The 55,868-nt window shown below is 71.6% G+C and carries 55 protein-coding genes; 23 read left to right on the top strand and 32 right to left on the bottom strand.

What is annotated here, in order from left to right:
- The first annotated feature begins 4 nt into the window (after positions 1-4).
- Entirely contained in the window at positions 5-640 is a 636-nt protein-coding gene (locus ABZ215_RS09650) for a YqgE/AlgH family protein (RefSeq protein ID WP_255346830.1), read from the top strand.
- Here the strand turns inward: ABZ215_RS09650 and ABZ215_RS09645 are convergent.
- A complete protein-coding gene (locus ABZ215_RS09645) occupies positions 637-1,041 on the bottom strand; it encodes an SdpI family protein (protein ID WP_354949049.1) in 405 nt (134 codons plus the stop codon). The two genes, ABZ215_RS09650 and ABZ215_RS09645, sit on opposite strands and share 4 nt — an antisense overlap.
- A 66-nt stretch (positions 1,042-1,107) precedes the next feature.
- Here ABZ215_RS09645 and ABZ215_RS09640 point away from each other — a divergent pair, with 66 nt between their 5' ends.
- The gene (locus ABZ215_RS09640; protein ID WP_354949047.1) at positions 1,108-2,199 is read left to right on the top strand and encodes an esterase-like activity of phytase family protein; all 1,092 of its coding nucleotides are present in this window, start codon (positions 1,108-1,110) and stop codon (positions 2,197-2,199) included.
- A 34-nt stretch (positions 2,200-2,233) separates the two neighbouring features.
- The gene (leuS, locus tag ABZ215_RS09635; protein WP_354949045.1) at positions 2,234-5,068 is read left to right on the top strand and encodes a leucine--tRNA ligase; all 2,835 of its coding nucleotides are present in this window, start codon (positions 2,234-2,236) and stop codon (positions 5,066-5,068) included.
- Positions 5,069-5,111: 43 nt separating this feature from the next.
- Here the strand turns inward: leuS and ABZ215_RS09630 are convergent, their stop codons facing one another.
- Complete coding sequence (locus ABZ215_RS09630) at positions 5,112-5,855, bottom strand: TetR/AcrR family transcriptional regulator (protein ID WP_020416200.1); 744 nt, start codon at positions 5,853-5,855, stop codon at positions 5,112-5,114.
- Positions 5,856-6,247: 392 nt separating this feature from the next.
- Between ABZ215_RS09630 and ptsP the strand changes: the two genes are divergently transcribed.
- Positions 6,248-7,879: a phosphoenolpyruvate--protein phosphotransferase gene (gene ptsP, locus ABZ215_RS09625; RefSeq protein ID WP_354949043.1), complete on the top strand. Its 1,632-nt coding sequence runs from the start codon at positions 6,248-6,250 to the stop codon at positions 7,877-7,879.
- Between the two features lie 529 nt (positions 7,880-8,408).
- Here ptsP and ABZ215_RS09620 read toward each other — a convergent pair.
- From ABZ215_RS09620 to ABZ215_RS09605, 4 genes are read right to left on the bottom strand one after another with little or no spacing between them, the layout of a single operon-like run.
- Positions 8,409-9,026, bottom strand: coding sequence for a DUF1707 domain-containing protein (locus tag ABZ215_RS09620; protein ID WP_020416198.1), 618 nt, complete (start codon positions 9,024-9,026; stop codon positions 8,409-8,411).
- A 48-nt stretch (positions 9,027-9,074) separates the two neighbouring features.
- Positions 9,075-9,719: a response regulator transcription factor gene (locus tag ABZ215_RS09615; RefSeq protein WP_037322754.1), complete on the bottom strand. Its 645-nt coding sequence runs from the start codon at positions 9,717-9,719 to the stop codon at positions 9,075-9,077.
- Positions 9,716-10,852, bottom strand: a complete 1,137-nt coding sequence (locus ABZ215_RS09610; protein WP_237335852.1) for a DUF5931 domain-containing protein — start codon at positions 10,850-10,852, stop codon at positions 9,716-9,718. The genes ABZ215_RS09615 and ABZ215_RS09610 overlap by 4 nt, the downstream gene beginning before the upstream one ends.
- Positions 10,849-12,027: an AI-2E family transporter gene (locus ABZ215_RS09605; protein WP_020416195.1), complete on the bottom strand. Its 1,179-nt coding sequence runs from the start codon at positions 12,025-12,027 to the stop codon at positions 10,849-10,851. Before ABZ215_RS09605 ends, ABZ215_RS09610 begins: the two co-directional genes overlap by 4 nt.
- A 195-nt stretch (positions 12,028-12,222) precedes the next feature.
- Here ABZ215_RS09605 and ABZ215_RS09600 point away from each other — a divergent pair, with 195 nt between their 5' ends.
- The 5 genes from ABZ215_RS09600 to ABZ215_RS09580 all read left to right on the top strand — a co-directional run bounded on the left by ABZ215_RS09600 (position 12,223) and on the right by ABZ215_RS09580 (position 18,189).
- On the top strand, positions 12,223-12,924 hold the full coding sequence (locus ABZ215_RS09600; protein ID WP_354949041.1) for a hypothetical protein: 702 nt from the start codon (positions 12,223-12,225) through the stop codon (positions 12,922-12,924).
- 217 nt (positions 12,925-13,141) lie between these two features.
- The gene (locus ABZ215_RS09595) at positions 13,142-13,600 is read left to right on the top strand and encodes a hypothetical protein (protein WP_020416193.1); all 459 of its coding nucleotides are present in this window, start codon (positions 13,142-13,144) and stop codon (positions 13,598-13,600) included.
- A gap of 40 nt (positions 13,601-13,640) precedes the next feature.
- Positions 13,641-13,886, top strand: coding sequence for a hypothetical protein (locus ABZ215_RS09590; RefSeq protein ID WP_020416192.1), 246 nt, complete (start codon positions 13,641-13,643; stop codon positions 13,884-13,886).
- Positions 13,887-14,171: 285 nt separating this feature from the next.
- Entirely contained in the window at positions 14,172-15,083 is a 912-nt protein-coding gene (locus ABZ215_RS09585) for a hypothetical protein (protein ID WP_020416191.1), read from the top strand.
- Positions 15,084-15,279: 196 nt separating this feature from the next.
- The gene (locus tag ABZ215_RS09580) at positions 15,280-18,189 is read left to right on the top strand and encodes a hypothetical protein (protein WP_354949039.1); all 2,910 of its coding nucleotides are present in this window, start codon (positions 15,280-15,282) and stop codon (positions 18,187-18,189) included.
- 57 nt (positions 18,190-18,246) lie between these two features.
- On the opposite strand, the gene ABZ215_RS09575 is transcribed toward ABZ215_RS09580, so the two are convergent.
- Positions 18,247-19,017, bottom strand: coding sequence for a class III extradiol ring-cleavage dioxygenase (locus ABZ215_RS09575; protein WP_027935570.1), 771 nt, complete (start codon positions 19,015-19,017; stop codon positions 18,247-18,249).
- A 124-nt stretch (positions 19,018-19,141) separates the two neighbouring features.
- On the opposite strand from ABZ215_RS09575, the gene ABZ215_RS09570 reads away from it, so the two are divergent.
- A complete protein-coding gene (locus ABZ215_RS09570) occupies positions 19,142-19,513 on the top strand; it encodes a hypothetical protein (RefSeq protein WP_020416188.1) in 372 nt (123 codons plus the stop codon).
- On the opposite strand, the gene ABZ215_RS09565 is transcribed toward ABZ215_RS09570, so the two are convergent.
- On the bottom strand, positions 19,499-21,697 hold the full coding sequence (locus ABZ215_RS09565) for an excinuclease ABC subunit UvrA (protein WP_354949037.1): 2,199 nt from the start codon (positions 21,695-21,697) through the stop codon (positions 19,499-19,501). The genes ABZ215_RS09570 and ABZ215_RS09565 overlap by 15 nt on opposite strands.
- Positions 21,698-21,759: 62 nt before the next feature.
- Between ABZ215_RS09565 and ABZ215_RS09560 the strand changes: the two genes are divergently transcribed.
- The 3 genes from ABZ215_RS09560 to ABZ215_RS09550 are packed head-to-tail and all read left to right on the top strand — an operon-like array spanning position 21,760 to position 23,906.
- Positions 21,760-22,713, top strand: coding sequence for a YafY family protein (locus ABZ215_RS09560; RefSeq protein WP_354949035.1), 954 nt, complete (start codon positions 21,760-21,762; stop codon positions 22,711-22,713).
- A gap of 4 nt (positions 22,714-22,717) precedes the next feature.
- The gene (locus ABZ215_RS09555; protein WP_354949033.1) at positions 22,718-23,524 is read left to right on the top strand and encodes a helix-turn-helix domain-containing protein; all 807 of its coding nucleotides are present in this window, start codon (positions 22,718-22,720) and stop codon (positions 23,522-23,524) included.
- Complete coding sequence (locus ABZ215_RS09550; protein ID WP_354949031.1) at positions 23,490-23,906, top strand: acyl-CoA thioesterase; 417 nt, start codon at positions 23,490-23,492, stop codon at positions 23,904-23,906. Before ABZ215_RS09555 ends, ABZ215_RS09550 begins: the two co-directional genes overlap by 35 nt.
- Here the strand turns inward: ABZ215_RS09550 and ABZ215_RS09545 are convergent.
- From ABZ215_RS09545 to ABZ215_RS09485, 13 genes are all read right to left on the bottom strand, one after another.
- Positions 23,901-24,671, bottom strand: coding sequence for an alpha/beta fold hydrolase (locus tag ABZ215_RS09545; protein ID WP_354949029.1), 771 nt, complete (start codon positions 24,669-24,671; stop codon positions 23,901-23,903). The genes ABZ215_RS09550 and ABZ215_RS09545 overlap by 6 nt on opposite strands.
- On the bottom strand, positions 24,668-26,071 hold the full coding sequence (gene dnaB / locus ABZ215_RS09540; protein ID WP_017985894.1) for a replicative DNA helicase: 1,404 nt from the start codon (positions 26,069-26,071) through the stop codon (positions 24,668-24,670). The genes ABZ215_RS09545 and dnaB overlap by 4 nt, the downstream gene beginning before the upstream one ends.
- 443 nt (positions 26,072-26,514) lie before the next feature.
- Positions 26,515-27,318: an ESX secretion-associated protein EspG gene (locus ABZ215_RS09535; protein WP_354949027.1), complete on the bottom strand. Its 804-nt coding sequence runs from the start codon at positions 27,316-27,318 to the stop codon at positions 26,515-26,517.
- On the bottom strand, positions 27,315-28,607 hold the full coding sequence (locus ABZ215_RS09530) for a glycine zipper domain-containing protein (protein ID WP_354949025.1): 1,293 nt from the start codon (positions 28,605-28,607) through the stop codon (positions 27,315-27,317). Before ABZ215_RS09530 ends, ABZ215_RS09535 begins: the two co-directional genes overlap by 4 nt.
- A gap of 30 nt (positions 28,608-28,637) precedes the next feature.
- Positions 28,638-29,213, bottom strand: coding sequence for a DUF3558 domain-containing protein (locus tag ABZ215_RS09525; RefSeq protein ID WP_020423410.1), 576 nt, complete (start codon positions 29,211-29,213; stop codon positions 28,638-28,640).
- Positions 29,214-29,215: 2 nt separating this feature from the next.
- On the bottom strand, positions 29,216-29,608 hold the full coding sequence (locus tag ABZ215_RS09520; protein ID WP_020423409.1) for a hypothetical protein: 393 nt from the start codon (positions 29,606-29,608) through the stop codon (positions 29,216-29,218).
- Between the two features lie 147 nt (positions 29,609-29,755).
- Positions 29,756-30,214 carry a 50S ribosomal protein L9 gene (gene rplI / locus ABZ215_RS09515; RefSeq protein ID WP_020423408.1) on the bottom strand — a complete coding sequence of 153 codons (459 nt, stop codon included), beginning with the start codon at positions 30,212-30,214 and terminating at the stop codon, positions 29,756-29,758.
- Positions 30,215-30,228: 14 nt separating this feature from the next.
- Positions 30,229-30,477 (bottom strand): 30S ribosomal protein S18, encoded by a 249-nt coding sequence (gene rpsR / locus ABZ215_RS09510; RefSeq protein WP_020423407.1) that lies wholly within the window; start codon positions 30,475-30,477, stop codon positions 30,229-30,231.
- 35 nt (positions 30,478-30,512) lie between these two features.
- Complete coding sequence (locus tag ABZ215_RS09505) at positions 30,513-31,004, bottom strand: single-stranded DNA-binding protein (protein WP_017985887.1); 492 nt, start codon at positions 31,002-31,004, stop codon at positions 30,513-30,515.
- A 12-nt stretch (positions 31,005-31,016) separates the two neighbouring features.
- Complete coding sequence (gene rpsF, locus ABZ215_RS09500; RefSeq protein ID WP_020423406.1) at positions 31,017-31,340, bottom strand: 30S ribosomal protein S6; 324 nt, start codon at positions 31,338-31,340, stop codon at positions 31,017-31,019.
- An 81-nt stretch (positions 31,341-31,421) separates the two neighbouring features.
- The gene (locus ABZ215_RS09495) at positions 31,422-32,339 is read right to left on the bottom strand and encodes a hypothetical protein (protein WP_354949023.1); all 918 of its coding nucleotides are present in this window, start codon (positions 32,337-32,339) and stop codon (positions 31,422-31,424) included.
- A gap of 71 nt (positions 32,340-32,410) precedes the next feature.
- Positions 32,411-33,265: a hypothetical protein gene (locus tag ABZ215_RS09490; protein WP_354949021.1), complete on the bottom strand. Its 855-nt coding sequence runs from the start codon at positions 33,263-33,265 to the stop codon at positions 32,411-32,413.
- Positions 33,266-33,344: 79 nt separating this feature from the next.
- Positions 33,345-34,163, bottom strand: a complete 819-nt coding sequence (locus ABZ215_RS09485; RefSeq protein WP_354949019.1) for a hypothetical protein — start codon at positions 34,161-34,163, stop codon at positions 33,345-33,347.
- Between the two features lie 96 nt (positions 34,164-34,259).
- Here ABZ215_RS09485 and ABZ215_RS09480 point away from each other — a divergent pair, with 96 nt between their 5' ends.
- On the top strand, positions 34,260-35,033 hold the full coding sequence (locus ABZ215_RS09480; RefSeq protein ID WP_354949017.1) for a deoxyribonuclease IV: 774 nt from the start codon (positions 34,260-34,262) through the stop codon (positions 35,031-35,033).
- Between the two features lie 44 nt (positions 35,034-35,077).
- Complete coding sequence (locus tag ABZ215_RS09475; protein WP_084506232.1) at positions 35,078-35,695, top strand: hypothetical protein; 618 nt, start codon at positions 35,078-35,080, stop codon at positions 35,693-35,695.
- Between the two features lie 2 nt (positions 35,696-35,697).
- Here ABZ215_RS09475 and ABZ215_RS09470 read toward each other — a convergent pair whose 3' ends face one another.
- The 3 genes from ABZ215_RS09470 to ABZ215_RS09460 all read right to left on the bottom strand — a co-directional run bounded on the left by ABZ215_RS09470 (position 35,698) and on the right by ABZ215_RS09460 (position 40,531).
- A complete protein-coding gene (locus ABZ215_RS09470) occupies positions 35,698-37,245 on the bottom strand; it encodes a glycosyltransferase 87 family protein (protein WP_354949015.1) in 1,548 nt (515 codons plus the stop codon).
- A 36-nt stretch (positions 37,246-37,281) separates the two neighbouring features.
- Entirely contained in the window at positions 37,282-39,675 is a 2,394-nt protein-coding gene (locus ABZ215_RS09465; protein WP_354949013.1) for a transglycosylase domain-containing protein, read from the bottom strand.
- 457 nt (positions 39,676-40,132) lie between these two features.
- Positions 40,133-40,531, bottom strand: a complete 399-nt coding sequence (locus ABZ215_RS09460) for a DUF5318 family protein (RefSeq protein WP_020423024.1) — start codon at positions 40,529-40,531, stop codon at positions 40,133-40,135.
- A 233-nt stretch (positions 40,532-40,764) separates the two neighbouring features.
- Here ABZ215_RS09460 and ABZ215_RS09455 point away from each other — a divergent pair, with 233 nt between their 5' ends.
- Together ABZ215_RS09455 and ABZ215_RS09450 are read left to right on the top strand one after the other, a co-directional pair.
- Positions 40,765-41,328, top strand: coding sequence for a PadR family transcriptional regulator (locus ABZ215_RS09455; RefSeq protein ID WP_017985876.1), 564 nt, complete (start codon positions 40,765-40,767; stop codon positions 41,326-41,328).
- 49 nt (positions 41,329-41,377) lie between these two features.
- Positions 41,378-42,469: an inositol-3-phosphate synthase gene (locus ABZ215_RS09450; RefSeq protein WP_237335871.1), complete on the top strand. Its 1,092-nt coding sequence runs from the start codon at positions 41,378-41,380 to the stop codon at positions 42,467-42,469.
- Between the two features lie 39 nt (positions 42,470-42,508).
- On the opposite strand, the gene ABZ215_RS09445 is transcribed toward ABZ215_RS09450, so the two are convergent.
- Both ABZ215_RS09445 and ABZ215_RS09440 read right to left on the bottom strand, forming a co-directional pair.
- A complete protein-coding gene (locus ABZ215_RS09445) occupies positions 42,509-43,150 on the bottom strand; it encodes an HAD family phosphatase (protein WP_237335872.1) in 642 nt (213 codons plus the stop codon).
- A 14-nt stretch (positions 43,151-43,164) separates the two neighbouring features.
- Positions 43,165-43,479: a helix-turn-helix domain-containing protein gene (locus ABZ215_RS09440; protein WP_027936620.1), complete on the bottom strand. Its 315-nt coding sequence runs from the start codon at positions 43,477-43,479 to the stop codon at positions 43,165-43,167.
- 58 nt (positions 43,480-43,537) lie between these two features.
- On the opposite strand from ABZ215_RS09440, the gene ABZ215_RS09435 reads away from it, so the two are divergent.
- From ABZ215_RS09435 to ABZ215_RS09420, 4 genes are all read left to right on the top strand, one after another.
- Entirely contained in the window at positions 43,538-44,881 is a 1,344-nt protein-coding gene (locus ABZ215_RS09435; protein WP_354949010.1) for a DHA2 family efflux MFS transporter permease subunit, read from the top strand.
- 33 nt (positions 44,882-44,914) lie between these two features.
- Positions 44,915-45,364 carry a MarR family transcriptional regulator gene (locus ABZ215_RS09430; RefSeq protein WP_237335875.1) on the top strand — a complete coding sequence of 150 codons (450 nt, stop codon included), beginning with the start codon at positions 44,915-44,917 and terminating at the stop codon, positions 45,362-45,364.
- Positions 45,361-46,578: an MFS transporter gene (locus ABZ215_RS09425; protein ID WP_354711835.1), complete on the top strand. Its 1,218-nt coding sequence runs from the start codon at positions 45,361-45,363 to the stop codon at positions 46,576-46,578. The genes ABZ215_RS09430 and ABZ215_RS09425 overlap by 4 nt, the downstream gene beginning before the upstream one ends.
- 86 nt (positions 46,579-46,664) lie before the next feature.
- Entirely contained in the window at positions 46,665-48,713 is a 2,049-nt protein-coding gene (locus ABZ215_RS09420) for a PhoX family phosphatase (protein ID WP_354949097.1), read from the top strand.
- A gap of 52 nt (positions 48,714-48,765) precedes the next feature.
- Here the strand turns inward: ABZ215_RS09420 and ABZ215_RS09415 are convergent, their stop codons facing one another.
- The gene (locus tag ABZ215_RS09415) at positions 48,766-50,100 is read right to left on the bottom strand and encodes an MFS transporter (protein ID WP_354949007.1); all 1,335 of its coding nucleotides are present in this window, start codon (positions 50,098-50,100) and stop codon (positions 48,766-48,768) included.
- A gap of 32 nt (positions 50,101-50,132) precedes the next feature.
- Positions 50,133-51,170 carry a hypothetical protein gene (locus ABZ215_RS09410; RefSeq protein ID WP_354949005.1) on the bottom strand — a complete coding sequence of 346 codons (1,038 nt, stop codon included), beginning with the start codon at positions 51,168-51,170 and terminating at the stop codon, positions 50,133-50,135.
- A 13-nt stretch (positions 51,171-51,183) separates the two neighbouring features.
- Here ABZ215_RS09410 and ABZ215_RS09405 point away from each other — a divergent pair, with 13 nt between their 5' ends.
- Positions 51,184-51,867: an SDR family oxidoreductase gene (locus tag ABZ215_RS09405; RefSeq protein ID WP_020423013.1), complete on the top strand. Its 684-nt coding sequence runs from the start codon at positions 51,184-51,186 to the stop codon at positions 51,865-51,867.
- On the opposite strand, the gene ABZ215_RS09400 is transcribed toward ABZ215_RS09405, so the two are convergent.
- The 4 genes from ABZ215_RS09400 to ABZ215_RS09385 form a co-directional block, all read right to left on the bottom strand.
- Positions 51,864-52,286 carry a hypothetical protein gene (locus ABZ215_RS09400; protein WP_354949003.1) on the bottom strand — a complete coding sequence of 141 codons (423 nt, stop codon included), beginning with the start codon at positions 52,284-52,286 and terminating at the stop codon, positions 51,864-51,866. The two genes, ABZ215_RS09405 and ABZ215_RS09400, sit on opposite strands and share 4 nt — an antisense overlap.
- Entirely contained in the window at positions 52,283-53,551 is a 1,269-nt protein-coding gene (locus ABZ215_RS09395) for a putative T7SS-secreted protein (protein WP_354949001.1), read from the bottom strand. Before ABZ215_RS09395 ends, ABZ215_RS09400 begins: the two co-directional genes overlap by 4 nt.
- Positions 53,548-53,769, bottom strand: a complete 222-nt coding sequence (locus ABZ215_RS09390) for a hypothetical protein (RefSeq protein WP_354948999.1) — start codon at positions 53,767-53,769, stop codon at positions 53,548-53,550. Before ABZ215_RS09390 ends, ABZ215_RS09395 begins: the two co-directional genes overlap by 4 nt.
- Positions 53,770-53,919: 150 nt before the next feature.
- Positions 53,920-54,468, bottom strand: coding sequence for a TetR/AcrR family transcriptional regulator (locus ABZ215_RS09385; RefSeq protein ID WP_354948997.1), 549 nt, complete (start codon positions 54,466-54,468; stop codon positions 53,920-53,922).
- A 57-nt stretch (positions 54,469-54,525) separates the two neighbouring features.
- Between ABZ215_RS09385 and ABZ215_RS09380 the strand changes: the two genes are divergently transcribed.
- Positions 54,526-55,356, top strand: a complete 831-nt coding sequence (locus ABZ215_RS09380; RefSeq protein WP_354948996.1) for an NAD(P)H-binding protein — start codon at positions 54,526-54,528, stop codon at positions 55,354-55,356.
- The last annotated feature ends 512 nt before the right edge of the window (positions 55,357-55,868 follow it).

Here is a 55,868-nt window from a genome sequence, read left to right as displayed (position 1 = left end):
ACGGGTGGGGGCCGCGCCTTGTTCCCGGCCGTGCGGCCCGGTTTTCCGGGAGTGGGATCATGGGTGCGTGCCAGCGGACGCCGAGGTTGAACCGGGATCGCTCCTGGTCGCCGCTCCTACGATGTTCGATCCCAACTTCCGCCGCACGGTGGTGTTCATCATCGACCACCGGGAGGAGGGAACGCTCGGGGTCGTCCTGAACCGCCCGAGCGACGTGCCGGTCGACGACGTGCTGCCCAGCTGGGGACGGCACGTGGTGGAGCCGCAGTCGGTGTTCGTCGGCGGGCCGGTGGAGAAGAAGACCGCGTTGTGCCTGGCCGCGCTGCGCGCCGGGGAGACCGCGTCGGGCGTGCCGGGGCTGATCGGCGTGCGCGGCCCGGTGGCGCTGGTCGACCTGGACGCCGATCCGGACGCGCTGGTGCCGAAGGTGCGCGGCCTGCGGGTGTTCGCGGGTTACGCGGGCTGGGACTCCGGTCAGCTGGACGGCGAGATCGACCGCGGTGACTGGCTCATCGTCCCGGCGCTGCCCAGCGACGTGCTGGCCACGCCGGAGCGGGACCTGTGGGGCCAGGTGCTGCGCCGCCAGGGTGTGCCGACGGCCTTGCTGGCGACCCACCCCGGTGATCTGCAGCGGAACTAAGCGCGCTGGACGGCGCACCCACCGCACGCGCAACCGGAGCAGCCGGCCGGCGCGGCGGGAGCGGGCGGCGGCACGGCGGCCGCGGCCCGGTTGCCCAGCACGCCACCACCGGCGACGAGCGCGAACATGCCGACCAGGCCGATCGCGGTCGCGGTCAGGACACCCGCGGTGCCCGGCATGAGCAGGCCGGCGATCCCGGCCACGATCCCGACCACCCCGGCGACCATCGTGGGCAGCCCGGCGACCCGGTTCGCGATGCGGAACGCTTCGTCGGAGCGCAGGGTGGCGGCCGTGCGCACACCGGCGCCGCGGTCGCGCGGGAGTTTCTCCCGCCAGCCGAGCAGGCCTCCCCAGCCCACGACGACACCCAGCACGAGCGGAACCAGCGCGACTACGAACACGTCAACGAGCATAAGCGTGATGTTGGCGCTACCCGCTGGACACCCGGGTGCGCTGTGCTGCACGCCATGCTGAAGCGACTCTCGGTCGGCGCGCTCGCCGGCTCTCTGCTCTTGACCGTCGCTCCCGCCGCACAGGCCGCTCCCGCGCCCGTGCGTTTCCTGGGGGAACAAATCATCTCGCACGCGCTGCCCGTCGGCGACTACACGATCGGGGAGTTGTCGAGCATCGACTACGACCCGCGCACCGGCGAGTACGTCTTCATCGCCGACGACACCTCCGAGGCGCCGGCCCGGTTCTTCACGGCGAAGGTCCCGGTGTCCGCCACGGGGCTCGGCCCGGTCACCTTCACCAGCGCGCAGCTATTCCGGCAGCCGGACGGCGGCACCTACCCGGAGGACTCGGTCGACCCCGAGGAGATGCGGGTCGACCCGTGGACCGGCTCCTACTACTGGAGCCAGGAGGGCATCCGGTCGGACGCCGCGCTGATCGACCCGTCGGTCCAGGTGGCCCGGCGTGACGGCGGCTACGTGCGCACCCTGCCCATCCCGGACAACGAGCGGATGCGCCCGGACTCCGGCCCGCGCCGCAACCTCGTCCTGGAAGGCCTCACCTTCGCCGCCGCGGGCACGCTCGTCGTCAGCTCGGTGGAGGGTCCGCTGCTGCAGGACGGCCCGGTCGCCACACCCGAGCGGGGCGCGCTGTCCCGGATCACCGTGCAGGCCCGCACCGGTCCGGTCCTCGCGCAGTACGCCTACCCGCAGGAGCCGGTCTTCGCCGACTCGAACCCGCCCGGCGGCACCACCGACACCGGCGTCTCGTCGATCCTCGCCGCCGATCCGCTCGACCCGGCGCGCTACCTCGTGATGGAGCGCTCCTACGTGTCCGGCGTCGGCAACAAGGTGCGGATCTACGAGATCGACACGGCCGGCGCGACGAACGTCCTGCACACCGCGTCCCTGGACGGCGCGAAGGTCAAGCCGGTCCGCAAGAAGCTGCTGCTCGACCTGGCGGACTTCCCGCTGTCCAAGGTCGACAACCTGGAGGGCATGACCTGGGGGCCGCGCCTGCCCAGCGGCGAGCGGACCCTGCTGCTGGTCAGCGACGACAACCTGTCGACCCGCCAGATCACGCAGGTCATCGCATTCGCGGTGCGCTGAGAGCCGGGCAGGCCGGGCCGCTTACCATGGTTGGGTGAGTGAAGCAATCGAGGACACGCCCGGCCACCGGTACAACGCCGAGCTGGCCGGTCGGGTCGAGCTGCGCTGGCAGAACTACTGGGCCGATCACGGCACCTTCCACGCGCCGAACCCGGCCGGCTCGCTGGCGACCGACTCCAGCGTTCCCTCGGACAAGCTCTTCGTGCAGGACATGTTCCCCTACCCGTCGGGGGCCGGTCTGCACGTCGGGCACCCGCTGGGCTTCATCGCGACGGACGTCTACGCCCGCTACCACCGGATGATCGGGCGCAACGTCCTGCACACCATGGGCTTCGACGCGTTCGGCCTGCCCGCCGAGCAGTACGCGGTGCAGACGGGGCAGCACCCGCGCACGACGACCGAGCAGAACATGGAGACCTACCTGCGGCAGATCCGCAGGCTGGGGCTCGGTCACGACGAGCGCCGCCGGATCGCGACGATCGATCCGGAGTACTACAAGTGGACCCAGTGGATCTTCCTGAAGATCTACAACTCCTGGTACGACGAGAAGCTGGGCAAGGCCCGACCCATCGTCGAGCTGGAGGCCGAGTACGCGCAGGACAAGCGCCGCACGCCCGACGGACGCGGCTGGTGCGAGCTGACCCGCGCCGAGCAGCTGGCGATCCTGGACGAGCACCGGCTGGCCTACATCTCCGAGGCGCCGGTGAACTGGTGCCCGGGCCTGGGCACGGTGCTGTCCAACGAGGAGGTCACGCCGGACGGCCGCAGTGAGCGCGGCAACTTCCCGGTGTTCCGCCGCAACCTGCGCCAGTGGATGATGCGCATCACCGCCTACGCCGACCGCCTTGTCGACGACCTGGACCGGCTGGAGTGGCCGGAGAAGGTCAAGTCGATGCAGCGCAACTGGATCGGCCGCTCGCACGGCGCGCGCGTCACCTTCGCCGCAGGCGAGCACAAGATCGAGGTCTTCACCACCCGGCCGGACACGCTGTTCGGCGCCACGTACATGGTGCTGGCGCCGGAGCACCCGCTGGTCGACGAGCTGACCACCGCGCAATGGCCGTCCGATGTGGACGAGCGGTGGACCGGCGGGGCCGCCACCCCGGCCGAGGCCGTCGCCGCCTACCGCCGCGCCGCGTCGCGGAAGTCCGAACTGGACCGCCAGGAGAGCAAGGACAAGACGGGCGTCTTCGTCGGCTCGTACGCGGTGAACCCGGTCAACGGCAAGGAGATCCCGGTCTTCATCGCCGACTACGTGCTGATGGGCTACGGCACCGGTGCGATCATGGCGGTGCCCGCGCAGGACCAGCGCGACTGGGACTTCGCGGAGAAGTTCGGCCTGGAGATCGTCCGCACCGTCCAGCCGAGCGAGGGCTTCGACGGCAAGGCGTTCACCGGCGACGGGGTCGCGATCAACAGTGGCTTCTTGGACGGGATGAACGTCGACGACGCCAAGAAGACGATCATCGCCTGGCTGGAGGAGAACGGCCACGGCGCCGGCACGGTGCAGTACAAGCTGCGCGACTGGCTGTTCTCGCGGCAGCGGTACTGGGGCGAGCCGTTCCCCATCGTGTACGACGAGGACGGCCAGGCGCACGCGATCCCGGAGCACATGCTCCCGGTCGAGCTGCCCGAGGTGGACGACTACTCGCCGCGCACGTTCGACCCGGAGGACGCCGACAGCGAGCCGTCGCCGCCGCTGTCCCGCGCGAGCGACTGGGTCGAGGTCGAACTGGATCTCGGCGAGGGCAAGAAGACCTACCGCCGCGACACCAACACGATGCCGAACTGGGCCGGTTCCTGCTGGTACCAGCTGCGCTACATCGACCCGGACAACGCCGAGCGGTTCGTCGACGCGGGCAACGAGCAGTACTGGATGGGCCCGCGCCCGGCCGAGCACGGCGTGAACGACCCGGGCGGCGTCGACCTGTACGTCGGCGGCGTCGAGCACGCGGTGCTGCACCTGCTGTACTCGCGGTTCTGGCAGAAGGTGCTGTTCGACCTGGGGTACGTCAGCGCCGAGGAGCCGTACCGGCGGCTGTTCAACCAGGGCTACATCCAGGCCTACGCCTACACCGACGAGCGTGGCTTCTACGTCCCGGCCGAGGAGGTCGAGGAGAAGGACGGCAAGTTCTTCCACCAGGGCAAGGAAGTCAAGCAAGAGTACGGGAAGATGGGCAAGAGCCTGAAGAACGTGGTCACGCCCGACCAGATGGCGGCGGACTACGGGGCCGACACCTTCCGGTTCTACGAGATGTCGATGGGCCCGCTGGCCGACTCCCGGCCGTGGGCGACCAAGGACGTCGTCGGCGCCCACCGGTTCCTGCAGCGCGTGTGGCGGCTGGTGGTCTCCGAGCAGACCGGTGAGCTGCGCGTGTCCGGCGCGGAGGCGACGGACGAGGACCGTCGCGTCCTGCACAAGACCATCGCCGGGGTCCGCGACGACTACTCGGGCCTGCGGTTCAACACCGCGGGCGCGAAGCTGATCGAGTACAACAACCACCTGACCAAGGTCTACGGCGCCGCCGAGGCGACGCCGCGCGAACTGGTCGAGCCGCTGGTGCTGATGCTGGCGCCGCTGTGCCCGCACATCGCCGAGGAGCTGTGGCACCGGCTGGGCCACGAGGACTCGCTGGTGCACGGCCCGTTCCCGGTCGCGGACGAGAAGTACCTGGTCGAGGACACGGTGGAGTACCCGATCCAGGTCAACGGCAAGGTCCGCGCCCGGATCCAGGTGCCCGCCGACGCGGCGAAGGACGCCGTCGAGGCGGCGGCGCTGGCCGACGAGAAGATCGTGGCGCTGCTGAACGGCGGCACGCCGCGCAAGGTCATCGTCGTGCCGGGCCGCCTGGTGAACGTGGTCCTCTGACGCCCCCGACCACGTCGCACATTGTCGAGAAAGTGCGACGTGGTCAGGGGGTGTCGAGGCCGATCTCGCGTGCGAGGTCGGCCAGCAGCGCGTCGAACACGGCGTCCGGCTTGGACATCGGGATCGGGTAGTTGCCGAACACCTCCAGCGTCACGTGCCCGTAGAGGCGCGCCCAGAACTGGATCATCACGTACGTGGTGCCCAGGTCGAGCTTGTCGGGCGGGAAGTCGACGCCGGACTCGCGCAGCACCGCGAGCAGGTCGTCCTGGAACGCGGTCAGGTCGTCGTGCAGCTCGACCGGCACCGCTTCGGCCGGCGGGATCTCCAGCTGGAAGTTGGCCAGCAGGTGCCCGGCCGCGGTGAGGAAGATCCGGCCGAACGGCTCGTTGGCCCGGTTCAGGGTCGCCACGCTGCCCGCGGCCGAGCCGACCTCGCCGGTCGGCGACGCGAACACGAGCGTGAACTCCTTGGTGTGGGTGAGCGCCCAGCGGCGGAAGCCGCGGCAGATCGCGAAGAGCTGGACCGCGCCGTCGTCGGGCAGCCCGGAGAGTTCTTCGGTGAGTTCGGCGGCCAGGTCGGCGACGACGTCGAGGCGGAGGTGCTCGACGAGGTCGTCGCGTGAGCCGTAGTACCGGTAGAGGGCGGGTGCGGTGATGCCGAGCTCGCGGGCGATGGCCCGCAGGGTCACGGCTTCCGGTCCGCGCTCGACGAGGAGCTTGCGCGCGGTGCGGCGGATGTCCTGATCGGTCGCCGCGCGCTCGCGACCCCGTCGGGTCGGCTTGTCCATCCCGGCATTCTAGAAGGTGAGCGCGGCATTTCCGACGGAATCGGGCGCCGCCGGTACCGATCGCTCGGGGGGCTACGCGATCGGTACCAGCGACCCGATGCCCGGCTTCCGGTGGCGCAACCGGTGCCGGACGCCAAGTGAGAGCCCGCGTGAACCCTGGCGGGACGGCCCGATGTCGAGATTGCCCCGATCGGGTGAACGCCGCGGACGCTCACCCTAGTGTCGCACCATTGGCCGCAGAAGTTACAAGAATCTTCACGTTTGCATAGGGAAGAGTGCCCGGACGGGCTCGCCGCGCTCTGGTCGCGAGCCTTCCAGTCCGACGGCTGCGGAAGCGGCGGGTTCGTGGAACGCTGGTCGGGAACGGATCCGGAGAGGGTATGGTCTAGACCATGTCGGAAACGAGGCTGTCCGGGGTGCCGGTGAGCCCGGGGCGCGCGAGCGGTCCGGTCGTCGCCGTGGCCGAACCCGCAGGCGCACCCGAGAGCGGGCCCGCGCCGTCCGATCCGCAGGCCGAGGCCGCGCGGATCGCCCCCGCCGCGCGCGTGGTCGCCGAGCGGCTGGAAGCGCTTGCGGGCCAGGCGTCCGGCGATGCCGCGACGATCCTGCTGACCAGCGCGGCGATGGCGGGTGACCCGGCGCTGATCAGCGAGGCGGAACGGTTGGTGGCTGCGGAAGGCAGGCCCGCCGAGCGGGCGGTCTACGAGGCGGCGAACGGCTTCGCGAAAGCGCTTGCAGCAGCCGGCGGGTACATGGCCGAGCGGGTCCGCGACATCGAGGACATCCGGGACCGCGTGATTGCCGAGCTGCGCGGTGTCGCGCCGCCGGGCGTGCCCGACCTGGCCGGCCCGAGCGTCCTCGTCGCGCGGGACCTGGCGCCTGCCGACACGGCGGGCCTTGACCCGGCGCAGGTGCTCGCCCTGGTGACCGAGGAGGGCGGGCCGACCAGCCACACCGCGATCCTGGCTCGGTCGCTGGGCATTCCGGCCGTGGTGGCGGTGCGCGGCGTCCTCGCGCTGGAGGCGGACGCGCTGCTGGTGGACGGCGACACCGGCGTGGTGGAGGTCGTCGCGGCGGACGCCCCGGTGGTCGCCGCGGCCCGCGAAGGCGCGGCGGAGTGGAACGGCGTCGGCGCGACGGCGGACGACCACCGCGTCAAGGTGCTCGGCAACGTCGGCTCACCCGCGGATGCGCGGGCCGCCGCGGACGCGGGCGCGGAGGGCGTCGGCCTGTTCCGCACGGAGTTCTGCTACCTGGACGCACCGGCCGAGCCGCCGGTCGGCGAGCAGCGCGCCGCGTACGCCGCGGTGCTGGCGCCGTTCGCGGGGAAGCCGGTGGTCGTGCGGACGCTGGACGCGGGCGCCGACAAGCCGCTGGCGTTCCTGTCCCCCGCGGCGGAACCGAACCCGGCGCTCGGCGTGCGTGGCCTGCGTGTGGCGTTCGACCGGCCGGACGTGCTGGACCGGCAACTGGAAGCGATCGCGGGCGCGGCCGCGGATTCGGGCGCCGAGGTGTCGGTGATGGCGCCGATGGTGGCGACTGCCGAGGAGGCGGCGTGGTTCGCGGAACGCGTGCGGGCGGCCGGAATCGCGCGGGCCGGGGTGATGATCGAGGTGCCGTCGGCCGCGCTGGCGGCGGAGGAGATCCTGGCGGCGGTCGACTTCGTCTCGGTGGGCACGAACGACCTGGCGCAGTACACGTTCGCCGCGGACCGTCAGCTGGGCGCGGTGGCCGGCCTGAACGACCCGTGGCAGCCCGCGCTGCTGCGGCTGATCGCGATGATCGGCGCGGCCGCGAAGGCGAGCGGCAAACCGGCGGGCGTGTGCGGTGAGGCGGCCGCGGATCCCCTGCTGGCCCGCGTGCTCACCGGACTGGGCATGACGAGCCTGTCGATGAACGCGAGCGCGATCCGCGCAGTGGGAGCCGGCCTGGCCACGGCCACGCTGGCCGACTGCGAAGCGGCTGCACAGGCCGCGCTCAAGGCCACGACACCGGCCGAGGCCCGCGCCGCCGCAAGGGGCTGACCGCGGGGGAACTGACTACGCGGCGCTGGCCGGGGCGGGGCTGGCTGCGCGGGGCTGACCGTGCGGGGTGAGCCTCGGTGGCTGACCTCTGGGGGTTAGCCCGGTGGGGCTGACCGCGGGGGAACTGACTACGCGGCGCTGGCCGGGCGGGGCTGACCGTGCGGGCTGAGCCTCGGTGGCTGACCGTGCGGGGGTTAGCCCCGGTGGGGCTGATTGCGCTGGGTCTGGGGCTGGCCGCGCGCGGGGTTGCAGGCGCTTGCGGCGAGTGGCACCGCGAGAGCTCGCGCCTCGCGGCCGGTGGCGCCCCTTCGGCGCGGTGGCGCCACGGTCTCCGCCGTAGCCGCTGCCCGCCTGCGGCGCGAACTCCCGCGCGCAACCGGTGCGAACGCCACGACCACTGGCGCCTACCGGGTGCCATCAACCCGCCAAAGCGACCCCCGCGCCACTGGTGCCCAGCTTCCCCTCCAGGGCGCCGCGCGCCAGGGGTGCCCGTCGCCCGCCGTGCGAACGCCCCGGCGCCACCCCGCCGCTACAGGCCGAAAATCCCTCGCCGCGGGTGGCGGATCACCAGCGAGCCCCCGTGCAACCGCCCGGCGAACACCAGCCGCGGGTTGCCCGGCCGGCCGTCCGAACCGGTCTTGTCCTGCAGCGAGCCATACTTGATCTCGGTGATCGCGTTCAGGTCGACCGCCGCGTGCTCGGGGATGATCACCTCGACCGAGCCCCACTTGCAGTCCAGCTCGACGCGCACCACCGGGCTGCTCACCTGCGCCTCGCTGAAGTCGAGCTTCGTCGAGCCGTACCGGTTGCGCACCACGACCTCCGGCGGCACCAGCCAGCGGCCGTTGCGCACCAGCGCCGAGTACTTCGCGTTCAGCTCCAGCCGCTGGTCGGACGAGTACGACGCGGCGGGCGCGGCCGGGTACACGTCGGGGTGCACCAGCCCGGGCAGGTCCGCGAGCACGGCGTTCAGCTCACCCCGCGTCCGCGCCGCCAGCGCCGTGTCGGTGCGCTCGGTGAACTCGTCCAGGTCGATCATGCCGCGGCCGATCGCCTTCTGCAGCACCTCGACGACGTGCTCGCGCTCCGCGTCCGACACCCGCAGGTCGCGCGGGCTCATCGGCTTGGTCCCGGTCTCCTCGCCCATGCCACCACGCTACGGCCGGGGACCCCGAACCGAGATCCGGGAAAATCCCTAGTCTTTGTCCAGCCCGTGCTCGATCGCGTAGCGCGCGAGCTCCACGCGGTTGTGCAGCTGCAGCTTCCGCAGCGTCGACTGCACGTGGTTCTCCACCGTCCGGTGGGACAACACGAGCCGCTCGGCGATCTGCCGCGCCGTGAGGCCCTTCGCGACCAGCCGCAGGACGTCGGTCTCCCGTTCGGTCAGCCGCGGCGGCGCCACCCCGCCGGCCGGCGCGTCCGCCATCCGCCGGTACTCGCCCAGCACCAGGCCGGCCAGCCCGGGCGTGAAGACCGGGTCGCCCTCCGCGGTCCGGCGCACGGCCTCGACCAGTTCCCGCACCGACGCCGACTTCACCAGGTACCCGGACGCCCCGGCCTTGACCGCCTCCAGCACGTCGCTGTGCTCGCCGCTGGCCGACAGCACCAGCACCCGGGTGTCCGGCAGCGACGTGGTGATCTCGCGGGTCGCGTCGACCCCGGACGTGCTGCCCAGGTTCATGTCCATCAGCACCACGTCGGGCCGGACCGCGGCCGCGATGCGCACCGCGGCGGTGGCGTCCGGCGCGGTCGCCCGCACGTCGAAGCCGTTCTCGGTCAGGTCGCGCGCCACGCCGTCCCGCCAGATCGGGTGGTCGTCGACGACCATCACGCTGATCATTTCCTCGGCACCCGGATCTCCCATTCGGTCCCCTGCCCTGGCGCGGTCTCCAGGGAGATCGTGCCACCGAGTTCGGCCACGCGTCCCCGCATCGAGCGAACAACGCCCAACCGGCCCTCACCCTCCGCATCCGCGAGCCGTCCCTCGGGGATGCCCGGACCGTCGTCCCGGACGGTCACCACGACCTCGCCACCGACGTCCTCCAGCAGCACCCACGCCTTGGCCGCCGGGCCGGCGTGCTTGTCGACGTTGGACAGGGCCTCGCGGACGACGGCGACCAGCTCCGCGGTCGTGCGCGACGGCAGGTTCACCTCGCCCGCCGGAGCGGCGACCTGCACCTTCGACGACCCCAGCAGTTGCAGCGCGGCCCGCAGGTCGGTCTCGCCGGTGCTGTGCCCCCTCGGCCCGGTGGTGACCAGCGCCCGCAGCGCGATCTCCTGCTCACCGGCCAGTTCGGCGAGCTCGGCCGCCTCCCCGCCCAGCTCGGCGCCGCGCCGCCGGACGCGCGCCAGCACCTGCAGCACGCTGTCGTGGATGTCCCGCGCCAGCCGTTCCCGCTCGGCGTTCGCGACCTCGGTGCGCAGCGCCTCGGCGAGCACGGCCGCCGACTTGCGGGCGGTGGTCGCGCTCATCCCGATCAGCAGCCCGCTCGCGACCAGCAGCACCCCGTCGCGCGCCACGTCGAGGGTGAACCCCTGCCGCGCGATCCCCGTCGCGGCCGCGATCACCAGCCCGGCGGCGACACCGCCCACCCCGCCGAAGCGCGTGCCCGCGGCGACCGGCGCCCCGGCCACCCACACGGTCGTGATCAGCGGCGCCACGGCCGCGTTCTGCGCGTCGGTCAGGATCCACGGCGAGGTCAGCATCAGGGCGCAGGTGACCAGGACGTCGGCGAGGACGAACCAGCGCCACCGCCACCGCAGCGCCTCCCGCGCGTAGACCAGCGCGGTCGCGACCGTCCACAAGGCCATCGCGCCGAGCACGGTCCAGGCCAGCCACGGTCGCTGGTAGCCGTCGCTGTGCACGATCACCGCACCCAGCGCGAACAGCAGAGTCAGCACGCGCAGGCCGATCGTGCCCCACCACAGCGGGGTCGCCGGTTCGCGCGCCGTCGGGCCGAACCGGCGGCTCACGACTTGTCCGGTTCGCCGGGCTCCTTGTCCGCCTCCGCGGGGTCGGCGTTGGGCACGGCTTCGATGTCGTGCAGGACGTCGACCTCGGCCGGGTCCGGGTCGACCTCGTGCAGCAGCGAGCGCACGCCGGCGTTGACGATCGACATCAGCGGCACCGCGAGCAGCGCGCCCGGGATGCCGTAGATGACCAGGCCCGCGGCGATGCCGAGCACCACGGCCAGCGGGTGCAGCTTGACCGCCCGGCCGAGCAGCAGCGGCTGCAGGATGTGGCTCTCCAGCTGCATGACCGCGATCAGGATCGCCAGCACGATCAGCGCGGTGACGAAACCCTTGGTGACCAGCGCGACGAGCACGGCGACCGCGCCGGTGATCACCGCGCCGAAGATCGGGATGAACGCGCCGAGGAACACCAGCGTGGACAGCGGGATCGCGAGCGGGACACCGAGGATCGCCAGCCCGATCCCGACGCCGACCGCGTCCACCACGGCGACCGCGGCGGTGGCACGGACGAACGCGACCAGCGAGGCGAACCCGCGCCGGCCCGCGACGTCCACCCGGCGCCGGACCCGCTGCGGGATGCCCAGCGTCACCCAGCTCCAGATCTTGTCGCCGCCGGCGAGGAAGAAGATCAGGACGAACAGCGTCAGCACGAACCCGGTGAGGATCTCGCCGACGGTGGTCGCCGTGGTGAGCGCGCTGTTGGTGAACGCGGCCTGGTTGTCCTGCAGGAACGCGATCGAGTTGTCCAGGAACTGCTGGATCTGCTCCTGCTTGAGGTGCAGGTCGTTGATCAGCCAGTCGCGGATCTGGTCGAGGCTGCTGTTGACCTGGCTGGTCAGCGCGGGCAGGCCGTCGGTGACGTTGATGACCACGAACGCGAGCAGCCCGCCGAGCACCGCGAGCCCGCCGATCAGCACGATCGCCGTCGCCAGCCCCCTGGGCACCCGGATCTGCACCAGCCGCGCCACCGCCGGGGCGAGCAGCGCGGCGAGCAGCAGCGCGATCGCCACCGGGATCACCACGACCGACAGGAAGGCGAGCAGCCGCAGGATGAGGTAGGCGGCCGCGGCCACCACGAGGAACCGCCAGCTGAACGCGGCGCTGACGCGGAGCCCACGCGGGACGACCGAGTCGTCGCTGAGGAATCCGTACTTCGGGGGCTGCGGCTCACTCACGGATCCACCCTATCGAGCCGGACGAATACGGCAGCGCAACTCGCGCAAGCAGCGCCCGGGCCGGCCATCACACGATCAGGCGCAGTGCCGGCAGCGGGCCAGCGCAGGTTCCGGCGGTATGTCAATCTCGATCAAGATCGACACTGCGTGATCGCGTTGAGCACCCAGCGCGATGAGGGGAGTGGAAACTTCTCCATGGCGCGACGGACCACGGCCGGGACCACCCCGGTGCGCGTGCTGCTCGGCATCGCCGGGGCGTTCGCGATCACGCTGGTGTCCTGGCTCCTCGCCTCGTCGGCGTCGGCTGCCGAGGAGCGGCCGGATCCGCTGGCCCCGTTGATCGACCTCGTCGGCACGACGACCGAGCCGGTGCACGAGGTCGTGCGGCAGGTGACCGAGGTGATCGTGCCACCGCTGCGGACCGACCGGATCGTCGCCGACCTGACCGGCACCGCGCCGGTGTTCCGGGAACCGGCGCGCGCGACCGGCACCACGAGCACGACCCGGGCGAGCGTCCCGCCACCGGCCGCGCCGGAACGCCGAGCCACGGCGAAGCCGTGGCAACCGGAGCCGCGACCGGTCCCGGCGCGCATCACGCCACCCGCGCCGCCCGCGGTCGAGCGCGTCGTCACGCCGGTCCGGCTCCCGGAACCGGCACCAGACGCGATGCCGGACGGTCCGCGGCCGTCGGAGCCGAGGGAGGAAGCGCCGGAACCGGCGGCTCCGGCACCGCCCGCGAACGGCGTCTGCACGGCTCCGGTGCACCCGACGGACACGGCCGGGGCGTGCCCGCCACGTCCGGCGCCACCGCCGGTGCCCGCCGGAATGGCCGACCGGTTCCGTCCCGTTCTCCCTGAATTCATCCGGGCGGACTGCCCGCAGGTCTCCCCCGACTGATTTCCGGCGGAATTCTCCGCGACGTTTCCAGCTGCTCTCCGTTGTGTCCATTTTCAGCCGCTCTGACCAGCAGTGGAGCGGCTTTTTGTGCTGCCCGGAAGCGCTTTCTTCACACTTCCGGGTAGTCGATCTGGTGAATTCTTCCATTCGACGTTTAACGTCATTTGCGACGGGAGTGCGTGGAACTTCCGGCCGAATGAAGAGGAGTGCACTGACGATGTTCAGCAAATTCCGCAAGACGACGGCGGCGGCGGTGCTGGTGGGGGCCGGCCTGCTCGCGATGGGTGCCGCCGGGGGAACGGCGTCGGCGGCGACCGGTTCGGAACCGTCCGGCGTGACCTGCCCCGCGCAGGTGCCGTCGCACCCGACCGGCGCCGACTACGTCAACGCGTGGAACCAGTCCGGGGCCTGCTTCGGCGCGGGCGCCGCGGGGCTGGTCAGCTCGGCGTGGGCCGGCGCGATCCCGTCGATCGTGCAGGGGGCGGCCGGGGCCGTCGGCGTCCGTGACGACAGCGGGCTGACCGCTCCGGTGGTCGTGCCGTCGCACCCGACGGGTGCGGATTACGTCAACGCCTGGAACGAGTCCGGCGCGCTCGCCGGTGCCGGTGCCGCCGGCCTCGTCAGCTCGGCGTGGGCGGGCGCGATCCCGTCCATCGTCCAGGGCGCCCTCGGATAGCGCTTTCACTCACGAACCCACAAACAAAGGAGTGCACGTCATGCGCAAGACCCTGATCCGCGGCGCCGCCGCTTTCGCCATCGCCCTCGGCGCGTTCGCCTTCGCCGGCACGGCGTCGGCCGACGAGCTGACCGCTCCGGTCGTGGTGCCGTCGCACCCGACGGGCGCGGACTACGTCAACGCTTGGAACGAGTCCGGCGCGCTCGCCGGTGCCGGTGCCGCCGGCCTTGTCAGCTCGGCGTGGGCGGGCGCGATCCCGTCCATCGTGCAGGGCGCGCTGGGCTGATTTCCCTTGGTGCGCCCAGAATCTCTGGCATCCTGGGCGCACCGGGCCCGGTCACCTCGCGTAAGGCCCGACCACACCCAGTGTTCTTCACACGATCGTGCGATCAAGTCGTGTCGAAGGTGCGAGGGTCGCCCGGGGTTTGGTTATCTCGACAGCGCAAGCGGTTACCGCATCGATGCGAATACGTTTCGGACACGGTCCGGCGGGGAAACCGCGATCAACTTTTTCGACAGGAGAACGGTGTTGCAGGCGAACGCGGCCATGGGACGGGGTACGGCACCCGCCGTGCGCTGGCTCGTCCGCGCCCTGCTCGTGATCGCCGGTGCCGCACTCGGCACAGCGGCCGCCTGGCTGCTCGGCGACGCCACCGCCTCCGCCACCCAGATCGCCCCCGCTCCCGCCGACACGCGCACGAGCGGTGACGAGCCGACCCCGGTCACCGACCGCGTGGTCACCGCGACCGACGACCTCACCTGGGGCGCCTCCGACCTGGTCGGCAACGCCACGGCGACCGTGCTGAAGTACGGCATGGCCGGCGGTCCGGCGGACCCCGCCCGCGGTGAGGAGGCCGCGGCGGACCTGCGCCAGACGGTCCACTCGTTCACGCGCGACGCGGTGCTGCGCCCGGTCGAGCGCACCCTCGGCACGGCCGAGCACATCAGCCGCAAGCCGCAGGACGCGCCGCAGGTCATCGGCCAGGCGCTGACCCCACCGCCCGCGGTCAAGGACTTCGGCGACAAGGTGTGGAACATCCTGCGCCCCGCTGGCGGAAGCCTGATCAAGCTGCCGGGCCTGGACGGCTCCGGCGACGACGGACAGCCTGCCGCGCTCCCCGCGGCCGAGGTCCTGCCCGCTCCGGTCGCCGACGCCGTGATGGGTCCGGTCGCCAACGCGCTTCCAGACAGCACGCACGGCCAGGCGGCCAAGGCCGGTCACCACGACCGCGCCGCCGACCGTTCCGAGGGTGAGCACCGGGACCAGTTCCCGTACTCGCCGCTGCGCGGGCCGCTCGCGCCCGCGGGTGTTCCGTTCGCCCCCGGTGGCGCTGTCACCGGTGGCCACATCGACGGCCTGCTGTTCGGCGTTCCCGCCGGCGGCCCGGCCGTGCGTGGTGTGGACGACCGCAGTGCTGTCCGCATCGTTTCCCGGCACACGCCGGTTCAGCCGGGCGAGCAGCCCGGTGTCACTCCTGACTGATTTCCGCGCGGGGTAGCTCGAAGCGCCGCCCTGTTCGCCGTGCCCCTTCTTCGGGCCGGTGTCGCGCGCGCAACCAGAGCACCCCGCTTTTCAGCCCTCGCGGGCGCACTCACCCGTGCCCGCGAACCCCGGTGCTCCGTTAGCGCACCGACCCTCAAGCCCCGCAAGGGAACCCGAAGAAAAGGAGAAACCCTCGATGCAGACCTGGGCAAAGCGCGGAATCCAAACCGCGCTGGTCACGGGTGGCTTGCTGATGCTGGGTACTGGCATCGCATCTGCCGACGAGAACGTGAACCCGGACAGTCCGGCCGGTCCGCTGGACGTCAACCTGAGCGTGCCGGTCGACATCCAGGACAACGCCCTGGGCACCCTGGGCAAGCAGGTCAACCTGCCTGAGGTCCACAAGGAGATCAGCACCAAGCCGATCACCGACGCCGCCAACAAGGCCGCTGCCCCGGTCACCAAGACCGGTGCCCTCAAGCCCGCCGCCCCGGCGATGGGCGCCGCCAACGGCGTGGTCGCCAAGGCCACCGACGCCGCCACCGGTGCGGCGCAGCGCGTGGGCCAGGCCACGAACCCGGGCGCCCAGCGCGCCACGGTCGCGCAGGACACCGCTCCGTCCGTTCAGGACAACGGCGACCCGTTCCACGGCAACAAGGTCTCGCTGAACGCCGCGCTGCCGATCCTGATCAGCGGCAACGCGCTCGGTGTGCTGGGTGACGCGTCGGTCGAGTCGGACGCCACGCAGACCTACGAGCACAACTCGGACATCAACACCGACGGTTCGCACGGCGGTCTCGCCGGCAACGTCGTCGCGCTGGACTGGGCCCTGCCCGTCCAGATCTCGGGCAACGCGCTCGGCCTGGTCGGCAGCGGCCACACCTCGGGCAGCGCGACCCAGGAGGCGTCGACCACCGGTGACATCGTCACCGACGGCACCAACGGCGGCCTGTCCGGCAACGTCATCGCCCCGCAGGGCGCGACCCCGCTGCAGGTGTCGGGCAACGCGCTGGGCTGGTTCCTCGGCCACGCCGAGACCGACTTCGAAGGCTCCAGCGAGGCGGAGTCCGGCGGCTCGATCGAGACGCACGGCTCGAAGGGCGCCGGCACCGGCAACGTCGCGGGCGTCCCCGTGGCCCTGCCCGCCAAGGTGTCGGGCAACGCCATCTCCTGGGGTGGCGACGCCGACGTCCCGGCCGGCTCGTACGACGCCGAGGCCGAGGCCGGTGACACCGCCGACGGCCCGCGTGGCCCGAGCTACATCCAGACCGACGGTGACGACTCGTTCCTGGCGGGCAACGTCGCGCAGCCGCAGCCCGCGGTGCCGGCGACCGTCGCGGGCAACGCCGCGGCCTGGATCGGCAACTCGCTCGTCGGCGGCGGCGCGGACCGCCAGTCCGGTGGCGTGGACCTCGGCAGCGAGGCCACCTCGGGCGGCACCACCAGCACCAGCGGTGAGAACGCGGCCGGCTCCGGCAACATCGCGGACGCGCCCGTCGCCCTGCCCGTCGAGGCGTTCTGCGTCGGCGGCACCTGGATCGGCAACGCGCACGCCAACGGCTGCGACAACGAGACCGAGGCGCAGGCCGGTTCGGACACCTTCACCTCCGGCAACGGCAGCTTCCTCGGCGGCAACAGCGTGTCGGCCCCGCCGGCGGGCACCGTCGAGGTCTTCGGTGTCGGCGGCTCCTGGATCGGCAACGCCTCGGGCAGCGCGACCGAGACGAAGGACGTCAAGGCCGGTGGCTACACCGGGACGCTGGGCAACGACTCGGCCGGCTCCGGCAACGCCGTGCAGGTCCCGGTTGCCGTGCCCGCCGAGGTGTTCGGCGTCGGCGGCTCGTGGATCGGTCAGGGGGCCGGGGAGGCTTCCGAGACCAAGACCGTGACCTCCGGTGGCGACGGCAACACCCAGGACGACAACGCCGCGGCCTCCGCGAACCTGGTCCAGGTTCCGGTGTCGGCCCCGGTCCAGGTGTTCGGCATCGGCGGCGCGTGGATCGGCCAGGGCGCCGGCGCGGCCACGACCGACACCACCTCGACCGCGGGTGGCGACGGCAAGGCGACGGGCAAGGGCGGCTTCGCGGCAGGCAACCTCGCCGCGGTGCCGGTTTCGCTCCCGGCGCAGGTGCACGGCCTCGGCGCCGCGTGGATCGGCAACGGGTTCGGCGAGTCGGAGAACGTGACCGACTCGACCGCGGGCGGTGACCTGAACACCACCGGCGAGGGCGGCTCCGTCGCGGGCAACATCGTCGAGGCGCCGGTCGGCGCCGTGGCCACCGTCTTCGGTGACGCCGCGGTGTGGGGCGGCGTGGTCAAGGGCGACGCGTCCAACGACGTCGTCTCGACCGCGGGTGGCGACGCCGAGACCAACGGCGAGGGTGGCTCGATCGCGGGCAACGTGCTCGCGGCGCAGGCGCTGCCGGTGGCCCAGGTGTTCGGCAATGCCGCGAGCCTGGTCGGTGTCGCGCACGCGACCGGCGTCAACGACACCGAGGCCAACTCGGGTGGCGACATCACCACCTCGGGCGAGGGTGGCGCGCTGTCCGGCGACATCTTCGACGTCCCGGCCGCGGCCGTGGCGCAGGTGTTCGGCAACGCCCTGTCCGTGGGCGGGGTCGCGCACGCGGTGGCCGACAACACCACCACCGGGACCGTGGGCGGCACGGACACCACGTCCGGCCCGGCCAAGGCGCTGTCCGGGATCAGCAAGCAGGTGCCGGTCGGCGTCGTCGCGCAGGTCTACGACATCCCGCTGGGCCTGATCGCGGTCACCAGCACGACGGTCAGCAACGCGACGGACATCTCGGTCGCCGGCAAGGAGCCGCAGATCGAGCTGCCGATCACGATGCCGGAGATGGGCGCCACCGCCCTGCCGAAGCTGCCGGCGCTGCCGGCCCGCTCGGAGCGCTCCGCGCTGCCGCAGGTCAACACGCTGCCGGTCGAGCTGCCGGGTGCGGACCTGGCGGACCTGCCCGCGAGCGTCGAGGGTGTCCTGCCCGCCGGTGACCTCCCGGCCATCGCGCAGCTGGACTCCCACCCGACCGCCGTCTTCCAGCAGGTCAACGACCTGGTCGGCGGCAAGGGGATCAACATCAAGGGCTGACGCCCTGACGAAGTGAAAACGGGCCCGGTGGTGCTTCCGGGCCCGTTTTCCGTTGCCTCATCCGATCTGCACGGACCGTTTCGCGAGGCCGTACCAGTAGCCGTCGATGACCGTTTCCGGCCTGGCGTCCTCGGACCCGGCGCCGAGGCTGACGAACAACGGCGCGAAGTGCTCGATGCGCGGGTGCGCGAGCGTCGCGGCGGGCGCCTTGTGGCGGAAGTCGAGCAGCGCGTCGATGTCGTTGGCGCGCAACGTTTCCGCGCCCCACTGGTCGAACTCGGTGGACCACTGCGGCGGGTTGCCGTCCACGCCGACGCCCATCGCGGAGAGGTTGTGCGTGAAGAACCCGCTGCCGATGATCAGCACGCCTTCGTCCCGCAGCGGCTTCAGCTTGCGGCCCAGCTCGAACAGCTTGTGCGGGTCCAGCGTCGGCATGGACATCTGCAGCACCGGCACATCCGCGTCCGGGTACATCTCGACGAGCGGCACGTAGGCGCCGTGGTCGAGGCCGCGGTCGGGGGCCTCGTGCACCTCGGTGCCGGGGCCGGACAGCAGTTTCCGCACCTTCGCGGCCAGCTCGGGCGCGCCGGGGGCCGGGTACTTCACGGTGTAGTAGTGCTCGGGGAAGCCCCAGAAGTCGTAGACCAGCGGAACCGTCGTGGTCGCGCCGACGGTGACCGGCGCCTCCTCCCAGTGCGCCGAGACGACGAGGATCGCCTTGGGCTTGGGCAGGTTCGCCGACCAGTCGGCCAGCTGACGGGTCCACCGGGCGTCATCGGCGAGCGGCGGCGCGCCATGGCTCAGGTAGAGCACGGGAGTCGCACTCATCGCAGCCTCCATGTTTGAAAGTTCAACTACTACGCTACCCGACGCGCTGGGGGCGCGCAGTATTCCCGGCCGCGGAACCGGTACAGAGTGGCCCTACCCGGACGGCGCGCGCCTATCCTGAGCCATGGCGGTGAACGTGGCGATCTACCTGGTCGTATGTGCCACGCCGCCGTTGCTGTTCTGGCTCGCGAGCAAGGCGCCCGCGGTGGCCGCCGCCCTCCGTCGCCGCCGGGCACCCGCGCCGACCGGCCTGCCCATCGAACGCCTCGCGGCGGACCTGCGCCGCGTGCACCGCTGCCTCGAAGACCTCGCCCCGGACGCGCCGATGCTGCGCCGCCGCGCGACCCACCAGGCCTACGACGCGCTGCTGGTCCAGGCCTGCACGGCACTCGGCCTGCAGCACTGGCTGGACTCGCTGCCCGAGGGCGTGGAGCGCGACATCGAGCGGCTGCGGGTGGAAGAGGCGCTGCGCCGCGCCGGGTTAGTCGTTCCCTGACAGCCGGGCCAGGTGCCGCCCGGTCTTCGACCCCGGCTGACGGACCAGCTCCGCGGGCGGTCCCTGGAACAGCACCCGCCCGCCGTGCCTGCCCGCTCCGGGACCCAGGTCGACCACCCAGTCCGCCCTGGCGATCACGTCGAGGTTGTGCTCGATGACCACGACGGTCGAGCCGGCCGCCACCAGCCGCTCGAACAGCTCGACCAGGCCGGCGACGTCGGAGGGGTGCAGCCCGGTGGTGGGTTCGTCGAAAACGTAGGTCCGGCCGGGACGGGAAAGTTCGACGGCGAGCTTCAGGCGCTGGCGTTCCCCGCCGGACAGCGTGTTCAGGGGCTGCCCGAGCGACAGGTACCCGAGGCCGACGTCGACGAGCCGGTCCAGCACCGGCTCGCCGGGGAACAAGCTCCGCGCGTCCCGCGCGGACAGGTCGAGCACCTCGCTGATCGTGTGACCGCGGTAGGTGTGGCGCAGGACGTCCTCGACGAACCGGCGTCCCTGGCATTCCTCGCACGTCGTGACCATCGGGTCGAGGAAGGCCAGGTCGGTGTAGATCACGCCGAGGCCGTTGCAGCGCGGGCAGGCCCCCTCCGAGTTGGCGCTGAACAGCGAGGCGCTGACCCCGTTCGCGGCGGCGAACCGCTGCCGGATGCCGTCGAGCATCCCGGTGAAGGTCGCCGGGCTCGACCGGCGCGAGCCGCGGATCGGGCTCTGGTCGACCGACACCGCGTCCGGGACGAACCCGTGCACCAGCGTGCTCTTGCCGGACCCGGCCACGCCGGTGACGACCGTCAGCACACCCAGTGGGATGTCCGCGTCGACCCCGCGCAGGTTGTGCCGCGTGGCGCCGCGGATCTCCAGGAACCCCTCAGCCGGTCGCGGGTTCTCCTTGATCCGCGGGCGGTGCCGCAGGTGGTGGCCGGTCGGCGTGTCCGCCAGCCCGGCGACCCCGCCCTGGTAGACCACCCGGCCACCGTCCTGCCCGGCGCCGGGCCCGAGGTCGATGACGTGGTCGGCCGCGGCGATCACGTCCGGGTCGTGCTCGACCACCAGGACGGTGTTCCCCTTGTCCCGCAGGCTCTTCAGCAGCGCGACCAGCTGGGCCACGTCGTCCGGGTGCAGCCCGACGCTCGGCTCGTCGAACACGTAGAGCATGCCGGTGAGGCTGCTGCCCAGGTGGCGCACCATCTTCACACGCTGCGACTCGCCGCCGGACAGGGTCGAGGTCGGGCGGTCCATCGTGAGGTAGCCGAGGCCGATCGACACGAGCCGCCGCAACTGCGCGACCAGCGCGGCGACCACCGGCTCCGGTTCGGTCAGCGTCCGCGCGAAGGCCAGCAGATCCTCGGCCTCCATCGCGGCGCACTCGGCGATCGACCGTCCGTCCACTTTGGACGCCAGCGCCTCCGGCGACAGCCGCGCGCCGTGGCACTTCGGGCACGTCTCCTGGATGACGACCCGCTCGAAGGCCTCGCGGGTGCGGCCCTTCAGCGAGTCGGCGTCCTTCGGCAGCCAGATGCGTTCGAACCGCGGCAGCAGCCCTTCGTAGTTCGCGGACGGTGCGTCCGGCACGCCGTGCAGGAACGCGTCCCACTCCGCGGGCGTGTACTCGGCGAGCGGTTTGTCCAGGTCGAACAGGCCGGAGTCGGCGAAGGTGCGCCACATCCAACCGCCGGGCTGGAACGTGGGGAACCGGATCGCGCCTTCGTTGAGCGAGCGGCGGCGGTCGATGAGTTCGTCGACGACGATCGTTCGCGCGGTGCCCAGCCCGGTGCAGTGCGGGCACATCCCCTGGGGGTCGTTGAAGGAGAACGCGTTCGAGTACCCGGCGAACGGCCGGCCGGCGCGCGACCAGAGCAACCGCATCAGCGAATAGATGTCGGTGACCGTGCCGACCGTCGAACGCGGCCCGCCACCGAGGCGTTTCTGGTCCACCACGATCGCGGCGGGCAGGTTCTCGATCGCGTCCACGTCGGGCTGGCCGTAGCGGGGCAGCCGGTTGCGCACGAAGGTGGTGAACGTTTCGTTGAGCTGCCGCTGGGACTCGGCCGCGATCGTGTCGAAGACCAGCGACGACTTGCCCGACCCGGACACGCCGGTGACCACGGTGAACGCGTCCTTCGGCAGCGCGACGGTGAGGTCCCGGAGGTTGTGCTCGCGGGCGCCGACGACCCGTAGTTCAGTCATGCCGTCGACGCTAGGAACGATCGCGGCCACATCCTGGCCGCGATTCCTGCGACCATCGATCCGTGCACGGACCGAGCGCGCGGATGCTGGAGCTGCTGTCGTTGCTGCAGACCGGCCGCACCTGGAGTGGCGCTGATCTGACCGAGCGGCTGGGTGTCTCGCCGCGCACCCTGCGCCGGGACGTCGAACGGCTGCGCGAGCTGGGCTTCCCGGTGTCGTCGGTGTCCGGGCCCGGCGGCCGCTACCAGCTCGCCGCTGGCCGCGCGATGCCCCCGCTGCTGCTCACCGACGAGGAGGCCGTGGCCACGGTCGTCGGGCTGCGGTTCGCGGCGCTGGCGCAGGTGGACGGCGCCACGGGCGCTGCCGACGGTGCGCTGCGGAAGCTGGAGCAGGTGCTGCCGTCGCGGTTGCGGTACCGGGTCGCGGCGGTGCTGGCTTCGACCGAGGCGGTCTCCCGGGCGGTGGGCCTGCTCGACCTGCGCGTGCTCCAGCTGCTGGCCACCGCCGCGCACGCCCACCAGGACGTGCGGTTCGGGTACACGACGCGCGCCGGGGAACGGAGCGAACGCCGTGCCGAGCCGTACCGCCAGGTGCTGCTGGGCAAGCGGTGGTACCTGCTGGCCTGGGACATCGACCGCCGCGACTGGCGGACCTTCCGGATCGACCGGATCACCGACGTGACCGTGCCCGGGACGACGTTCACCCCGCGCCCGCTGCCGCCGGACCCGGTGAGCTTCGTGCAGTCCAGCGCGAACTTCCCGCTCAGCAGGCACCGCGGGGTCGTCCGGTTCGACGCGCCGGTCTCCGTCGTGTCCGAGCGGCTGATGGCCGAAGCCGGCACGCTCGAGGCGCTCGACGAGCACAGCTGCCGGTTCGTCACGCCCGTGGACTCGTGGGAGTGGCTGGCGGTGACCTTGCCGATGGTCGGCGTGCCGTACACCATCGAAGGTCCGCCGGAACTCGTCAAGCGGTCCCGCGAACTCGCCGACCGCATCCGCGCCGCGACGGGAGGGTGAGGCCGTGAGCGTTCCGCTGCACCACCGCGCGGGTCCCTCCGTGTACCGCTCTCGCGCACCACACCCGGGCCTGCGGCCGGTGGTCGCCGCCGCTTGGGCGGGGAGGCCGGGCTGGGTCCGGGACATCCGCGTGCTGCCGGACGGGTGCGTCGACCTGGTGTGGGACGGCCGCGAGCTCTCGGCGGTCGTCACGCGGGACGCGGCCCTGCGTGTTCCGCTGCGCTCGTCGTGGTCGGCCGGCCTGCGGTTGCGCTGCGGTGTGGCCGGATCGCTGCTCGGGACCTCGATCGCGGACCTGCCGCCGGGCGCGACGCCGCTGCGGGAGCTGTGGCCGGAGGTGCGCGAGGACCGGTTCGCCGGCTGCGCCACCCCTGCGCAAGCGCTTGCGTTGCTGGAAGACCTGGTCGGCGGGCGTGCGGCGGAGCCGGATCCGGTGGTGTCCGCGGCGGTCTCCCTGCTGTCCGGGGCCCGGGTGCCCGCGCTGGCGACCAGCACCGGGACGAGCGAGCGCGTGCTGCGCCGCCGGTTCACCCACGAGGTCGGCATGTCGCCGAAGCGACTCCAGCGCGTGTTGCGGTTGCAGGCCTTCCTGGCCGGGTTGACACCGGCGACCGCACTGGCCACGGCCGCCGCCGAGCACGGTTACGCCGACCAGTCCCACCTCGGCCGGGAGACCCGACGGCTCACCGGCTCCTCGCCCGCCGAACTGGTACGCGGCCGGCGGCTGGCCGAAACGTTCCAGACGCCGGGGTCCGCCTGGCCGCAGGATCGTCGCCATGAGCTTCCGGCTGACGATCGCGGTGCGCACTGACGACCTCGACCTCAACGGGCACGTCCGCGGCCCGGCCTACCTCGCCTTCGCCGACCACGCCCGGTGGGAGTGCCTGTGGGCGGCCGGGATCGACCCGGACCGGCTGCGGGAGAAGGACCTCGGGCCGGTCAACCTGGAGACCACGATCCGGTTCCGCCGCGAGCTGCGGGCCCGCGCGACGATCACGGTGACCACGGACTTCGCCTGGGGCCCCGGCAAGATCTCGCGGGTGGCGCAGGAGTTCCACGACCCGGACGGCGTGCTGGTGGCCGAGGTGACCAGCGTGTCCGGACTGCTCGACCTGACCCGGCGGCGACTGGTCGAGCAGCCCGGCGACTACTGGCGCGCGCTCGCGGACCGGCCCGAGCTGCTCGGCCTATGAGGTGAGGAACTCGCCGATCGCGTGGCCGAGTTCGGGTTGCGCGACCGCGCTGAGGTGGTTGCCCGGCACGCTCACGTACCGCCCGTGCGGCAGGGCTGCCGCGAGGTCCGGCGCGGTCTTGTTGTGCGGGTCCTCGGTGCCGGCGACGACCAGCGTCGGCGTGTCGAGGCGCGCCAGGTCCGCGCGGGGCGTGTCGACCGCGGTGTCCAGGACGTGCAGCAGCGCGTCGCGGTCGCCGCCGATCTGCTTGAAGAACGCCTCCGCCCGCCACTCCGCGGTGCCGCGCTCGAAGGTGCCCAGGCCGGTGAGGACCTTGCGGAAGTGCGCGTTGCCGCCGCTGGTGTGCTCGATGCCGTGCAGCCCCATCCCGGCGACGACCGCCCGGCGCGGGCGGGCTCCGCGCACCAGCATGCGGATGGTCGTCCGGCCGCCCAGCGAGTAGCCGCCCAGGTCGTAGTCGGTCAGCCCGAGGTGCTCGACCAGGTCGAACGCGTCGTCGGCGAGCACGTCCGGCGGGTAGGCGGCCGGGTCGTGCGGCTTCGCGCTTTCGCCGTGGCCACGCAGGTCCGGGGTGATCACGCGGAACCCGAGCCCGGCGAGGTGCGCGGCGTGGCCGTAGCTGATCCAGTTGACCTGCGACGTGGAGAAGTAGCCGTGGATCAGCACCAACGGGCGCCCCGAACCGGTCTCCCGGTAGGCCAGCTCGGCTCCGTCGCGCGCGGTGAAGCGCCGGAGCGCGGTGCTGGCCGGCTCCGGGCCGGTCAACTCTGGGCCAGGTCGGCGAACCGGCTGTAGTGCAGCTGGTGCGCGACGACGATCGTGCTGGTCGGGCCGGCGCGGTGCTTCGCCAGGATCAGGTCGGCCTCGCCCGCGCGCGGGTCGTCCCGCTCCCACGCGTCCGGCCGGTTGATCAGGATGACCATGTCGGCGTCCTGCTCCAGCGAGCCGGACTCACGCAGGTCGGACAGCATCGGGCGCTTGTCGGTGCGTTGTTCCGGACCGCGGTTCAGCTGGCTGATCGCGATCACCGGCACCTCGAGCTCCTTGGCCAGCAGCTTGAGCTGACGGGAGAACTCCGAGACCTCCTGCTGCCGCGACTCGACGCGCTTGCCCGACGTCATCAGCTGCATGTAGTCCAGGACCACGAGCTTGAGGTCGTTGCGCTGCTTGAGCCGCCGCGCCTTGGCGCGGATCTCCATCATCGTCATGTTCGGCGAGTCGTCGATGAACAGCGGCGCCTCGCTGATCTCGCTCATCCGCCGCGCCAGCCGGGTCCAGTCGTCGTCGGACATGCGGCCGCTGCGCATGTCGGCGAGCCGGATCCGGGCCTCCGCGGAGAGCATGCGCATGACGATCTCGATGCGGCTCATCTCCAGGGAGAAGATGACGCTGGTCATGCCGTGCTTGATGGAGCACGACCGCGCGAAGTCCAGGCCCAGTGTCGACTTGCCGACACCGGGACGCGCGGCGACGATGACCATCTGGCCGGGGTGCAGGCCGTTGGTCACCTCGTCGAGGTCGGCGAAGCCGGTCGGCACACCCTGCGACACCCCGCCGCGGGAGGCGATCGCGTCGATCTCGTCCATGGTCGGCTGGAGCAGTTCCTCCAGCGCCACGTAGTCCTCGCTGGTGCGCCGCTCGGTGACGTCGTAGATCGCGGCCTGCGCGCGGTCCACGACCTCGTCGATGTCGCCGCCGTCGTTCGCCGCGCCGTAGCCGTACTGCACGATCCGCGTGCCCGCCTCGACCAGGCGGCGCAGCACGGCCTTCTCCGCGACGATCTGCGCGTAGTAGCCGGCGTTGGCGGCGGTCGGCACGGTCGCGATCAGGGTGTGCAGGTAGGGCGCGCCGCCGACGCGGGCCAGTTCGCCACGGCGTTCCAGCTCGGCGGACACGGTGATCGGGTCGGCGGGCTCGCCGCGCGCGTAGAGGTCGAGGACGCAGTCGTAGACCGCCTGGTGCTTGGGCAGGTAGAAGTCGTTGGGCGAGAGCACCTCGACGACGTCGGCGATGGCGTCCTTGGACAGCAGCATGCCGCCGAGCACGGACTGCTCGGCCGGGATGTCCTGCGGCGGCTGACGGTCGAACTCGCCGTACCGCGGCCCCGGGTCCTCGGGCCCGGGATCGGACGGATAGGCCGGACCACGGTCGTCAGTCAGCGCCACCGCGCGGATACCTCCCAGACAGCGAACACCAGTTCGATTATGCCGGATCCCCGGCCGGAGTGTGGGACCGGCGCACCCGCGAGAACCGTGTCCCGCAAGCACCCAGTGCTACTACTCCGGCGGGCACCGTAGATCGCTCGGACGGACCAGTGCAAACCTGCTTGGGGACCGCTCTGTGGACAGCCTGTGGAGGAGCGGGGTCAACCAGTCACAGGCACGCCGCACCCTGTGGACAAGCTGGGGGCAACTCCGGGGGCCGTCAGGAAAACCGCAGGTCAAACCCTGTGGGTAACCTGTGGAGAACTCTGGTGAAAAAACTTCGGCGTGTCGCCGGGAAGCCGATCTTCGGCGTGTCGCGGCCGAGTGCAGGCCTCGACCTGTGGATGAGCCTACGCACAGTAGAAGACCCCCCACTCGTCCGAGTGGGGGGTCCGGCGGGCTGATCAGCCCAGAGATCGAATCGCGTTGTGTAGTCGTTCACCGATCGCTTGCGGGGTGCCGGGAGTCAGCACGATCAGCGACTCGCCGGTGCCCGGCCGCTCCTCCATCAGCCAGCGGCCCTCGGCCGTGTCGATGAAGTTCAGCGCGCGGTCGCACCGCTTGCGCGTGCCGGCCCGGGTGCGGGCGGCGGCGTACAGACTGCCGGCCGCGACCCGCGGCGCATCGAGGATGCGCTTGATCTCCTTGCCAGGGTCGGCCACCGTCCGGCCGCCGCCGCGCATGATCGACACGTCCTCCCCGGACGAGCGGCGGCCACCGCCGTAGACCTCGCTCTTCGGCGCCACGATCGGGCTGCTGCCACCCGGCGGCACCCGGGGGATCTGGTCCAGGAACGCCGGGAGCAGCTGGTCCGGACGCTGCGGCCGCATCACCACGACGTCTTCCTTGATGTGCCGGGCGAGGACGAACCCGCCACCGGGGCCGCTGCCCGCGAGCACCGCGAAGTTCTGCGGCGCGTCGTCCGGGAACGAGCCCTCGAACCAGCCGTAGAACTCCACACCGGGTCGCGCGATCGACTCGATCATCGCGGCGAACTCGCGGTCCATGCCCCGCGGCCCCATCAGGCCGTGGTGTGTCAGCACCGCGTTGACCTGCTGGTCGACGATCCGCTGGGCGGTCTCGTCGTACCAGGTCGGGGTGGGCGACAGCGTGTTGTGCGGTTCCGCACCCCGGCGCTGCAGCAGGTTGAGCAGCGTCGGGGTGGTGATCGTCAGCGGCCGGTTCACCGGCATGGTCCCGGGCCTCATTCGCCGATGACGGGCGGAGCCGTCAGCTCGTCGGTACCGAACAGCTCGTTCGGATCGTCACCCACCATGTACTTGTTCTCGTGCTCTTCGTCTTCCTCGCCGTTGCCGTGACCGCCGCGTCCGCCCATGCCCGGCGCCCCGGCCATGCCCGCGCGGCCCGCGCCACGCCCGGATCGCCCGCCCGCACCACCGGCGCCCGCGCCGCCGGGCCCGGCACCCGTGCCCGCGGTCGCGCCCGTGCCGATGCCGGCTCCCGGCCCGAATCCGGCGCCGAACCCGGAGGCGCCGACGCCACCGCCACCCGCACCAGCGCCAGCGCCACCGCCGAGGCCGGCTCCGGCGCCGCCACCGGGACCGAACCCGCTGGTGGAGGACGGCGTGTAGCCCGCCGCCGTGGTCCCATCGAAGGCCGGGTTGTACCCACCCGAACCGGTGCCCGGCGTGAAACCGGCGGGGGTCGGGGTCTTCGGCACGGTGGCCGACGGGTTGGTCGAGTTGAACTGCGGAAGGTCACCGGTGCTGGCCGGCTTGAAGTCGCCGGGCATGCCCGACGCGCTGGGCATGTTGCCGGCGCCGCCGACCCCGCCGGGCACCCCGCCCGGGACGCCGCCGCCGGAGAAGACGTTGCCCTGCCACGCCGTGTACTGCGGCATCCCGCCCGCGTTGTTCATGCTGGCCTGGTAGTAGGCGTTGAACGCGTCGACGTTCGCCTTGCCGCGCTGGTTGTACTGCTCGATCTGCTCGTCGACGTCCGACATCGGGTTGATGCCGTCCAGGAAGTTGCCGTCCGGCGGCTGCGCCGGCACCTCCTGGACCTTGGACTTCACGGTGTCGAAGGCCGCGGCTTGGTCGTTGAGGTAGGTGTGGCTCTTGCCGAGGTTCGTGGCCGAGTCCTGCAGCCAGATGCCCAGCGGGTGCGCGCCGGCCTGCGCCTGACCGGAGGCCATGCCCTTCCAGGCGTTGTCCATCAGGTCGTTGATCTGCTGGATGAGCCGCCCGCGCTCCTCGTGCACGCTCTTCAGGCTGTTCGCCGCGTTGGCGCCCGTGACCAGCGAGGTCGCGTTGCCAGGGCTGATCTGCTCCCAGATCTGCCGCGCGTCGATGGTGCGGCCCGCGATGTTGGCCTCGTGGTGCTCCGCCTCGGGCGTGCTCATCAGGCCGACGAGACCGCCGACGACCGCGCCGACCCCGGCGCCGACCGCCGTGCCGACACCCGGGACGACCGATCCGACCGCCGCGCCGACGGCCGCGCCCGTGGCGACGCGCCCGACCGTGTAGTCGTCAACCACGGCTCCACCCCTCCTGCTGCCGAATCTGCATCACGCGTCCCCCTTCAGGTGTTGAACCATCGCGACGGCGACCTCTTCGACGATGGGACAAGGATTCGTGGCGTTGGGCCCGACGAGGATGCTCGACGTGACCCCGACCGCCAGCTGGTCGGTGACCCCGACCCACAGCGCGCACGAGCCGTTCGGCCGGAGGTCGGCGTTGTCCGCGTACACGGCCGGGTAGCCGGCGATGGTCGTCGGCTCGAAGTACTTCGACGCTCCCCTGGTGGCGTACACCCCGGTCAGGCCGTTCTCCTGCACCGCGAGCGGCGAAATGAAGATCTTGTTGGCGTCGTGCGCGGCCGACTGCCACTGGCACCGCGAACCGGTCTGGCCCGGGATGACCTCGCCCGGGGTGGCGAGCCCGATGGCGCTCGCCTGACCGTCCGACAGGCCCGCGCACGGGTTGCCGGTCAGCGCGTCGGCGGCCAGCGGGGCCGGCACCCGCAGCGACGGGTCGATCGACGGGGCCGTGCTCGGTGCGGCGGCGGTGCCACCGCTCGACGAGCAGGCGGTGAGGAGTGCGGCGGCAGCCACGGTGGCGGCCGCCAGGCACGTGCGGATCATGCTCAGACTTCCCGGTACCGGCCCACCGACTGGTGCGTCTCGGCCTCTTGCTCTTCGACGATGCCCGCGGCCTTCTCCAGCGCCGCGATGTAGTTCTGGACGTAGTCGACCATCCGCTGGTGCTGGAGCAGGAGGGTCTCGCCGGAGGCCTTGGCCGCCTTGTTGATGAAGTCGCCACTGGCGAACTCCTTGCCGGGGGGCGCGACGCGCGCGACCGCCTGCGCGTTCGCCAGGTCCGTCTGAAGGTCGTCGCGCAGCTCTTTCCACTTGCTGATCACGCCGCGCACCTCGTCCGGGGAGAACTGGTACCCGCCAGGACTGCCGTTGCCGCCCACCTGGATCGGTGCCGGCGGCGGCACCTCCGTGAGCCGGTCGGTCGGCTTCTCACCGGTCATCGCCAGGAACCCCCTACGTTCTCGCCGGTCCGCGTTGATCGCCCGGATTGGATGCTAGCGCAGGCCACCCGGTTCCGGGCCCGAACAGGAAAAACCGGGCAGGTCCCGCGAGCTGCGGAAACCTGCCCGGTTCTCCGGTTCGACGACCTACTGGCCTGCCTTCACCTCGAGGCGGACCGAGGCCTGCACGTCGGGGTGCAGACGCGCGTTCACCGAGTGCTTGCCGACGGTCTTGATGTGCCCGTCGGTCTCCAGGACGCGCTTGTCGAGCAGCGGGCCGCCCGCCGCCTTGATCGCGTTCGCGATGTCGGCGGTGGTGACCGAGCCGAACAGCTTCTTCGAGCCGGCGGCGGCCTTCGCGGTCAGCTCGACGGTGCCGAGACCCTCCAGCGCGGCCTTGACCTCACGAGCGTGGTCGAGGTCGCGGATGCGGCGGGACTCCTGCGCGCGACGGATGGTCTGCACGTTCTTCTCGGCGCCCTTGGTGGCCTGGATGGCGTAGCCGCGGGGCAGCAGGAAGTTGCGCGCGTAGCCGTCCTTGACCTCGACGATGTCGCCGGGGCCGCCGAGGTTCGCCACGTCAGTGGTGAGGATGATCTTCGCCATGATGTGGTCCCTCCTCAGCGCGCGGTCGAGGTGTAGGGCAGCAGCGCCATCTCGCGGGAGTTCTTGACCGCGGTGGCGATGTCGCGCTGGTGCTGGCTGCAGTTGCCGGTCACCCGGCGGGCACGGATCTTGCCGCGGTCGGAGATGTACTTCCGCAGCAGGTTGGTGTCCTTGTAGTCGATGAGTTCCGGGTGGCCCTTCTGCTCGGCCTTGCAGAACACGCAGACCTTCTTCTTGGGCTTGCGGATGGGTGGCTTGGCCACGGTGATGCTCCTGGGAATTCAGTACGAGTGGTTGGTCAGAAGGGGGGCTCGTCGGCGAAACCGCCGCTGTCGCCCGCGGGCGGGGCGGAACCCCACGGGTCATCGGCGGGGGCACCACCGCCGGTGTTCCCGCCGTAGCCGCCGCCACCGCCGCCGCTGCCGCGGCTGACCTTGTTCACCTTGGCGGTGGCGTAGCGCAGCGACGGACCGATCTCGTCGACCTCGAGCTCGACGACGGTCCGCTTCTCGCCTTCCTTGGTTTCGAACGACCGCTGCTTGAGGCGGCCCTGCACGACGACGCGGGCACCGCGCGTCAGGCTCTCCGCGACGTTCTCCGCCGCCTGCCGCCAGATGTTGCAGCGCAGGAACAGCGCCTCGCCGTCCTTCCACTCGCCGGACTGGCGGTCGAAGGTGCGCGGGGTGGACGCGACGGTGAAGTTCGCGACCGCGGCGCCGGACGGGGTGAACCGCAGCTCGGGGTCGGACGTCAGGTTGCCGACCACGGTGATGACGGTGTCTCCAGCCATGGGCTATCCGCCTCAGGCCTTCGCCGCGGCCTTGGCGGCCTTGCGCGGAACCGGCTTGCGGACGACCTTGGTGCGGAGCACGGTCTCCTGCAGCGACAGCTGCCGGTCGAGCTCCTTCACCGCGTCGGGCTCGCTGTTGAGGTCCAGCACGGCGTAGATGCCCTCGGCGTGCTTCTTGATCTCGTACGAGAGCCGGCGACGGCCCCACACGTCGACCTTCTCCACGCTTCCGCCGGACGTGCGGATCACGTTGAGGAACGTGTCCAGAGTCGGGGCGACCTTACGCTCGTCGAGCGTGGGGTCGAGGATGACCATCACCTCGTAATGGCGCGACACAACCACTCACCTCCTGTGGGCTTCACGGCCACGGGCTTTCCGTGGCAGGAGGGTTTGCCGGTTGTCGAGTGTACGTGGCGGCTACGACAGTTTGCGCAGCACCCAGGTCCGCACCAGCGCGGCGCTCACCCCGGCCAGCGCCACGACCGCCAGGAGCATCGGCAGCTGGACGTTGCCGGAGGCCGGCTCGCCGCCGATCGCGCTGGCGTTGCCCGCGTTGCGCACGTCCGCCTGGTCGCCGGCGGAGGTGGACTGGCCGCCCAGCACGCCGACCTGCGGCAGCGCCTGGTCGGGCAGCGTGGCCGAGGACGGGTAGAGCGCGCTCGGCGGCACCGCGACGCCGGCCACCCCGGGCACGGCGGCCGGGATGTTGCCGTAGTTGCGCGGCGGGGCGGTGGCCGATCCGGTGCCCGAGATGCCCGGGACGGTCGTGGCCGCCGGGGTGCCGGGCGCGGGTGCGGTCGTGCCGGGCTGCGAGGAGGGGAGGCCGGGCTGGGAGTAGTTGTTCGCGTAGGTGGTCAGCCCGCAGTTGCCCGTGACCTTGTTCGTGATCGCGTCGAGGGTCTTCTTCTGCTGGTCGGCGCCGATGCCGAGGCCGACGGCGTACGGGTCGCCCGCGTTCTTCAGCGTGGTCGCGACGGCGGTGGCGATCGCGTCGCCCGCGATGGTGCCGCTGGCCGCGTTCGCCGGGATCTGGCCGACGGTGATCGCGCCCGCCTTGCTGACCGTGTCCGCGACCTTCTGCGGGTCCACGCCGTTGAGGTGCAGGAACCACTCCTGCTCCTGCGCGCCTGCCTTGACCACGCCCGCGAGGTCCTTGCCCTGCACGGCGACGCTGTCGCTGAGGGCGCCGATCACGGTGCCGGTGCACGCCTGCGACAGCACGGTGCTCGCCGACGCGGTGCCCGCGGACAGGAGCGAACCGCCGGCGATGGCCGCGGCGACGGCGGTGACGGTGAGCGCTCTACGGGTGGTCTTCATCAGGCCGGTGTTGCGCACGAGCGCGGACCTCCAGTGATCGCAGGCGTGTGTCCCCGGAAGGGATTAACGACGAGCGGACCCAAAGGATACTAAGCGGTAGCTCCGCGTAAGACCCACGAGCGTACGAGAGCGGCACTGACACCCGATAGAGCGACAACGGCGATGAGCATTGGTAGCGCGACGTTGCCACCGCGGTCCGAACCGCCCGGCAACGCCTCGGCCTGGCCCGCGTTCTGCACCGCCTGGCCGGACTGCGCGGGCTGGCCGAGCGCGCCGTACTGCGGCGCGTAACCCGGGATCTGGCTGCCGTAGCGCAGGCCCGGCGAGGGCGCCCACAACGCGGACACCGCGAACGGCAGGCCCGCGTAGTTGCGCATCGGCGCGTACGCGCTGCCCGAGCCGAACGGCAGGAGGCTGAAGGCCGACGGATCGCCGGCCAGCACCGGGCTGGTCGAACCGGGGATCGCGGCCGGCGCGGCGCCCTCGGTGCGGCCGGGCGTGCCTCCCGGCGGGGTCTGCTGGTTGCCGCCGCCCGGTGGGGTCTGCGGCTGCGGCTGGCTCGCACCACCCCCGGTGAGGGCCTTGCCCGTCTGGTCGACCGTGCTGGTCAGGCCGTTGGTGGTGCCCGCGACCGCGCCGTTGACCGCGCTCGCCGCCGGCGCGCCGACGACCGGCAGCGGTTCGACGACCGTGTCCACGACCTTGACGGTGATCTGGCACAGCCCGCCGAGCAGGCCGCCGACGATCGAGGTCAGCCCGTCGGTGACGGTCTTCAGGCCGAGCGGGGTCTTGATGACGTCGCCGGGCTTGGCCGTCACGGTGTCGCCGCACTGTGCGCTGATCGTCTCCGCGCTCGCGGTCGCGGGCAGGGCGAGCGACACCGATCCGGCCAGTGCGAAAGCGGCGGCGCCCACCGCGGCGGTCCTGCGTGTCCGACCCTGCATCTTCGTCCTCCAGCGCGTCGCTACTGGTTCCAACGAAGCTAGGGCAGGTGCGTGACGCCCGCACGCCGGAACGTGACCGTCAGGCGCGGCGCATCCAGGCGCGGGTCAGCGCGGCGGCCACGACCGCGAGCGCGAACACCGCGATGATCAGCGGCAACCGGGCCGGCGTCGTCGCCGGCGGCATCGCCTCGGCGGTTCCGGAGTTCTGCGTGACCACCGGCGGCTCCGTCCCAGCCGGTGGGACGAGCCCGGGCGCGGCGGGCGGGACGACGCCGGGCCGGATCAGCGCCGACAGCGGCGGCGTCAGCGGGACGATCCCGGACCCGGCCACCAGACCGCCGGTGACGAACGACGCGGGCACGATCCCGCTGTCCGGGGTCGGGCCGCTGGGCGCCGGGGTCACGTCCTGGCCGGGCTGAGGCGCGCCGGGCGCGGGCTCGCCGGGTTCACCGGGCGCGGGTCGGCCGGGGACGGGGTCGGACGGCGGGTCGAGCGGCTCGCCCGAGACGACGCTCTGCGTGGCCGCGGACAGGGTGTTCACCGTGCCCTGCACGCCGGGGCACAGCTGCTCGGCGGCCAGGTCGCCGACGACGGGCGCGTCCCCGACACCCAGCGCCTTCGCCAGGTCCGCGACCGGCAGCGCCAGCAGCGGGTCGCGTTGGTCCGGGCCGGTCGGGGCGGACTCGCTGCCGGTGCCGACGGTGAGCACACCGGGCTGGTCGAGCGGGGCGCCGACGTCGAGGGTGAGTGCATCGCCCGGCTCGTCCCGCAGGGTCGCCGCGCAGCTGCCGGCCAGCGCGGGATCGGCCTCCTCGGCGAACGCGCCCGGCGCGGCGAGCGTCGCCGACAACGCCAGCACGAACCCGGCCACTCCGGCACGGCGCGCGGTCTTCCCCATGAGTCCCCCTCAGGTGTCACGGACCGCGCTCACGGTACTTCATAGCGTCCGCGAGGTTGGCGAGAACCGAGCCGATTCCGCCGGTAGCGTGGCCACATGCAGATCGGTGCGCACGTCCGTGACGACGACCCGCTGACCGCCGCGAAGGAGCGCTCGGCCGACGTGGTGCAGTTCTTCCTGGCCGACCCGCAGGGCTGGAAGAAGCCCGTCGCGCAGCCGCCGCGGGCGGACATCGAGGCGGCCGGGGTGGAGGTGTTCATCCACTCCCCCTACATCGTCAACGTGGCCTCCCTGAACAACCGGATCCGCATCCCGTCGCGCAAGCTGGCCGCCCAGCACGCGGCCGCCGCGGCGGAGATCGGCGCGAAGGGCCTGATCGTGCACGGCGGTCACGTCGGCCGCGGCGAGGACGTGGCCGAGGGCCTGGCGAACTGGCGCAAGCTGTTCGAACGGCAGGCGGCCGACGGCGGTTTCGCGGTGCCGATCCTGATCGAGAACACGGCGGGCGGCGACGGCGCGATGGCGCGGGAGATGGACGTGCTGGCGCGGCTGTGGGACGAGGTGGCCGAGTTCGGCGCCGGGTTCTGCCTGGACACCTGCCACGCGTTCGCCGCGGGCTGGGAGCTGGACGACGTGGTCGACAAGGTGCGGGCGATCACCGGCCGCATCGACCTGGTGCACCTGAACAACTCGCGCGACGAGTTCGCCTCCGGCCGGGACCGCCACGCGAACGTGGTGCACGGCGGCGGCACGATCGACCCGGAGGCGCTGGTGGCCGTCGCGGCGGCCGCGGGAGCGCCGGTAGTGGTCGAAACCCCGGCCGACGGCCAGGCCGAGGACATCGCCTACCTGCGGGAGAAGCTCGGCTGACCCCTGCCATGATCGCGACCGCTGTCGTGATCGAGGGGGAAGAAGTGAAGAAGTTTCCGATCGTGCTGGCCGTCGGTGTGTGCCTGGTCGCTTCCGCGTGTTCGTCCAAGGGGCGGACGCCGCTGGACGACGCACCCAGCCCCGCGGCCGCCTTGCAGCAGCTGGACACGCTGGTCGTGGCGCCCGAGGACGTCGAGCTGCGGTACTACAGCTCCGACTGGGCGCAGTTCAAGGCCGCGCCGGACATGAAGCAGGGTTGCAGCGTCCGGGACCGGGTCCTGCGGCGGCAGGGCAGCGGGACGAAGGTCAAGGGGAGCTGCCGGATCACCGGCAAGTGGACCTCGCCCTACGACGGGCAGACCGTCAAGGTCGAATCGGGCATGGAGGTCGACCACGTGGTGGGCACCGCCGAGGCCAACCGGTCCGGCGTGCGCACCTGGTCGAAGGCCGACAAGGAGCGGTTCGGCAACGACGAGCGGTTCCTCGTCGCGGTGAGCAAGGGCAGCTACCAGCAGCGGAACGGCCAGGACCCGGCGCACTGGCTGCCCCGGGGCCACCGCTGCGAGTACGCCGCGCTGTACGTGCAGGCCAAGGCCGCTTACCGGCTCACCGTTGACCAGGCCGAGAAGTCCGCGCTGGCCGGCGTGCTGCGGGGCTGCTGATCTCAGACCGCGTGCCGGGCCCGGCGTCGCTGGAGCACCACCACGTCGCGGGCCCGGTCCAGCACCCCGCCTGCAGGGTCGTCGTCGCCCGCGGCGCGCACCAGGTCCTCGGCCGGGCGGTAGATCTCCCGCAGCACCAGCACGCACAGCCCGATCACGGCCAGGTCCCGCAGCGCGACGAACCCGAGGAACCAGTCCGGCGGCAGTCCCTTGTGGTCGGTGCCGAGGTAGTAGAACATCCGCGGCACCCACACCAGCGCGTCCAGCAGCATCCACCCGAGCAGCAGCCGCCACCGCGGGATCGCCAGCACCGCGAACGGCACCAGCCACAGCGAGTACTGCGGGCTCCACACCTTGTTGGTCAGCAGGAACGCGGCCACCACCAGGAAGCACAGCTGCGCCAGCCGGGGCCGCACCGGCGCGGACAGCCCGACGTAGGCGATCCCGGCGCAGCAGGCCAGGAACAGCGTGCCGCTGACGAGGTTCAGCCAGGTCGGCGTCTGCCCAGCCGCGAGCGGGCCGTCGAAGCCGGCCCAGCCGGTGAAGTAGGAGATCACGTTGTAGATCGAGTCCGGGTCCATCCCGCGTTGCGCGTTGAGCCGGAAGAACTCCTGCCAGCCCGCGTTGAGCGTGAGCGCGATCGGCAGGTTCACGGCCAGCCAGGTGCCGACCGCGGTGCCCGCGGTGACCGCCCACGGGCGGAGCTTCCCAGCGCGGATGCACAGGATGAGCAGCGGTCCGAGCAGGAACAACGGGTACAGCTTCACGGCCGCGCCGAGCCCGATCAGCACCCCGGCGACCGCCGGTTTGCGCCGCGCCCACGCCAGCAGCCCGGTCGCGGCGAACGCGGTGGCCAGCGTGTCGAAGTTGGTGAACGCGTGCACCAGCACCAGCGGTGAGATCGCCGCCAGGCACGCGTCCCACGGTCTGCGGTTCGCGGTGCGGCCCACCGCCCACACCGTGACCAGCCAAGCCAGCGCGAGCCAGAACGCGGTGATGTTGAAGTAGATCGCCACCGGCAGCGCGCCGGGCAGCCACCCGGTGTCGGAGATCGCCTTCCACGCCTGCGTGATCTTCGCGTTCGCCCACTGGAACAGCCCGGTCAGCACCGGGTACTCCATGTACCGCACGTGCGCGTTGGGCGTGCCGGCGTCGTCGATCCAGCTCGTCCGGTACGGGAACGTGCCGGGCTGGTCCAGCCGCTCGGCGCTGAACAGCGGCACGACGTCGCTGTAGCACATCGCGACGTACGGCCGGCCGGACCGCCAGTCCAGCTGGGTCTGCCCGTTGTCGTCGACGTACTGCTGGATGCAGCTGGCCTTGCCGAACCAGCACAGCATCAGCGCCAGCGTGGCCAGCGCCAGCCCGACCCGCTGCGGCGTCCAGAACCAGTGCCGCCCGACGGCCGCGTGCTCGCCCAGCGGTCCGCCGATCGGTCTGCTCGCGGCCGCGACCAGCGGATCGGTCCGGGACGGCGCGACCCGCTGACCGGCGTCGAGTGACGCCGGCGCGGGTTCGGCCGAGGTGGTCTCGTCGGTCGGGCTGGACACCCGCGCGATGTTACGGCCTCCGGCGTGAGCCGGGGATCAGCCGTTGTCGCGGGTGTTCGTCGGCCCGAAGTCGTCGCCGCCGGGGAACGTGAAGGTCGGCGTGTTCCGTGTCCGGCTCGTCGACGACTCCGTGGACTCCGGGGTCGTCGGCGTCGACGGCGGGGGCGACGACGGCGTGCTGGAGTTCGTCGTGCTCGGCCTGCTGGTCGACGGCTTCGTCGAGGACGACGCGTCGTCGCCGGCGGTCGCGCTCTTGCCGATCGGCGAGACCGTCGGGAACTTCTCGCTGGGCTTGCCCTTGAGGTAGTCGTTCAGGAACTGCTGCCACATCTTGGCCGGCAGCCCGGTCGACGAAACCGCGTTGCCGTTCTTGTCCCGCAGCGGCGTGTTCTTGTCACTGCCGACCCAGGACGCGACCGAGACCGACGGCGTGTAGCCGACCATCCACACCTGCGAGTTGTCCTTTTCCGACCCGGAGCCGTTGCCGGCGCTGGCGTCGTACTGCTGGGTACCGGTCTTGCCGGCGCACTCGTGGCCGCTCGGGCAGCTCAGCTTCGAGAACTCGATGACCGGCTTGAGCGCGTTGGTCACGTTGCCCGCGATCTGCTTGCTCTTGTTGGCGTCACCCTCGGCGAACGCCGGCTTCGGATTGCTCGACGGCTGGTACACGATGTCGCCGCCCGGCGTGGTCACCTTCTGCACGAAGTGCCGGTCCAGGTAGGTGCCGTTGTCGGCGATCGTCGCGTAGCCGGACGCCATGTCCAGCGGCGACGCGGCGGTCGAACCACCGCCGAGCGCGATGTTGTTGTCGACGGCCTTCAGCGAGGTGACCCCGGCCTCCTTCGCCGCTTCGGCGACGGCCTGCGGACCGGTCACGTTGGCGACCATGTCGAAGAACACGGTGTTGGTCGAGCGCATCGTCGCCTCGGCGACCGTGCACTCCTTCGAGCAACTGTTGGACGCACCCGCGTTGTTGATGTAGCGCGGGTTGCCGTTGGGCAGCACGCCGAACTGGCGGTGGGTGGTGCCGTCGAACGTCTCGCCGAGGCCCTTCCCCATCTTCAGGAACGCGACCAGGTCGAACGTCTTGAACGACGACCCCGGGTTGCGTGCCGTGTTGGCCCAGTCGATGTAGTCGGTCTTGTCGTTCGGGCCGCCGTAGTAGGCGATGACGCCGCGGGTCTTCGGGTCGACCGCGACCAGCGCCTTCTTCAGCTCCGCGGGCTGCCCCTGCATCACGTCGTTGACGGCCTTCTCGGCCAGCCGCTGCGCGTTGGGGTCGATCGTCGTGTAGACGTTGTAGCCGTTGGCCTGGATCTTCTCCTTGGAGTAGCCCGCGGCCTCCAGTTCGGCCTCCACCTGCGCCTGGATGAAGGCGTTGTTGCCGGTGATCGCCTGCGGCTTGGTCTGGTCCTTCGGCAGCGGCGTCGGGTACTGGGCGGACTGGCGGTCGGCCTGCGTGATCCAGTTGTACTTGAGCATCTGGTCCATCACGTAGTTCCAGCGCCACGTGGTGTACTCGGCGTTCTCCGACTTGCCGGGGCCCTGGATCATGCCGGCCAGCAGCGCCGCCTCGGACTGGGTCAGCTCGGCCGAGCTCTTGTTGAAGTACGCGTGCGCCGCCGCCTCGATGCCGTACGCGCCACGTCCGAAGTAGACGATGTTCAAGTAGGCCGTGATGATGTCCTCTTTGGACTGCGTCTGGTTCATCTTGAACGACTTGACCAGCTCGGTCGCCTTGCGGGTGAGCGTGGGCGCCTCGTTCTCCGTGGCCTTCTTGATGTACTGCTGCGAAATGGTGGAACCACCGCCGGAGCCGCCGGTCAGGTTGTTGTAGACCGCGCCGAGGATGCCCATCACGTCGAAGCCGTTGTTGGTCTCGAACGTCGCGTCCTCGGCCGCGTACACGGCGTGCTTGACGGTGTCCGGGATCTGGCCTGGCTTGAGGATCTGGCGGTTGCCGCTGTCCGGGATCTCCTTGCCCATGACGGAGCCGTCGCTGTAGTAGTAGGTCACCACCTGGTCCTGCTGGGCCAGGACCTCCTCCGGCGTCGGCACGTCGACCAGGAAGTAGGCGATCGTGAACGCGATCGCGGGCAGCACCACGAACACGCCGAAGAAGGCGTACAGGGTGCGCCGGATGATCTTCCAGCGCCGCTTCTTGCGCTGCTTCGGCGTCAGGGCCGCCTTGCCCTTCTTCCCCTTCCCGGTCTCCTCTGGCGCGTCGTCCTCGGGACCGGAGTCGTTCAGGGGCTCGTCGACGTAGTCGTCGTAGTCGTCGTGGTACCCGCCGGCGTGCAGCTCGGCGTGGGTGAGCAGGCCGGGCTCGGAGTCGCCCATGCCGGGACGGCGGCCGGCCGCGCCCGCGGCGGCACCGGCGCCGGCGGCCGCGGCGGCCGGGCCCGCGGGCGGGCGGTAGCGGCCACGCATCGGCCGGTCGGCCGGGTTCTGGGGTCCACCGTTCTGGGGCCCACCGTTCTGGGGTCCGCCGTTCTGGGGTCCGCCGTTCGGGGGCGGCGGACCGGGACGGCGCGGCGGCGGTGGCGGAGGCATCCGGTTGCCCGCGGGCGGGACGCGGCGGGCGCCACGCTGGGCGTCCGGGTCCTGGCCGCTCGGCCAGCCGGGGCCACCGCCCTCGCCGGGCCACTGCGGGCCCTGCGGGCCACGGGCCTGCGGGCGCTGGGGAGGCACGGGCCGCCGCGGTGGTTCGTCACCGCTCGGCCAGGCCGGGCCGCCGCCCTCGCGCGGCCACTGGGCACGACGGGGTTCATCAGGCTCCTGACCAGGCCAGGAGCGATTGCGGTGGTCGTTCACGAGTGAGCCTCCCAGACCGGCGGTACACCGGGCGCCGTTCTGTGATCGAGTGCCAGCGCTGCGCTACGTCCCCTCACTGCCCGGCCGTCCTCCGGGACGGGCCGTGCGGGGTTCCGTTGCCCGAGACGTACGAACGCACCAGGTGGTTCCAGCGGCACGTCCGGCACACCTCCACCACATGGACGTTGAACTCCCCGACCAGGTTGGCCAGGCGGGCCAGTTCCGTCGGTGTCCTCGCCGAGCCGGAGACGTGCTTGAGCTGTTCCCCGAACACCCAGGACACGTTCGTCAGGCCGTCCTTCCCGCACAGCGGGCAGGGGGCGTCGCTCGGTTCGCCGTGGAACCGGGCAGCTCTGAGCAGGTACGGATCGGCGTCGCAGACGTCGCGCGTGCCGACACGACCGGAGCGGACGCCGGCCAGCAGCGCTCGGCGCTGCAGGGCGTAGTCCACCACCTGTCGCTGGTTCTGCACGGTGACAGAGTACGTGGCCGTCGTGTGTCCGCCATGAGCTGTGCGGACTAACGGTCTGGACCGCGTGTGCGACACGCCGACCTTTCGATAACGCTCTGGTGAACATCACGGGTGTGGTTCAGGGCGCATTGGGTGATCGTTGGTGTTGGCTACACCACTTCGATGTATCGGCCCGATATAATTCGGCGTTAGGTTGCCGGAGTGTCGTGGAAGTCCTCGAAAGGGGGTGCACCGTGCTGGAGTTCGCCATCCTGGGGCTGCTGCACGAGGCACCGATGCACGGCTACGTGCTGCGCAAACGGCTGCACGACACGCTCGGCATGTTCCGCACCTTCTCGTACGGCTCGCTGTACCCGACCTTGCGCCGGTTGCAGCGGGCGGGGTTCATCGAAGAGGCCGACAGTGACGTCGGGGGAGCCGGAGAGCCCGTCAAGGGCTGGGGCCGGCGGGCTCGGACGGTGTACAAGCTCACAGCGGAGGGTAAGGAGCACTTCGCGAAGCTGCTCGTCGACGCCGGGCCGCAGACCTGGGAGGACGAAGGGTTCGGGGTCCACCTGGCCTTCTTCTCCCGGACACCGGCCGATGTCAGGATGCGGATCCTGGAGGGCAGGCGCCGCCGGGTCGAGGAACGCCGTGAAGGACTCCGGGCGGCGCTCGCCCGGGCCGAGGAGAAGATCGACCGGTACACGCGTGAGCTGCACCGCCTGGGGCTGGAGAGCAGCGAGCGCGAGGTGCGCTGGCTGAACGAACTGATCGCGCACGAGCAGGACGAGCAGAACCGCGGGCTTCAGAGCTGAGACCGCATCCGAAATCGGCAAGACATCACTGAACGAAGGAGAAACCGGCATGGGCGACAACAGCGGCCGCGTACGGGTGGCCATCGTTGGCGTCGGAAACTGTGCGGCGTCGCTGGTGCAGGGGGTGCACTACTACCGCGACGCCGACCCGGCCTCGCGGGTGCCCGGCCTGATGCACGTGCGGTTCGGCCAGTACCACGTCGGTGACGTGGAGTTCGTGGCCGCGTTCGACGTCGACGCCAAGAAGGTCGGCCAGGACCTGTCGTCCGCGATCCTCGCCAGCGAGAACAACACGATCAAGATCACCGACGTGCCGCCGCTCGGTGTGCCGGTCCTGCGCGGCCCCACGATGGACGGTCTCGGCCGCTTCTACCAGGAGACCATCGAGGAGTCCGACGAGGAGCCGGTCGACGTCGTCGCCGCGCTGCGCGAGGCCCAGGTCGACGTGATGGTTTCGTACCTGCCGGTCGGGTCCGAGCAGGCCCAGAAGTTCTACGCCCAGTGCGCCATCGACGCCGGTGTGGCCTTCGTCAACGCGATCCCGGTCTTCATCGCCTCGAACCCGGAGTGGGCGCAGAAGTTCACCGACGCGGGTGTCCCGATCGTCGGTGACGACATCAAGTCCCAGGTCGGCGCCACCATCACGCACCGCGTGCTGGCGAAGCTGTTCGAGGACCGCGGGGTCCAGCTCGACCGCACCATGCAGCTGAACGTGGGCGGCAACATGGACTTCAAGAACATGAAGGAACTGGAGCGCCTGGAGTCCAAGAAGGTCTCCAAGACCCAGGCCGTCACCTCGCAGATCGACCGCGACCTCGGCAAGGCCAACGTCCACGTCGGCCCGTCGGACTACGTGCAGTGGCTGGAAGACCGCAAGTGGGCCTACGTCCGGCTGGAGGGCCGCGCCTTCGGTGACGTGCCGCTGAACCTGGAGTACAAGCTCGAGGTGTGGGACTCGCCGAACTCGGCGGGCATCATCATCGACGCGGTGCGCGCCGCGAAGATCGCCCTCGACCGCGGCATCGGCGGCCCGCTGCTGTCCGCGTCGTCCTACTTCATGAAGTCGCCGCCGGAGCAGTACGACGACTCGACCGCGCGGGACGCGGTGGAGAAGTTCATCACCGGCGACATCGAGCGCTGAGTGCCCAGGGGCCCGGTCCTGGACCGGGCCCCTTTTTTTTCAGTCCCGGAGCGCGGCGGGCAGGTCCGCGACGGTGTCCAGCACGCGGTGGGCCTGCGCCAGCACGGCCGGATCCGGCGGGAAGTGCGGGTTCGGCACGGCGTAGACGGTCATGCCCGCGGCCAGCGCTGCCTTGAGCCCGTTGGTGGTGTCCTCGACGGCGGCGCACCGCGCGGGGTCCTTGCCCAGCCTGCGGGCGGCTTCCAGGTAGACATCCGGCGCCGGCTTGCCCGCGGCGACCTGCTCACTGGACAGCGCCACCTCGACGAGGCCGGTCAGGCCGGTGGCCTCGAGGAACGCCTGGATCAGCACCGGCGGTGACGAGCTGGCGATCGCCACCGGGTACCGCTCGCCGACCGCGCGCACGGCTGCCGCGGCGCCGGGCAGCACGGGCGGCCCGCCCGCGTAGCGCTTGGCCATCTGGTCGATCACGACCTTGGCGATCCGGTCCGGCGTGAGCCGCGCGCCCAGGTGCTCGACCAGGTAGCGCGCCCATTCCGGGGTGCTCATCCCCTGCATCGCCCTGGTCGCCGTGGCCGTCCAGCTGCCGCCGTGGTCGGCGACCACCGCCCGGCGGACCTCGTCCCAGGTCTGCTCGGAGTCCACGAGCACCCCGTCGAGGTCGAAAACCACCGCGTCCATGCCCGTGACCGTACCTACTCGCCCGCCGCCAGGCGCAGGATCGGGTCGAGCAGGCCGGGGAAGCGTTCGCCCAGGTCGTCGCCGCGGACCTGGATCCGCCGGTGCCTGCCGTCGACGGTCATGGTGATCACGCCGGCCTCCCGCAGGATCCGCCAGTGGTTGGTCAGGGTCGACATCGGCACGTCCAGGCCGTCGGCCAGCACGGCGCAGGTCGACCCGGGGTTGCCGGAGGCGCGCCGCACCAGTTCCAGCCGCACCGGATCGCCGAGCGCGTGCAGCACCGGCGCGAGTGCCAGCGACTCGCGAGCGGGGTGGGGTAGCGATCGCATGGGTCGAGCGTAGCAAACAGTTCGACAGTTCGGGATTATCGAATTATGGTCCGGTCCCATGACGGAGATCGGAACGCGCGCCGTGAGCCGGCCGGTGCTGCTCACGCTGACCTGCCTCGGCCAGTTCATGGTGCTGCTCGACAGCACCATCGTCGGCGCGGCGCTGCCCGACATGCGGGAACGGCTGCACGTCGGGCTCAGCGGCCTGCAGTGGATCGTGGACGCCTACGTGCTGCTGGTCGCCATGCTGTTGCTGTCCGGCGGGGTCTTCGCCGACCGGTTCGGCCGCAAGCGCGTGTTCCTCGCCGGGGTCGCGGTGTTCACGGCGGCGTCCGTGGTGTGCGCCGTCGCGCCGTCGATCGGATGGCTGATCGCCGGACGGGTGCTGCAGGGCATCGGGGCCGCGGCGCTCAGCCCCGCGTCGCTGGCCCTGCTCAGCGCCGCGCACCCGGTACCGGCCGAGCGCGTCCGGGCGATCGGGCTGTGGGCCGGGTTCAGCGGGATCGGCCTGGCCGCCGGACCGCTGGCAGGCGGCCTCCTGGTCGAGGCCTTCTCCTGGCCTGCCATCTTCCTGGTGAACGTGCCCGTCGGCGCGGTCCTGCTGGTGGCCGGCGTGCGCGTCCTGGGCGAGTCCCGCAACTCGGAGGCGCCGTCGATCGACGTGCCGGGCACGGTCCTGTCGGTCCTGGGCGTCGGGGCGCTGACCTACGGCCTGATCGAGGGCGGATCGCGCGGCTGGACTTCGCCACTGATCCTGGGCAGCTTCGCGGTCGCGGTGGTGGTGCTCGCCGGGTTCGTCGCCGTGGAGGCCCGCCGGACGGCGCCGATGCTGCCGTTGCGGCTGTTCCGGGAGCGGCTGTTCACGGTGTCGAACACGGCGATGGTCGTGGTGGGTTTCGCGTTGATGGGCTCGTCGTTCTTCTTCTCGCAGTTCTTCGTGCACGTCCAGGGCAGTTCGGTCCTGGTGGCCGGGTTGCGGACGCTGCCCGCGTCGCTCGGCATGGTGGTGGTGAGCCCGTTCGCGGGAAGGCTCGCGGCGCGGCACGGCTTCCGGGTCGTGGTCACCAGCGGTCTGGTGCTGGCCGGGCTGGGCCTGCTGGTGCTGGGGTTCGTGGACGCGGACACCGGCTACGGCAACGTGTGGTGGCGGCTGGCGCTCACCGGGATCGGGTTCGCGCTGGCCATGTCGCCGTTGACCGGGGCCGCGATCCAGGCGGTGAGCCCGCGGGAGGGCGGGCTGGTGTCCGGGATCAGCAGTACGACCAGGCAGATCGGGGCCGTGCTCGGCGTGGCGGTGCTGGGCGCGGTCGTGCAGACCGGTGCGGGCCTGGGCAGCGCCTTCGTGGTGGCCGGCGCCGTCACCCTCGGCGGCGCGGTGCTGGTTGTGAGCCGATTAACTTAGACAACCTAAGCAATAAAAGCTTAGTATAGCTAAGTGAATCCAGGAGTAGCAGAGCTCGCGCACGAGCTGCGCCCGCTGGTCTTCCGCCTCTACTACGTGGTCCGGCGGCTGACCCCGCAGCACCAGCTCACCCTGACCCAGGGATCGGTGCTCAGCGAGCTGGTCCACGGCGGCCCGCGGCGCATGAGCGTCCTCGCCGAGCTGGAGGGCGTGCGGCAGCCGTCGATGACGGACCTGGTCCGCAGGCTGGAGCGGCTCGGCCTGGTGAGCAGGCGCCCCGATCCGGACGACCGGCGGGCGGTGCTCATCGAGGCCACCGAGTCGGGCACGCGGTACGTGACCGACCTGATCACGGCCCGCGAGGAGTTCCTGCGCGAGCGCCTTGCCGCCCTGGATCCGGCCGACCGCGACGCGATCGACGCCGCGCTGCCGGCCTTGCGGAGGCTCATCGATCCGGTCAAGAAGGAGGAGCTGCTCGCATGAGCAGTCACAGTCACGGGAGCCTGCTGGACGCGCTGAAGAACCAGCCCAAGCAGGTGTGGATCACGGCGTTCGCCGCGGTCATCGCGTTCATGGGGATCGGACTGGTGGACCCGATCCTGCTGTCCATCGCCGAGGGGCTGCACGCCACGCCGTCCCAGGTGACGCTGCTGTTCTCGTCCTACCTGGGCGTCCAGGTGATCGCGATGCTGGTCACCGGCGCGGCGAGCGCGAAGTTCGGTCCGAAGCGGACGGTCCTCACCGGGCTGGCGCTGATCGTGGTCGCGACCGCGCTGTGCGCCGCGGCCGGGTCGATCGAACAGCTCGTCGCCCTGCGCGCGGTGTGGGGTCTTGGCAACGCGTTCTTCATCGCCACCGCGCTGTCAGTGATCGTCGGCGCCGCGACCGGCGGGCAGGCCGGCGCGATCCTGCTCTACGAGGCGGCGCTCGGCGTCGGCCTGGCGGTCGGGCCGCTGCTTGGCGCCCTGCTCGGCAGCATCTCCTGGCGCGGCCCGTTCGTCGGCACCGCCGTGCTGATGGCCGCCGCCCTGGTGCTGTGCTCGATCTTCCTGGCGAGCGACAAGCATGAGAAGCGGACCCCGATCCGGCTGCTCGACCCGCTGCGCGCGCTGAAGCACGCCGGCCTGCTGCGCACCTCGATCGGCTCGGCGTTCTACACCGCCGCGTTCTTCACCGTCCTGGCGTGGACGCCGTTCGTGCTGGACTGGAGCGCCGTCGCGGTCGGGCTGATCTTCTGCGGCTGGGGCCTGTGCGTCGCGGTCGCCGGGGTGGTGCTCGCGCCGAAACTGGCGGCCCGGCTCGGTGAGCGGCACGCGACCGTGGTGTCCGTGCTCGGCTACGCGGTGCTGATGGTGGTGCTCGTGGTGCCGAGCAAGCCGGTGATCGTGGTCGGCGTGATCGTGTCCGGGCTGGTCTCCGGCCTGCTGAACACGCTGTTCACCGGCACCGCGATGTCGATCAGCGGCGCGCCCCGTCCGGTGGCCAGCGCGGGCTACAACTTCTGCCGCTGGCTCGGCGGCGCCGTGGCCGCCACCCTCGTCGGGCACGTCGCCGAATGGCTCGGGTCGGAGCACGCCCCGTTCGTCATCGCCGCGGTCCTGTGCGTGCTGGCCGGGGGTCTCCTCGCGGTCCGGACGAACAGCGCGGATCCGCACCGCGTGCCGCGTGAGGCGGCTCTCGTCGGGGAAGAGCTTTGACTGCCGTTCACCTGTAGTTTGAGGACACCTGGCCTCTGTCGCTTAACGTCACCAGCGTTTCCCCTGACTGAGTGACTGGAGACCAGGTGTCCTTCACCCCCGGGCGGCTGCTGCCCCTCCTTACCCACACGAGCGGCCGGGCCGCCACCACGTGCATCTACCGCTGCGGCAACCAGTGCGCTCACGAAGCGCCCAACGAGTCTTCGAACGAGTACTTCGGTGATGTCGTCAAGGGCATGTCGCGCCGCGGCGCGTTCAAGGCCGGCGCGATGATGGCCGCCGCGGCCGGCGGGTTCGCCGCGCTGAACGCCGGCGCCACCGCCTCCGCGGCGGTCCCGCCCGCGCTCGCCGGCAAGCGCCCCGGCCGCCCCGTGCCGGGCACGGACTTCACCCCGGTCGCGCCGAACAAGGCCGACGCGGTCGTCATCCCCGACGGCTGGGAGCAGAACGTCGTGATCCGCTGGGGCGACCCGGTCGTCACCGGCGCGCCGAAGTTCGACATCGCCAAGCAGACCGCGGCCGCGCAGGCGAAGCAGTTCGGCTACAACAACGACTTCGTCGGGCTCATCCCGCAGGACCGCCAGGGCAAGCGCTTCCTGATGGTCGTGAACCACGAGTACACGACCGAGACGCAGATGTTCCCGGCGGGCCAGTACGACTCGGCGAACCCGACCGAGGAGCAGGTCAAGATCGGCTGGGCGGCGCACGGCCTGTCCGTCGTGCTCGTGGAGAAGCAGCGCGACGGCGGCCTCGAGGTCGTGCCGAGCCGCTACGGGCGCCGCATCACGCTGGACACCACCTTCGAGGTGCGCGGCCCGGCCGCGGGCTCGAAGTACCTGAAGACCTCCGCCGACCCGACCGGCACCAAGGTGCGCGGCACCCAGAACAACTGCGCCGGCGGCGTGACGCCGTGGGGCACGGTGCTGTCCGGCGAGGAGAACTTCCACCAGTACTTCGCCAACTCGGACAAGATCAGCGACCCGGTCGAGCAGGCGCGGCTGACCCGCTACGGCATCGGCAAGGGCACCTCGACCCGCAAGTGGGAGCGCTTCGACAAGCGCTGGGACGTGCCGCAGGAGCCCAACGAGGTCAACCGGTTCGGCTGGGTCGTCGAGATCGACCCCAACGACCCGAACTCGACGCCGATCAAGCACACCGCGCTGGGCCGCTTCAAGCACGAGGCCGCCAACGTCAAGATCACCAAGGACGGCCGGGTCGCCGTCTACTCCGGTGACGACGAGCGCTTCGAGTACATCTACAAGTTCGTGTCGAAGGGCAAGTACAAGCCGGGGACCAGCGCCCACGCCCGCCGCCACAACTCGGCGCTGCTCGACGAGGGCACGCTGTACGTCGGCAAGTTCACCGGCGACAGCCCGGCAAGCCAGATCGACGGCACCGGCAAGCTCCCGTCCGACGGCGAGTTCGACGGCCGCGGCGAGTGGATCCCGCTGGCCAGCGGCGACAAGTCCTTCGTGGACGGGTTCACCGCCGAGGAGGTCTACGTCTTCACGCGCCAGGCCGCGGACAAGGCGGGCGCGACCAAGATGGACCGCCCGGAGGACATCGAGCCGAACCCGGTCAACGGCCGCATCTACGCCGCGCTGACCAACAACAGCGACCGCGGCGCGGCGGGCAAGGCCGGCGTCGACGAGGCGAACCCGCGCATCGGCAACAAGAACGGCCACGTGCTGGAGTGGGAGGAGGACCGCGGCGACGCGGCCTCGACGAAGTTCTCCTGGCGCCTGCTGCTGGTCTGCGGTGACCCGGCCACGGCCGACACCTACTTCGGCGGTTTCCCGAAGGACCAGGTCAGCCCGATCTCCTGCCCGGACAACGTGGCGTTCGACCCGTACGGCAACCTGTGGATCTCCACCGACGGCAATGCGCTGGGCATGAACGACGGCCTGTTCGCGGTGCCGGTCGACGGCCCGAACCGCGGCCAGGTCAAGCAGTTCCTCACGGTGCCGATCGGCGCGGAGACCTGCGGCCCCAACGTGACGAGCGACTTCGTCACGGTCGCGGTGCAGCACCCCGGTGAGGGCGGCACCGTGCAGAACCCGCAGTCGCACTGGCCGGACGGCGGCGACAACCTGCCTCGCCCGGCGGTGGTTTCGGTGTGGCGCAAGCGCCGCTGACGGCACGACGGAGCCCGGGGACCAAGCTCCCCGGGCTCCGCGAGTTCCACGTTCAGGGCCGTGAGTCGACCGTTCGAGCGGAATCCGACCGCGGCCGGGCGCCCAGCACCAGCGCGACGAGCGCCCCGGCGAGCATGCAGGCGCCGACGACCCACAGGCCGGTCCGCTGCGACCCGGTCAGGTCCCGCAGCCAGCCCGTCACGTACGGCGCCGCGAAGCCGGAGATGTTGCCCAGCGAGTTGATCAGCGCGATGCCGCCCGCGGCCGCCGCGCCGGAGAGGAACGTCGAGGGCAGCGCCCAGAACGTCGGCAGCGCCGCGCACACCCCCACGGCGCAGATCGTCACCGCGACCATCGCCGCGTACGGGTTGCCCAGGTACAGCGCGACCGGGATGGCCACGCCGCCGACGATCATCGGCAGCGCGACGTGCCACTTCCGCTCCCGCGTGCGGTCGCCGTGCCGCGCCCAGAAGACCATCACCACCGCGGCGATGACGTACGGGATCGCGGTGACCAGCCCGGCCTGCACGGTGGACAGCTTCGTGCCAAACTCCTGGCCGAACCCGGCGATGATCGTCGGCAGGAAGAAGCCCAGCGCGTACAGGCCGTAGGCGATCGCGAAGTACACGAATGCCAGGCCGAGGATGCGCGGGTGGGTCAGCGCCTTGCGCAGCGGCCAGTGGTGCTCGGCCTCGGTCGCCTTGCGCTCGTTGTCCAGTTCGGTCGTCAGCCAGCGGCGCTCGTCCTCGGTGAGCCACTTCGCCTGCTCCGGGCGGTCGGTCAGGTAGAACCAGGTCGCGAACGCGAGCAGGATCGCCGGGATGCCCTCGACGAGGAACATGAACCGCCACCCGGACAGCCCGAACACGCCGTGCCCGTGCGCGATCAGCAGGCTGGACACGGTCGCCCCGATCGCCGACGACACCGGCACGGCGGCCATGAACAGCGCGACGGCCTTGGCCCGCTGCGCCGCCGGGAACCAGTACGTCAGGTACAGGATGATGCCGGGGAAGAAGCCCGCCTCGGCGACGCCGAGCAGGAACCGCATGATCACCAGCGTCGTGGGGTTGGGCACGAACGCCAGCGCCGTCGCGACGATCCCCCAGGTGATCATGATCCGGGCCAGCCACCGGCGCGCGCCGAACCGGTGCAGCGCGAGGTTGCTGGGCACCTCGAGCGTCAGGTAGCCGAGGAAGAAGATCCCGGAGGCGAACCCGAACGCGGTCGCGGTCAGGCCGAGCTCGGTGTTCATCCCGTTCGGCCCCGCGAAGCCGATGTTGACGCGGTCCAGGTAGTTCACGAAGTACAGCAGGGCAAGGAAGGGCATGATCCGCAGCGCGACCTTGCCCAGCACGCGGTCACCCTCGGCGATGGTCCTCGTCGACATCCCCGCATTGCATGCCACGTTCGAGTGGTTCGTCAAGATCTGCCCAGAACACGTTCGATCTCGTTGCGCGGGTACGGCGTCATCCGGCTCTCGGTGTGCAGCCGGAAGTAGAAGTCGTTGACGAGCGCGGCGACCGGCGCGTGCCGCCGCACGACGTCCGCCGCCGCGGGTGGCAGCGCGGGGAGGTCGCCGGTGCGGATGGCCGTGTTGCGCAGCGGGACGTCGGCGATGCCGCCGAGCTCGCGCACGATCCAGTTCACCAGGTGGGTGAGCACGTAGCTCCGGTCGTGGGTCGCGTGGTCGGCGAGGAACCGGCGCTCGGCGGTGGTGAGGTCGAACCGGGACGCGGCCGCCAGCCCGAAGTCGGTGAGGTAGAGCCGTTCGCCGTCGGTGAGGGTGTTGCCGAAGTGCGCGTCGAAGTGCCACAACCCGAGCCGGCTCAGCGACCGGGTGATGGCCGTCAGGTCCCGCTCGGCCATCCCGCACGCGCCCTCGTGCATCCAGCCGTGCAGGTCGTGCGGCACGTGTTCGAGGAACAGCACCAGGTCGGCCGGCGCCGCGGCGAGCGCCTCCAGCCGCCGCCGCACGCCCGGGTGGCCGTGCCAGAACGCGACCCGCTCCGCCCGCTCGGCCGCGGTCGGCACCGGCCGCGGCCCGGCGTCGAGGACGCGCCAGTGGTGCAGCAGCAGGAAGTTCTCGCTGCCGCCGGCGAGCACGTCGTCGCTGGTCAGCACGTGCGCGGCCAGTTCGCGCCAGGCCCCGCCGCCTGCCGAGCCGACCCCGTAGTGCGACCACACCGGCAGCCCGTAGTGGTCGGCGGTCGAACCCGGGTGCGCCAGCTCGACCTCGGTGACCGGCACCCGCTTCACGAAGACCGGCACCCCGCCGACGTCGGCGAGCCAGGTGGTGCCGCCGATGCCCGCGCCGAGCGGCCGGGCGGACTCCAGCGACGCGGTCAGCCGCGGGTCGCTGAGCTGCGCCAACGCGGCGGAGACCCGGGCGTGGCGCGCCCGCCGGGCGCGGAGGGACTGCGACAACGGGATCTCCTCCAGCGGTCCGGGATCAACCACCTAACGTAGGGGCATGCCGGAAAGTCCCCTCGCCATCGTGACCGGTGCCTCCCGCGGGATCGGCGCCGCCGTCGCCCGCGCCCTCGCGCCTGCGTACCGCGTGCTGCTCGGCGGCCGCGACGTCGACGCGCTCGCCGAACAGGCCGCCGAGTCGGCGAACGCCGAGCCGTGGCCGGTGGACCTGAGCGACCTCGACGGCGTGCGCGCGGCGGTCGCCGGCATCGACCGCCTGGACGTGCTCGTCCACTCGGCGGGCACGGCTGAGCTGGGCACCGTCGAGCAGGCCGCGCCCTCGGCGTGGCGGAAGAACTTCGAGGTCAACGTCGTCGCCGTGGCGGAGCTGACCCGGCTGCTGCTGCCCGCGCTGCGGGCCGCGCACGGGCACGTGGTGATCATCAACTCCGGCCAGGGCCTGTCCGCCCGCGCCGGCTGGGGCCCGTACGCGGCGAGCAAGCACGCGGTCCGCGCGTTCGCCGACGCGTTGCGCGCCGAGGAGCCCGGCATCCGCGTCACCTCGGTCTACCCCGGCCGGACCGACACCGAGATGCAGCAGGCGATCATCGCGGGCGAGGGCAAGGAGTACGCCCCGGACCAGTACCTCCGGCCGGACTCGGTCGCCGCGGCGGTGCTGTCCGCGGTCACCGCCGGCCCGGACGCGCACATCTCCGACGTGACCATCCGGCCCCGCCCGCACTAGACGTCGGGTCCGAGTGAGCCGACGAACTCGCGGAAGTCGCCGGCCAGCGCGTCGAACTCCGCGCGTGTGCAGGTCAGCACGGCGCGGACGACGGCGCGCTGTCCCGCCCCCTCGCCCATCGCGAGGTGGACCTCGCTGCGCACGAACGTTTCGTCGCCGACCGTGAACCGCAGTTCCTGCACGAAACCGCCGTCGCCGATCTCCTCACCGCTGAGCACGGTCACCTCGTCGGCCGTTTCGCGCAGTTCCCGCGCGGATTCGGCGGCGACCTCGCGCAACGGCGTGGCGACCGGCCACATCCCGCCGGTCAGCATGATCCCGGCGGTGGCCGACCGCGCCGCGGCGAAGGCGGCGTCCCGCGACGGCACCGGTTCCCAGCCGTCGGGCAGTCCGAAGTGGACCGGAACGGGCAGTGTCATCCGAACAACCCCTTGAGGGACTTGCCGACGTCGGCGACGTCCTCGCCGAAGTCCTTGATGCCTTCGCCGGCCGCCTCGATGCCGTCGCCGACCGCGTTCGCGGCCGACTTCGCGGTCTCCGCGACCTTGTGCCCGTCGACCTGCAGGTCGAACCCGACCTCGCCGCCGATTCCGAGCGCCGCCCCGGCGTTGCCCTTGATGTGGAACTTGCCGTCCTCGCCCTTGCCCACGGTGAACCCGGCCTCGGCGCCGAGGCCGGCCCAGCCCTCCGCGGTCGCGCCCGCCCCGACGCCACCGACGTCGACGGCGCCACGCACGCTGCCGCGCGCCCCGGCGAACACTCCGGCCTTGGCCTCGACGGCCTCCTTCGTGGCCTTGAACCCGGCGCGGCCGCGGACGCCGAACATGGCTTCCGCCTTGCCGTCGAGACCGAGGACGCCGTAGTCGACGCGGCCGGTCGCGGTGCTCTTGACGCCGTCGATGGTCTCGGCCTCCAGGATGAGGCCCTTGTTGTTCAGCGCCGCCTGGAGGTTGGTCTCGATGCCGACCATGGTCTCGACCTTGCCGCTGAGCGTCAGGTCGCCCTTCTGGAGCTTGCCCTCGGCGACCTGGTGCAGCAGGTAGGCGTAGTAGCGGTAGCGGCCCAGCTTGCCGTGCTCCGGCGGAATGAACTTGCTGCCGTTCTCCCACGTCTTGACCGACGAGCTGCCACTGGCGTCCCACCCGCTGGTGACCGCGTCGACGAGACCGCCGATCGCGCTGCCGGCCGCGGCCTCGATCGTGCCGATGACCCGCGCGGCCTCGACGGCTTCGCGTTCCAGCTGGTCGCGCGCCCGGTCGAGCACTTCCCGCGCCTGCTGCTGGAGCTGCTCACCCTGCCGCACCGCTTCTTCCGCGGCCTCCTCGGCGGCCTGCCCGGCGGCTCGCTCGAGAGCGCGGCGGCCGTCGTTCCACAGCTCGATCGCCTCCCGGGCCTGCTCCTGCGCCCAGCGCAACGTGTCGGCGTAGCGGCTCAGCCCGCCCGCGGCGGCCGCCAGGCTGTCGGCCGCCTTCAGCCACTGCGGTGGCAGCAGGTCGACCAGCTCGCCGAAGGCGTCGGAGGCAGCGCCCTGCCAGCCCGGCACGCCGAAGCCGGCCAGCCCGGAGCCGACGCCCTCGAACTGCTTCGCCTGGTCGAGCAGGGTGCGGACGTGCTCGGCGATCGTGTCCGGAGAGCCGGGGACGAGCGCGCGGGGATCGTCGGTGGAGCCGAGCTCCGCGCTCACCGGCCGGCCCGGCGGATGGCGGCCTCGTTGTCGAGCTCGGTGCCCTGGAACAGCGTGGCCGTGTCCCGCAGCGCGGTGCGCGTCAGGCCGACCCGCTCCTGCAGCAAGCGCGCGGCGATGCGTGCCAGCCCGGTGAACTCGCCGAGCCTGCTCGCCAGAGCGGGGTCGCCGTAGACGTCCGCGGTCGCCACGATCCCGGCGAGCGGCGAATCGTCCAACTTGGCCAGTACGTCGCCTAAGTGATCTGCGGCGTTGTTCAGCTCATCCGGCTCGGCGTCAAGAACTCCCCACACGTGCTCCGATGTAAGCCAGCGGGCGGGAACGGGCGGTGAACGAGCGTGTGAGCGGGGGTGAACCGGCCGCGAAGATCAAGATCGGGTGATTCCGTTGTGCAACGTTTTGACCACGGTGTCCACGATGCCGTGCCGGGGCACGCCGGACAGCTCGCCCTCGGTGTGCCCGGTGTACACCAGCGCCCACAGGACCCGCTGGATCCACTGTGGAGTGAGCCCGGGGTCGAACACGCCCTCCGCCTGCCCGCGTTCGATGAGGGCGATCACCGGATCGTCCGGCGGCGTGCCGCCGTCCGGGCCGTACTCGGCCAGCACCCTCGGGTCGCCGAACAGGAAGACCAGCCGGTCCCCGACCGCCACCATCGCGGCGACCAGCCTGCGCATGGCGTCCAGCGCCGGTCCCTGGTCGATGGCGGCGTCGGCGACGGAGGACTCGATGGCGGCGATCGAGTCCACGACCGCGGCCTTGATCAGGGTCGCGCGATCCGGGAAGTAGCGGTGCAGGGTGGTCCGCCCGACCCCGGCCGCGTCGGCGATCTCGGCGAGTTTCGCCTGGTAGTCGCGACCGAGGAGGGTCGCGGCGGCGCTGAGGATGGCGCTGCGGGTCCGGTCGCGGGTGCTCACGGCGACAAACTACCGCCTTGCCATATCGGAGCATAGGAGTACTGTTGTGGAACATTGATGTTCCATTCTGGGGAGGACGACATGCGGATCCTGGTGACCGGCGCGACGGGGAACGTGGGCCGGCTGGTGGTGGATGAGCTGCTCGCCGCGGGCGCGTCGCAGGTGCGGGCGCTCACCACCGATCCGGTGCGGGCCGCGCTGCCGCCCGAGGTGGAGGTCGTCGAGGGCTACCTCGGCCGCGTCGAGACGCTGCCCCGCGCACTGGAGGGCGTGGACCGGATGTACCTGGCGCCGCTGACCCGCACGGTGCGGGAGGTGACCGCGCTGGCCAGGGAGGCCGGCGTGACGCGGATCGTCGACCTCGCCGGGCCGGAGGGCAGCTGGTGGTACGACATCGAAAAGGCGGTGGAGCATTCCGGCATCCCGTGGACGCACCTGGAAGCCGGCGAGTTCATGACGAACACGACGATCTGGGCGGACCAGATCCGGAGCCGCGGCGAGGTGCGCGAGGCGTACCCGCGGGCGGCGAACGCGCCGATCGCGCTGGAGGACATCGCGGCCGTCGCGGCGAAGGTTCTGCTGGAGGACGGCCACGAAGGCGCGGCGTACGGGCTGACCGGGCCGGAGACGCTCACCCGCGCGGAGCTGGTGGAGCAGATCGGGCAGGCGCTGGGGCGGGAGATCCCGCTGGTCGAGGTCTCCCACGCGGACGCGCTGGCCGACCTGACGGAGACGATGGGCGCGGACGCGGCCGCCTGGTACCTGGACGGTTGCGCCGAGATGGCGGAGCACCCGCAGCCGGTTTCGCCTGCGGTGTCGCGGGTGCTGGGCCGCCCGGGCATGAGGTTCGCCGAGTGGGCGGTCGCGCATGCGGCGTTGTTCCGTTAGGCCCGCAAGCGGGTGGCGGCGCACGGAGTGCCCTTGCCGCGGTCGCGAACGCTGGGGCACTCGGGCGTGACGTTCGCCGAGTGGGCGACCGCGCACGCGTCGTTGTCCGTGCGGCTCGCGAGGTGCGGCCGCATCGCGGGTGCTGGGCCGCCCGGGCATGAGGTTCGCCGAGTGGGCGGCCGCGCACGCGTCGTTGTTCCACTAGGCGCGCAAGCGGGCGGCGGCGCCGAGGTGGCGGAGTATCCGCAGCCGATCTCGCCCGCGGCGTCTAGGGTGTCCGGGCACGGCCCACGCCGAGTGGGCGGCCGCGCGCCTCGTTGACCGTCAGGCGCGCAAGCGTGCGGCGACCTCACGGGTGCTGGGCCGCCCGGGCATTCCGTTCGTCGAGTGGGCGGTCGCGCACGCGTCGTTGTTCCACTAGACGATTAATGCGTAAGTCGAGGCGGTAGTCGAAGACGGGCGAAGGGTGTTCAAGATCAGTTTGTGACGACCGACCTGAACACCCTTCTCAC

The organism is Amycolatopsis sp. NPDC006131 (assembly GCF_040614175.1).
Classification (GTDB): domain Bacteria; phylum Actinomycetota; class Actinomycetes; order Mycobacteriales; family Pseudonocardiaceae; genus Amycolatopsis_E; species Amycolatopsis_E tucumanensis.
Note: the sequence above shows the minus strand (reverse complement) of the source record. Positions and strands in the feature narration are given on the sequence as shown.

What these genes read in the sequence shown, in the direction of transcription:
- ABZ215_RS09400 (WP_354949003.1), bottom strand. Translation starts at nt 52,286, where the DNA reads ATGACACTGCCCGTTCCGGTCCACTTCGGACTGCCCGACGGCTGGGAA.
- ABZ215_RS09465 (WP_354949013.1), bottom strand. Translation starts at nt 39,675, where the DNA reads ATGCGTGGCCGCTACCGCCCGCCCGCGGGCCCGGCCGCCGCGGCCGCC.
- ABZ215_RS09575 (WP_027935570.1), bottom strand. Translation starts at nt 19,017, where the DNA reads ATGAGTGCGACTCCCGTGCTCTACCTGAGCCATGGCGCGCCGCCGCTC.
- ABZ215_RS09525 (WP_020423410.1), bottom strand. Translation starts at nt 29,213, where the DNA reads ATGATCCGCACGTGCCTGGCGGCCGCCACCGTGGCTGCCGCCGCACTC.
- ABZ215_RS09565 (WP_354949037.1), bottom strand. Translation starts at nt 21,697, where the DNA reads ATGACTGAACTACGGGTCGTCGGCGCCCGCGAGCACAACCTCCGGGAC.
- ABZ215_RS09485 (WP_354949019.1), bottom strand. Translation starts at nt 34,163, where the DNA reads ATGGGGAAGACCGCGCGCCGTGCCGGAGTGGCCGGGTTCGTGCTGGCG.
- ABZ215_RS09415 (WP_354949007.1), bottom strand. Translation starts at nt 50,100, where the DNA reads ATGTCGACGAGGACCATCGCCGAGGGTGACCGCGTGCTGGGCAAGGTC.
- ABZ215_RS09425 (WP_354711835.1), top strand. Translation starts at nt 45,361, where the DNA reads ATGAGCAGTCACAGTCACGGGAGCCTGCTGGACGCGCTGAAGAACCAG.
- ABZ215_RS09450 (WP_237335871.1), top strand. Translation starts at nt 41,378, where the DNA reads ATGGGCGACAACAGCGGCCGCGTACGGGTGGCCATCGTTGGCGTCGGA.
- ABZ215_RS09615 (WP_037322754.1), bottom strand. Translation starts at nt 9,719, where the DNA reads ATGATCAGCGTGATGGTCGTCGACGACCACCCGATCTGGCGGGACGGC.
- ABZ215_RS09570 (WP_020416188.1), top strand. Translation starts at nt 19,142, where the DNA reads ATGGCGGTGAACGTGGCGATCTACCTGGTCGTATGTGCCACGCCGCCG.
- ABZ215_RS09640 (WP_354949047.1), top strand. Translation starts at nt 1,108, where the DNA reads ATGCTGAAGCGACTCTCGGTCGGCGCGCTCGCCGGCTCTCTGCTCTTG.
- ABZ215_RS09600 (WP_354949041.1), top strand. Translation starts at nt 12,223, where the DNA reads ATGGCGCGACGGACCACGGCCGGGACCACCCCGGTGCGCGTGCTGCTC.
- ABZ215_RS09490 (WP_354949021.1), bottom strand. Translation starts at nt 33,265, where the DNA reads ATGCAGGGTCGGACACGCAGGACCGCCGCGGTGGGCGCCGCCGCTTTC.
- ABZ215_RS09445 (WP_237335872.1), bottom strand. Translation starts at nt 43,150, where the DNA reads ATGGACGCGGTGGTTTTCGACCTCGACGGGGTGCTCGTGGACTCCGAG.
- ABZ215_RS09405 (WP_020423013.1), top strand. Translation starts at nt 51,184, where the DNA reads ATGCCGGAAAGTCCCCTCGCCATCGTGACCGGTGCCTCCCGCGGGATC.
- ABZ215_RS09580 (WP_354949039.1), top strand. Translation starts at nt 15,280, where the DNA reads ATGCAGACCTGGGCAAAGCGCGGAATCCAAACCGCGCTGGTCACGGGT.
- ptsP (WP_354949043.1), top strand. Translation starts at nt 6,248, where the DNA reads ATGTCGGAAACGAGGCTGTCCGGGGTGCCGGTGAGCCCGGGGCGCGCG.
- ABZ215_RS09440 (WP_027936620.1), bottom strand. Translation starts at nt 43,479, where the DNA reads ATGCGATCGCTACCCCACCCCGCTCGCGAGTCGCTGGCACTCGCGCCG.
- ABZ215_RS09550 (WP_354949031.1), top strand. Translation starts at nt 23,490, where the DNA reads ATGAGCTTCCGGCTGACGATCGCGGTGCGCACTGACGACCTCGACCTC.
- ABZ215_RS09620 (WP_020416198.1), bottom strand. Translation starts at nt 9,026, where the DNA reads ATGGGCGAGGAGACCGGGACCAAGCCGATGAGCCCGCGCGACCTGCGG.
- ABZ215_RS09480 (WP_354949017.1), top strand. Translation starts at nt 34,260, where the DNA reads ATGCAGATCGGTGCGCACGTCCGTGACGACGACCCGCTGACCGCCGCG.
- ABZ215_RS09630 (WP_020416200.1), bottom strand. Translation starts at nt 5,855, where the DNA reads ATGGACAAGCCGACCCGACGGGGTCGCGAGCGCGCGGCGACCGATCAG.
- ABZ215_RS09520 (WP_020423409.1), bottom strand. Translation starts at nt 29,608, where the DNA reads ATGACCGGTGAGAAGCCGACCGACCGGCTCACGGAGGTGCCGCCGCCG.
- ABZ215_RS09595 (WP_020416193.1), top strand. Translation starts at nt 13,142, where the DNA reads ATGTTCAGCAAATTCCGCAAGACGACGGCGGCGGCGGTGCTGGTGGGG.
- rplI (WP_020423408.1), bottom strand. Translation starts at nt 30,214, where the DNA reads ATGGCGAAGATCATCCTCACCACTGACGTGGCGAACCTCGGCGGCCCC.
- ABZ215_RS09505 (WP_017985887.1), bottom strand. Translation starts at nt 31,004, where the DNA reads ATGGCTGGAGACACCGTCATCACCGTGGTCGGCAACCTGACGTCCGAC.
- ABZ215_RS09380 (WP_354948996.1), top strand. Translation starts at nt 54,526, where the DNA reads ATGTTCCATTCTGGGGAGGACGACATGCGGATCCTGGTGACCGGCGCG.
- ABZ215_RS09535 (WP_354949027.1), bottom strand. Translation starts at nt 27,318, where the DNA reads ATGAGGCCCGGGACCATGCCGGTGAACCGGCCGCTGACGATCACCACC.
- ABZ215_RS09590 (WP_020416192.1), top strand. Translation starts at nt 13,641, where the DNA reads ATGCGCAAGACCCTGATCCGCGGCGCCGCCGCTTTCGCCATCGCCCTC.
- ABZ215_RS09435 (WP_354949010.1), top strand. Translation starts at nt 43,538, where the DNA reads ATGACGGAGATCGGAACGCGCGCCGTGAGCCGGCCGGTGCTGCTCACG.